Annotated in this window: 60 protein-coding genes and 1 pseudogene (1 of these 61 only partly in view); 12 read left to right on the top strand and 49 right to left on the bottom strand. The window is 61.3% G+C overall.

What is annotated here, in order from left to right; all coding sequences use genetic code 11:
- From ABEA23_RS11160 to ABEA23_RS10990, 35 genes and pseudogenes are all read right to left on the bottom strand, one after another.
- Nucleotides 1-5: the 5' portion of a hypothetical protein gene (locus tag ABEA23_RS11160; RefSeq protein WP_345478088.1), read on the bottom strand. It extends 430 nt beyond the left edge of the window; the window shows 5 of its 435 coding nt (coding positions 1-5); its start codon is at nt 3-5; its stop codon lies off the left edge, out of view.
- Nucleotides 6-262: 257 nt separating this feature from the next.
- Nucleotides 263-712, bottom strand: a complete 450-nt coding sequence (locus ABEA23_RS11155) for a hypothetical protein (protein ID WP_345478087.1) — start codon at nt 710-712, stop codon at nt 263-265.
- Between the two features lie 136 nt (nt 713-848).
- A complete protein-coding gene (locus ABEA23_RS11150; RefSeq protein WP_345478086.1) occupies nt 849-1,385 on the bottom strand; it encodes a hypothetical protein in 537 nt (178 codons plus the stop codon).
- A 9-nt stretch (nt 1,386-1,394) separates the two neighbouring features.
- A complete protein-coding gene (locus tag ABEA23_RS11145) occupies nt 1,395-1,913 on the bottom strand; it encodes a hypothetical protein (protein ID WP_345478085.1) in 519 nt (172 codons plus the stop codon).
- A 44-nt stretch (nt 1,914-1,957) separates the two neighbouring features.
- Nucleotides 1,958-6,175, bottom strand: a complete 4,218-nt coding sequence (locus tag ABEA23_RS11140; RefSeq protein ID WP_345478084.1) for an RHS repeat-associated core domain-containing protein — start codon at nt 6,173-6,175, stop codon at nt 1,958-1,960.
- A 139-nt stretch (nt 6,176-6,314) separates the two neighbouring features.
- A complete protein-coding gene (locus ABEA23_RS11135; protein WP_345478083.1) occupies nt 6,315-6,644 on the bottom strand; it encodes a hypothetical protein in 330 nt (109 codons plus the stop codon).
- Between the two features lie 79 nt (nt 6,645-6,723).
- Entirely contained in the window at nt 6,724-7,710 is a 987-nt protein-coding gene (locus tag ABEA23_RS11130; protein ID WP_345478082.1) for an NUDIX hydrolase, read from the bottom strand.
- Nucleotides 7,711-7,783: 73 nt separating this feature from the next.
- A complete protein-coding gene (locus ABEA23_RS11125; protein WP_345478081.1) occupies nt 7,784-8,620 on the bottom strand; it encodes a GmrSD restriction endonuclease domain-containing protein in 837 nt (278 codons plus the stop codon).
- Nucleotides 8,621-8,794: 174 nt separating this feature from the next.
- Nucleotides 8,795-9,427: a SipW-dependent-type signal peptide-containing protein gene (locus ABEA23_RS11120; RefSeq protein ID WP_345478080.1), complete on the bottom strand. Its 633-nt coding sequence runs from the start codon at nt 9,425-9,427 to the stop codon at nt 8,795-8,797.
- Complete coding sequence (locus tag ABEA23_RS11115; RefSeq protein ID WP_345478079.1) at nt 9,424-10,044, bottom strand: hypothetical protein; 621 nt, start codon at nt 10,042-10,044, stop codon at nt 9,424-9,426. The genes ABEA23_RS11120 and ABEA23_RS11115 overlap by 4 nt, the downstream gene beginning before the upstream one ends.
- On the bottom strand, nt 10,044-10,955 hold the full coding sequence (locus tag ABEA23_RS11110) for a hypothetical protein (protein ID WP_345478078.1): 912 nt from the start codon (nt 10,953-10,955) through the stop codon (nt 10,044-10,046). The genes ABEA23_RS11115 and ABEA23_RS11110 overlap by 1 nt, the downstream gene beginning before the upstream one ends.
- A gap of 344 nt (nt 10,956-11,299) precedes the next feature.
- Nucleotides 11,300-11,506, bottom strand: a pseudogene (locus tag ABEA23_RS11105) (IS3 family transposase); the annotation flags it as partial.
- Nucleotides 11,507-11,652: 146 nt separating this feature from the next.
- A complete protein-coding gene (locus ABEA23_RS11100; protein ID WP_345478077.1) occupies nt 11,653-11,898 on the bottom strand; it encodes a hypothetical protein in 246 nt (81 codons plus the stop codon).
- Between the two features lie 1,427 nt (nt 11,899-13,325).
- Nucleotides 13,326-13,736, bottom strand: coding sequence for a hypothetical protein (locus ABEA23_RS11095; RefSeq protein ID WP_345478076.1), 411 nt, complete (start codon nt 13,734-13,736; stop codon nt 13,326-13,328).
- Nucleotides 13,736-14,545: a hypothetical protein gene (locus ABEA23_RS11090; protein ID WP_345478075.1), complete on the bottom strand. Its 810-nt coding sequence runs from the start codon at nt 14,543-14,545 to the stop codon at nt 13,736-13,738. Before ABEA23_RS11090 ends, ABEA23_RS11095 begins: the two co-directional genes overlap by 1 nt.
- Nucleotides 14,546-14,594: 49 nt before the next feature.
- Complete coding sequence (locus ABEA23_RS11085; protein ID WP_345478074.1) at nt 14,595-14,960, bottom strand: hypothetical protein; 366 nt, start codon at nt 14,958-14,960, stop codon at nt 14,595-14,597.
- 225 nt (nt 14,961-15,185) lie between these two features.
- On the bottom strand, nt 15,186-15,479 hold the full coding sequence (locus ABEA23_RS11080; protein WP_345478073.1) for a hypothetical protein: 294 nt from the start codon (nt 15,477-15,479) through the stop codon (nt 15,186-15,188).
- A 13-nt stretch (nt 15,480-15,492) separates the two neighbouring features.
- Complete coding sequence (locus ABEA23_RS11075; RefSeq protein ID WP_345478072.1) at nt 15,493-15,642, bottom strand: hypothetical protein; 150 nt, start codon at nt 15,640-15,642, stop codon at nt 15,493-15,495.
- 83 nt (nt 15,643-15,725) lie between these two features.
- Nucleotides 15,726-16,187 carry a hypothetical protein gene (locus tag ABEA23_RS11070; RefSeq protein ID WP_345478071.1) on the bottom strand — a complete coding sequence of 154 codons (462 nt, stop codon included), beginning with the start codon at nt 16,185-16,187 and terminating at the stop codon, nt 15,726-15,728.
- A 273-nt stretch (nt 16,188-16,460) separates the two neighbouring features.
- Complete coding sequence (locus tag ABEA23_RS11065) at nt 16,461-16,991, bottom strand: hypothetical protein (protein ID WP_345478070.1); 531 nt, start codon at nt 16,989-16,991, stop codon at nt 16,461-16,463.
- Nucleotides 16,978-17,520, bottom strand: coding sequence for a hypothetical protein (locus tag ABEA23_RS11060; protein ID WP_345478069.1), 543 nt, complete (start codon nt 17,518-17,520; stop codon nt 16,978-16,980). Before ABEA23_RS11060 ends, ABEA23_RS11065 begins: the two co-directional genes overlap by 14 nt.
- Nucleotides 17,513-17,890: a hypothetical protein gene (locus ABEA23_RS11055; protein WP_345478068.1), complete on the bottom strand. Its 378-nt coding sequence runs from the start codon at nt 17,888-17,890 to the stop codon at nt 17,513-17,515. The genes ABEA23_RS11060 and ABEA23_RS11055 overlap by 8 nt, the downstream gene beginning before the upstream one ends.
- Entirely contained in the window at nt 17,887-18,282 is a 396-nt protein-coding gene (locus tag ABEA23_RS11050) for a hypothetical protein (RefSeq protein WP_345478067.1), read from the bottom strand. Before ABEA23_RS11050 ends, ABEA23_RS11055 begins: the two co-directional genes overlap by 4 nt.
- Nucleotides 18,283-18,291: 9 nt before the next feature.
- Nucleotides 18,292-18,663 (bottom strand): hypothetical protein, encoded by a 372-nt coding sequence (locus ABEA23_RS11045; protein ID WP_345478066.1) that lies wholly within the window; start codon nt 18,661-18,663, stop codon nt 18,292-18,294.
- The gene (locus ABEA23_RS11040; protein WP_345478065.1) at nt 18,660-19,271 is read right to left on the bottom strand and encodes a hypothetical protein; all 612 of its coding nucleotides are present in this window, start codon (nt 19,269-19,271) and stop codon (nt 18,660-18,662) included. The genes ABEA23_RS11045 and ABEA23_RS11040 overlap by 4 nt, the downstream gene beginning before the upstream one ends.
- On the bottom strand, nt 19,268-19,558 hold the full coding sequence (locus ABEA23_RS11035; RefSeq protein WP_345478064.1) for a hypothetical protein: 291 nt from the start codon (nt 19,556-19,558) through the stop codon (nt 19,268-19,270). Before ABEA23_RS11035 ends, ABEA23_RS11040 begins: the two co-directional genes overlap by 4 nt.
- Nucleotides 19,559-20,018: 460 nt before the next feature.
- The gene (locus ABEA23_RS11030; RefSeq protein WP_345478063.1) at nt 20,019-20,312 is read right to left on the bottom strand and encodes a hypothetical protein; all 294 of its coding nucleotides are present in this window, start codon (nt 20,310-20,312) and stop codon (nt 20,019-20,021) included.
- A 66-nt stretch (nt 20,313-20,378) separates the two neighbouring features.
- Nucleotides 20,379-20,756: a hypothetical protein gene (locus tag ABEA23_RS11025; protein ID WP_345478062.1), complete on the bottom strand. Its 378-nt coding sequence runs from the start codon at nt 20,754-20,756 to the stop codon at nt 20,379-20,381.
- Complete coding sequence (locus ABEA23_RS11020; protein WP_345478061.1) at nt 20,753-21,085, bottom strand: hypothetical protein; 333 nt, start codon at nt 21,083-21,085, stop codon at nt 20,753-20,755. The genes ABEA23_RS11025 and ABEA23_RS11020 overlap by 4 nt, the downstream gene beginning before the upstream one ends.
- Before the next feature lie 68 nt (nt 21,086-21,153).
- Nucleotides 21,154-21,486 (bottom strand): hypothetical protein, encoded by a 333-nt coding sequence (locus tag ABEA23_RS11015; protein WP_345478059.1) that lies wholly within the window; start codon nt 21,484-21,486, stop codon nt 21,154-21,156.
- Nucleotides 21,487-21,713: 227 nt separating this feature from the next.
- The gene (locus tag ABEA23_RS11010) at nt 21,714-22,223 is read right to left on the bottom strand and encodes a hypothetical protein (RefSeq protein WP_345478058.1); all 510 of its coding nucleotides are present in this window, start codon (nt 22,221-22,223) and stop codon (nt 21,714-21,716) included.
- A complete protein-coding gene (locus tag ABEA23_RS11005) occupies nt 22,216-22,515 on the bottom strand; it encodes a hypothetical protein (protein ID WP_345478057.1) in 300 nt (99 codons plus the stop codon). The genes ABEA23_RS11010 and ABEA23_RS11005 overlap by 8 nt, the downstream gene beginning before the upstream one ends.
- Nucleotides 22,515-22,802 (bottom strand): hypothetical protein, encoded by a 288-nt coding sequence (locus tag ABEA23_RS11000; protein WP_345478056.1) that lies wholly within the window; start codon nt 22,800-22,802, stop codon nt 22,515-22,517. Before ABEA23_RS11000 ends, ABEA23_RS11005 begins: the two co-directional genes overlap by 1 nt.
- Nucleotides 22,789-23,109, bottom strand: coding sequence for a hypothetical protein (locus ABEA23_RS10995; protein ID WP_345478055.1), 321 nt, complete (start codon nt 23,107-23,109; stop codon nt 22,789-22,791). Before ABEA23_RS10995 ends, ABEA23_RS11000 begins: the two co-directional genes overlap by 14 nt.
- The gene (locus ABEA23_RS10990; RefSeq protein ID WP_345478054.1) at nt 23,096-23,617 is read right to left on the bottom strand and encodes a hypothetical protein; all 522 of its coding nucleotides are present in this window, start codon (nt 23,615-23,617) and stop codon (nt 23,096-23,098) included. Before ABEA23_RS10990 ends, ABEA23_RS10995 begins: the two co-directional genes overlap by 14 nt.
- A 139-nt stretch (nt 23,618-23,756) precedes the next feature.
- Between ABEA23_RS10990 and ABEA23_RS10985 the strand changes: the two genes are divergently transcribed.
- From ABEA23_RS10985 to ABEA23_RS10970, 4 genes are all read left to right on the top strand, one after another.
- Entirely contained in the window at nt 23,757-24,005 is a 249-nt protein-coding gene (locus ABEA23_RS10985) for a hypothetical protein (RefSeq protein ID WP_345478053.1), read from the top strand.
- Nucleotides 23,993-24,196 carry a hypothetical protein gene (locus ABEA23_RS10980; RefSeq protein WP_345478052.1) on the top strand — a complete coding sequence of 68 codons (204 nt, stop codon included), beginning with the start codon at nt 23,993-23,995 and terminating at the stop codon, nt 24,194-24,196. The genes ABEA23_RS10985 and ABEA23_RS10980 overlap by 13 nt, the downstream gene beginning before the upstream one ends.
- Nucleotides 24,197-24,367: 171 nt before the next feature.
- Entirely contained in the window at nt 24,368-24,757 is a 390-nt protein-coding gene (locus ABEA23_RS10975; RefSeq protein WP_345478051.1) for a hypothetical protein, read from the top strand.
- Nucleotides 24,754-25,050 (top strand): hypothetical protein, encoded by a 297-nt coding sequence (locus tag ABEA23_RS10970; RefSeq protein WP_345478050.1) that lies wholly within the window; start codon nt 24,754-24,756, stop codon nt 25,048-25,050. The genes ABEA23_RS10975 and ABEA23_RS10970 overlap by 4 nt, the downstream gene beginning before the upstream one ends.
- 27 nt (nt 25,051-25,077) lie before the next feature.
- Here ABEA23_RS10970 and ABEA23_RS10965 read toward each other — a convergent pair whose 3' ends face one another.
- From ABEA23_RS10965 to ABEA23_RS10930, 9 genes are all read right to left on the bottom strand, one after another.
- On the bottom strand, nt 25,078-25,560 hold the full coding sequence (locus ABEA23_RS10965) for a hypothetical protein (RefSeq protein WP_345478049.1): 483 nt from the start codon (nt 25,558-25,560) through the stop codon (nt 25,078-25,080).
- A 6-nt stretch (nt 25,561-25,566) separates the two neighbouring features.
- Nucleotides 25,567-26,715 carry a hypothetical protein gene (locus ABEA23_RS10960; protein WP_345478048.1) on the bottom strand — a complete coding sequence of 383 codons (1,149 nt, stop codon included), beginning with the start codon at nt 26,713-26,715 and terminating at the stop codon, nt 25,567-25,569.
- A 32-nt stretch (nt 26,716-26,747) separates the two neighbouring features.
- Entirely contained in the window at nt 26,748-27,323 is a 576-nt protein-coding gene (locus tag ABEA23_RS10955) for a hypothetical protein (RefSeq protein WP_345478047.1), read from the bottom strand.
- 506 nt (nt 27,324-27,829) lie between these two features.
- The gene (locus ABEA23_RS14280; protein ID WP_425577213.1) at nt 27,830-28,267 is read right to left on the bottom strand and encodes a leucine-rich repeat protein; all 438 of its coding nucleotides are present in this window, start codon (nt 28,265-28,267) and stop codon (nt 27,830-27,832) included.
- A gap of 680 nt (nt 28,268-28,947) precedes the next feature.
- Nucleotides 28,948-31,518: an ATP-binding protein gene (locus ABEA23_RS10950; protein ID WP_345478046.1), complete on the bottom strand. Its 2,571-nt coding sequence runs from the start codon at nt 31,516-31,518 to the stop codon at nt 28,948-28,950.
- 12 nt (nt 31,519-31,530) lie between these two features.
- The gene (locus ABEA23_RS10945; RefSeq protein ID WP_345478045.1) at nt 31,531-32,805 is read right to left on the bottom strand and encodes a hypothetical protein; all 1,275 of its coding nucleotides are present in this window, start codon (nt 32,803-32,805) and stop codon (nt 31,531-31,533) included.
- A gap of 5 nt (nt 32,806-32,810) precedes the next feature.
- Complete coding sequence (locus tag ABEA23_RS10940; RefSeq protein ID WP_345478044.1) at nt 32,811-33,467, bottom strand: hypothetical protein; 657 nt, start codon at nt 33,465-33,467, stop codon at nt 32,811-32,813.
- Nucleotides 33,468-33,641: 174 nt separating this feature from the next.
- The gene (locus tag ABEA23_RS10935; protein WP_345478043.1) at nt 33,642-34,235 is read right to left on the bottom strand and encodes a hypothetical protein; all 594 of its coding nucleotides are present in this window, start codon (nt 34,233-34,235) and stop codon (nt 33,642-33,644) included.
- A gap of 264 nt (nt 34,236-34,499) precedes the next feature.
- The gene (locus ABEA23_RS10930; protein WP_345478042.1) at nt 34,500-36,098 is read right to left on the bottom strand and encodes a RecB family exonuclease; all 1,599 of its coding nucleotides are present in this window, start codon (nt 36,096-36,098) and stop codon (nt 34,500-34,502) included.
- A gap of 671 nt (nt 36,099-36,769) precedes the next feature.
- On the opposite strand from ABEA23_RS10930, the gene ABEA23_RS10925 reads away from it, so the two are divergent.
- On the top strand, nt 36,770-39,892 hold the full coding sequence (locus ABEA23_RS10925) for a hypothetical protein (RefSeq protein WP_345478041.1): 3,123 nt from the start codon (nt 36,770-36,772) through the stop codon (nt 39,890-39,892).
- 114 nt (nt 39,893-40,006) lie between these two features.
- On the opposite strand, the gene ABEA23_RS10920 is transcribed toward ABEA23_RS10925, so the two are convergent.
- The 3 genes from ABEA23_RS10920 to ABEA23_RS10910 form a co-directional block, all read right to left on the bottom strand.
- A complete protein-coding gene (locus tag ABEA23_RS10920; RefSeq protein ID WP_345478040.1) occupies nt 40,007-40,930 on the bottom strand; it encodes a hypothetical protein in 924 nt (307 codons plus the stop codon).
- A gap of 417 nt (nt 40,931-41,347) precedes the next feature.
- Complete coding sequence (locus ABEA23_RS10915) at nt 41,348-42,268, bottom strand: hypothetical protein (RefSeq protein ID WP_345478039.1); 921 nt, start codon at nt 42,266-42,268, stop codon at nt 41,348-41,350.
- Between the two features lie 59 nt (nt 42,269-42,327).
- A complete protein-coding gene (locus ABEA23_RS10910) occupies nt 42,328-44,094 on the bottom strand; it encodes a CpaE/TadZ family protein (protein ID WP_345478038.1) in 1,767 nt (588 codons plus the stop codon).
- 183 nt (nt 44,095-44,277) lie between these two features.
- Between ABEA23_RS10910 and ABEA23_RS10905 the strand changes: the two genes are divergently transcribed.
- The 7 genes from ABEA23_RS10905 to ABEA23_RS10875 all read left to right on the top strand — a co-directional run bounded on the left by ABEA23_RS10905 (nt 44,278) and on the right by ABEA23_RS10875 (nt 52,804).
- Complete coding sequence (locus tag ABEA23_RS10905; protein ID WP_345478037.1) at nt 44,278-44,949, top strand: hypothetical protein; 672 nt, start codon at nt 44,278-44,280, stop codon at nt 44,947-44,949.
- A gap of 1,476 nt (nt 44,950-46,425) precedes the next feature.
- Nucleotides 46,426-48,900 carry a hypothetical protein gene (locus ABEA23_RS10900; RefSeq protein ID WP_345478036.1) on the top strand — a complete coding sequence of 825 codons (2,475 nt, stop codon included), beginning with the start codon at nt 46,426-46,428 and terminating at the stop codon, nt 48,898-48,900.
- On the top strand, nt 48,897-49,220 hold the full coding sequence (locus tag ABEA23_RS10895) for a hypothetical protein (protein WP_345478035.1): 324 nt from the start codon (nt 48,897-48,899) through the stop codon (nt 49,218-49,220). The genes ABEA23_RS10900 and ABEA23_RS10895 overlap by 4 nt, the downstream gene beginning before the upstream one ends.
- On the top strand, nt 49,217-49,570 hold the full coding sequence (locus ABEA23_RS10890; RefSeq protein WP_345478034.1) for a hypothetical protein: 354 nt from the start codon (nt 49,217-49,219) through the stop codon (nt 49,568-49,570). The genes ABEA23_RS10895 and ABEA23_RS10890 overlap by 4 nt, the downstream gene beginning before the upstream one ends.
- A complete protein-coding gene (locus ABEA23_RS10885) occupies nt 49,571-51,127 on the top strand; it encodes a hypothetical protein (RefSeq protein WP_345478033.1) in 1,557 nt (518 codons plus the stop codon).
- A gap of 263 nt (nt 51,128-51,390) precedes the next feature.
- Nucleotides 51,391-52,458 carry a hypothetical protein gene (locus ABEA23_RS10880; RefSeq protein ID WP_345478032.1) on the top strand — a complete coding sequence of 356 codons (1,068 nt, stop codon included), beginning with the start codon at nt 51,391-51,393 and terminating at the stop codon, nt 52,456-52,458.
- Between the two features lie 49 nt (nt 52,459-52,507).
- A complete protein-coding gene (locus ABEA23_RS10875; RefSeq protein WP_345478031.1) occupies nt 52,508-52,804 on the top strand; it encodes a histone-like nucleoid-structuring protein Lsr2 in 297 nt (98 codons plus the stop codon).
- 7 nt (nt 52,805-52,811) lie between these two features.
- Here ABEA23_RS10875 and ABEA23_RS10870 read toward each other — a convergent pair whose 3' ends face one another.
- Both ABEA23_RS10870 and ABEA23_RS10865 read right to left on the bottom strand, forming a co-directional pair.
- Nucleotides 52,812-53,888, bottom strand: coding sequence for a hypothetical protein (locus tag ABEA23_RS10870; RefSeq protein WP_345478030.1), 1,077 nt, complete (start codon nt 53,886-53,888; stop codon nt 52,812-52,814).
- A 2-nt stretch (nt 53,889-53,890) separates the two neighbouring features.
- Nucleotides 53,891-54,666, bottom strand: a 776-nt coding sequence (locus tag ABEA23_RS10865; RefSeq protein ID WP_345478029.1) for a prolipoprotein diacylglyceryl transferase, incomplete at its 5' end; no start/stop codon positions are given.

Here is a 54,666-nt window from a genome sequence, read left to right as displayed (position 1 = left end):
GTCATGAAGCAAATGGCGACGACCAGCCAATACGTGAGCACCCTGCTTGTCGCCACGATTCCGCCAACGGCATTCACCCGAACCTTCAACCCAACCCGCATCACTCACACTCCTCCGGGGAACTCCCCGTGGCGAACATTGACCGCCTCACACCGCACGCTGCGAGGGCGCGAAGCTCAGCAGTGAGTGATCCCATGTGCACGGGTGATTAGTATGCGGCGACGCGGCTCCGGGGTTCGGTGTCAATGGCGCTCAGTGCAATTCACTGGTTGTCCATCCAGATGACGAATTCCTCGACCATTCCTGAGGTGAGAATGAACGCAGTCAGCGCAATTGTGGTTATAAGGGGCACGATGACATCGTGGTCTCGCGGTATCGCCATTCGGGCCGCCCTGCCAGGGGCGTATTCCCCAATCCGTCCTTCGCGTTGCAGTCGACGCCAGCGATGTCGATCGATCTCGATCGCAAAAGTGCGAGGCAATAGCAATATAATCCACAACACGAAGAATATGTGTGATCCGATTGTTGCCTTGATTATCAGAACATAGTCGTGGGTTGTATAACCAATAATGATCATTGCGACGACACCTACTGCCATAGGAAAGCCAAGTCCCAGCGTGAAGGCCATCGTCGTGTCATATCGCTCTTCAGGTGTGCTGCGGTTGACATCAACGGAGCGCTCTGCCTCAGCGATGCGCTGATCCTTGGACATGCCCGCGAACGGAAGCATGAACATCAGGCGTAGAGCGAGCTTCGTATGAAGGTAGCTTTCCCGTCTTGACTTCAGCACGAGTTGCGCCCGCCCAGCCTCGTGATGGCCTGCTGGGTGGGCTTCCCGTCGCCCGCCCTCAAATCCATGGCCACAAGCCGGAGGAAAGCGAGACCACGAGATAGCAGACCGGAAGAGCTAGCAGTAAGTCCCAGTTACTCGGATGACTCAGGCGGCTTGGACGGTAATGGCTTTGCTGGGCTGGTTTCATCCGCGCAAAGCGTTGCTTCTGTGTCCATGCCGCAGTTGGCTTTATCAATAGCACAGATACTAAGCCGATCGATAAGCCGCCGACAGACAGAATGGCACCCGCGAAGATTTGAAGTGGGTACGGAGGCGGCACCCCTGCGGATCCGACCATCCACAGAACGACGTTCATGAAGAGCACGAGAACTAGTGTTGCGGCCATCAAGAAAAATGGACCCACTATATGAACGAAGATAACCTCCCTGCGCCTCTCCAAGGTGTCCTCAGTAACAACACCATCAACGGTAGGCTCTACAATGGCTCGACGATCAGCAGATAGCGCTTCCTGAATGGTGTTCCCACGTGTCACTGGTGCAAAGGCGTGTAACACCACAACTGACATCAAGTTTGTAATGTTGTGGTTCAACATAGTCTATCCCTAGCTCGTAACGCCCAGTAGTGTGAGCCCGAAAATAGCTACTGCTGGCAACATCGACCACGCAAAATCCCAGTTGCTGGGCTCGGAGAATCGTGAAATCCGGTACTGTTCCTTGCTCGCGTCATTCATAGTCTGCAGACGTTTTACATCACGCTCAGACAACCACAGCTTCAAGGCGAATGTGAAGATCATTCCCACGGAAAACGAAAGGGCTCCCAGGAGTCCCAGTAGGACAATAGTGGCGCTGGCACTCTCACGACCGACTTGGCTCAACAGCACGAGGAGTCCCACGGACGGAATGCACAGCAGCATCACGTAACCGAACAGCTCGCAGGACATTTCGTAGATGACGAACCGACGACGACGTAGGTAGGCAGCCTGGTCTTCCGTTGCGGCACGTGCCGCCGTCATCCTTTCCTCCCAGCGGAACGCCTGAGCATTCGGAGCCTTACTGCCCTTGAAGCCGGACAGGACGAAGGCCGGAACTGCTACGAATTGGTATACGAACCGATCAGCCATGGGACGACTCCTTGATGGCCGGCCAGGAACTCTGTGCATCATCGTTAACACCCCAAGTGCGTGCTTAGCAGAGACAGGCCGCCGACCTCGTAGGAGAACGCTTTCTTTCTGAAACGGTCTTCAGCATTGCGAATATCACGCCGCGTGTACGGTGCACCGCTATTGATGACCTGCTGTCGCGCTGTCGGCACTCTCATTGTGGCTCTAATTGCACCCGCTCCCAAGCCGAAACCGACGAGGTCGAGAGCTGCATCTACATAGTTGCCCTCAGAGACACTGCGCGCTGCTGAAAGGCCACCAAATCCGACTGCACCAGCACCCAGAACCATGCCCACGGGAGCCCCTACCCCAGTTGATGCCAGGGCGAACGCAGCCAAAGAAAGACCCGCGGAGATGTTGCCCGAATTTTCCCAGACCCAGTCACCGACTTCACCCAGGCTGAACAGTCCCAGTGGGTCGAGCATCTGCAGGGGGTTGCCGCTGGCGTAGCCGTAGGGGTCCAGGGTGGCTGCTACGAGTGGGTCGACGCTGATGAATTGTCCGGCTGTGGGGTCGTAGTAGCGGTAGCGGAGGTAGATGAGTCCGGAGTCGTCGTGCTGCTCGGAGGTGTAGCCAATGCTGGTGGCGTCGGTGCCGGAGACCAGCTCGCGTTCGCCGAAGGTGCCGTAGTCGTATTCTGCGATGACCTGGCCGCCGGCGACGACGGAGTAAACGGTGCCCATGGTGTCGGTGATGGCCTGCTGGGTAGACTTCCCGTCGCCAAGCTCAGCCTGGTCCAGCAGTTCGCCGGATGGTCCCCACAGGTATTTGGTTGCACCATCGGAGAGCAGCTTGAGGCCTTGATCATAGACCTGGGCGTTGTCGCCGACGGCGGTGCGGATCCCGATGGCCCCGTAGCTGTAGCTGGTGTCGTTGAAGCTGGTGAGCTGGCCGACTGCGTTCCAGCCGTAAGTGTCTGTGCCGGCGGCAGTGCGGTTGCCCTGTGAATCGTAGGCGTACTCGGTGGTGGCTCCGTTATGGGTGAGCCCTGCGAGCCTGCCGAAGGCATCGTGGATCAGGGTCTTGCCGTCGAAGGCTGCGAGGGTGCGGCCCTCCCAGTGGACGGGCTCGTTGCCTGCCTCGGCGAGCCAGCCGCGATCGTCCCAGGCGTAGTCGCGGACCTTGTCGTGCTTGGTCTGGGAGCTGAGTAGTCCGCCGTCGGTGTAGGTGTTCTGGAAGCTGCCGAGCACCTGTGAGCCGTGCGTCCATGTCTTGGAGGTGATCTGCGGGCCGTCGAAGTCCTGACGGTAACCTACGCCACTGCTGGAGGCCATGGTGGTGTTCTGGCCGGCCTCGTTGTAGCCGTAGGTGTAGGTGTCGCCGTTCCAGTCGGTGATGCGACTCAGTCGCCCATTCTCATCAAAGGTGCGGGTGACGCTGGTGCCGTCGGGGTAGGTGATCCGAGTGATGTTGCCCAGGCTGTCGTACTCGTAGCCGATGCTTCGATCCTGGCCAGTCTGGGAGATCAGCTCTCCGAATCCGTTGTACCGGAAGGTCACTGTTGAGCCGTCCGGCAGGGTCTCGGTGGTGACCTGGCCTGCAGTGTTCCGGGTGACCTGATTGGTGGCGTGACCGTCGCCCGCGGCGAAGGTGGTGGAGGTGCGGCCATCTGTTGTAGAGACCACTGCGCCGTCGGGGTAGTCGTCGTTGATGACTCTGGTCTGAACGGTGGAGCCCTGGACGACCTGTTCCGTGGTGGACTCCACGCCGTCTGGACCGATAGTGGTCACCCGCCAGGGCTGGTGTCGGTAGTTCGTGGTCAGGCCCCGCGGGTCCGTCCAGGAGGTTCGATTTCCCGTGGCGGAGTCGTAGGTGAAGCGCTCCACGGACCCATCGGGCTCAGTAACCCTCACCTGATTGCCAGCGCCGTCGTACTCCGCGGTCTTGGTCTTCCCGCGAGGGTCAGTGATGGACACCGGCTGGCCCAGCGGGTCGTATTCGTATCGCGTCGTACCCGTGTGATCGGTGACCTCGGTGACGTTTCCAGCCTGATCGTAGGTGTACTGGGTGCTCGCGCCGTCCGGGTGGGATTCGCTGGTGACCCGGCCCAGGGTGTCATAGCTCAGGGTGGTCTGCTCACCGCTGCCCGTGCTGATGCTGAGCAGGTCCCCGGCGGCGGTGTAAGTCATGGTCTCAGTCCCGCCGCGAGGGTTGGTTGCAGTGAGGACATCGCCATGCTGATTGTGAGTGAACCGGCTGATGCGTGCAGCTGCTCGATCCGTCGGTGTGACAGTGATCTGACGGATGTTCCCGCGCGAATCATAGGCGGTGCGTGTGCGTACCCATGCGGGATCCTGGTGCAGGGTGATCTTCCGCTGCCGGTTGTATTCGAACGTCTCGACCGCGCCGGTGTGCGCCTCCTCGGTGCGGATCAGATTGCCGGCCTCGTCGTAGGTGTTCAGTCGGCGCTGAGGCTGTCCGTTGAAGGACTCCTCAATGATGGGTGCGCCCAGCCGGTTGTAGATCCGCTTGAAGTTCTCTTCCGGGTTGGCGCTATTGGTGAACTCGGAGATTCGACCGTCGATGTAGGTGTAGGTTTTCACCACCGAACCGCTGGTCTCAGTGTTGACGACCCGGCACCCGTTATTGGTAGCGCGCCCGTAGTTGAGCTCGATCACTTGACCAGAAGGCAGGGTCTGCTTGGTGATGCGGTTCTGAGCGTCGTAGACGTTGGTGGCGGTACTGCCATCCTCGAAGGTCATCTCAGTGACCCGGCCAGCGCCGTCGTACTGGTAGTGAGACTTCCGCCCGTCAGGTGTGGTCCGGGTTTGAAGCTGATTGCCCCGGGTGTAGTCGTAGGTGACCGTACGACCGGTGTGATCGGTGACTGAGCGCAGGAGGTTGTTTTGCCACGCGAAGTCCACGTGTCGAGGCCCTTCGGTGACACGGGAGACTCGACCGTTGCGGTAGGTGAGAGTGACCTCATTGCTGTTCTCATCCCGGATGGCAGTCAGCCTGCCTGAGGTGTTGAAGATGTAGGTGTGCCGCTCGTTCCAGCGGCGGAACTCCCAGCCCCGACTGGTCTCCACCAGGTCTGCCTGGATGGTCGGTGACATGGGTTCGTAGTCCCAGGCGTCGAAGGGCGTGATGTTGCCGTTGGGTTCGACCACGGCCATCTGGTCCCACCGATAGTCCATGTCGATGTGCATGTCATAGTTCAGGGACCAGCCCTTACCCAAAGCCCCTGTGGCGTCCAGGGTGCCTACGGAGTAGTGCCTGGTGACATCAATGCCGATGCGTCCGGGAACACTGAGGTCCGTCTGGTTCTCAAAGAATGTGCCGGTGAAGGTGTCGATGGGGTCGCCAGTGCAGATGCGATTACAGCGTGCGCTTTTTGTGGGACCGGCTTTTGTGAGAGATGGCAGATCGCGACTTCCGCCGAAATCATCGGCCCAAAAGTAGGTGCTGAGAGAGTTCTGCACGATCCACCCGTAGCTGTCCTCGTACCAGTCGTCCTCTGGCAGCGCTGTGAGCATCAGGACCTCATCATTGGGGATGCTCACATTGAGAGTGCACTTGTGCGGCTGCCCAGTGATTGGGGTGCAGCGTCCGCGCCGCCAGGTGATGTCCTCGTACTCGGTGCCGAGATCCCTGACAGTGAAGAAGCTCATTCCGCCAAGCTCCTCGGAGCGGTGGAAGTCTTTCCAGCCCGGGGAGGCAGTGACAACTGGGACGGGCTGGTTTCCGCCGGCATCGGTGTAGCTGACGTCGATGATCTCCGGCTTCTCCCACTCGACCCTGATGTGCTCGGTGGAGATCTCGGTCAGTTCACTGGGGTGGGGTGGGTAATCGTCGAAGCAGTAATCCGGATCGGCTTCCTTCTCGAAGAGGGTCAGGGTGATGTCCCCGCCCGGATAGGTCATCTCGAAGTCCGGGAAGTGCGCGCGGGTGGGCTGCCTGGAATCGAACTCTGCCCAGTGCTGGAGACCCTTGTGGTCGGTGAGCAGTGCCCAGGGGACTCGCTGACTGACGCAGGCACCTGGGTTCAGGACAGGCAGTTCCGGGCGGAACTCCAGTGGCTTCCTGCCGCCCTCGCGTATGACTGTCCGGGGTTCAGATGAGCCGTCGTCAGCAGTGGTGATCCCCGACTCTGACTCTGCAGGCGGCTGCTGGTGGGTGCTCGCCTGGGCGCCGGGGGTGAGCCCACCCAGCAGTAGGGCGCTGGTGATGACCACTCCGGTCACCTTTGCGGCAATGGAGCGGTTCATCCGCTGGGTGGGCATCGGGGACCTTTCCTGTTAGCGGAAGCTCATCACGATGAAGCCGATGACGAAGATGCCGGAGATCACCAGCAGCACTTTGCCGCCGACTCCGTCCATCCATGCTTGGACCTGCTCTTTTTCTTCAGTCATGGTGTTCTCCTTAGAGCCCTACGATGGCCGCGAGGAATCGGATGACTCCGTCGATGAGTCCTAGGACGAGGGGAATGGTGAAGGTGGGGACGATGAGCAGCAGCGCCAGGATGCTGCCGCCGACCAGGGGCAGGATGAGCTTCATGCCTCCGACGCCGTTGCGGTACGACCAGGCGATGGTGCACAGCTGGATGGTCAGGAGGATGACGCCTATGACGGTGATGGTTCGGGTCAGCTCGGGCTGGGTGGTGAGGACCGGGTGCAGCGACTCGTAATATGCGTTCCGGAATCCACCGGAGCTCAGCTCCTCTGAGATCGACTGCTGCTGACTGAGGTACATCGGGTCTCCGTTCAACGTGCGGGTGATTCGAAGACCCCTCCCATGTGCGTCTGGGACCGCTTTTAACGAACGCGACCGCCTAGCGCATGAAATAGTGCGTCAGGGCTGCGAGAGTGTGCCCGTCGCGAATCTCTCCGGCAGCCAGGAGCCGTCCGATCGCCGTGGCATCGAGCCAGTGAACTTCCTGCGCTTCTTCGTCTGTTCGGGTCTGAGCTTCCGCTGAGGCGACCCCATAGACCACGGTGGACCGGGCAGGGTAGATCGCGGTGTCGGCGTAGTGTTCAGAGATCACCATCGTGCGGCTGAGACTGTGCCCGGTCTCCTCCGTGAACTCCCGTGCTGCTGCTTGCTCGGGGCTCTCGCCGGGCTCCATCAGTCCGCGGGGCAGCTCCCAGAGGGTCTCCCCGACCGCAGAGCGATAGTGACGCACGAAAGCAAGGCGATCCTGGTGGCGACCGAAGATCACCACTCCCCCGCCAGCCTCCCCGAACTGGAGTCGGTGAGCGGTGTAGGCCCCCATGTCCCGTCCGAAGAGACGCACGGGTACACCGTGGGTGCTCCCATACACTAGGCGTTCCTGGTCGACGGGCGTCGCCTGTTCCTGCGGTGCGGGGATGAGATAGACGGTCCCTGGCTCCTCGGCGGACTCCGGGGATCCCAGGAACTGATGAGCGCGCTCAATGACGTCCTCACCGATGCCCAGACGGTATGCATACTCGCGCAGCACCGCGGCGAAAGCATCAGCTAACGCTTTGGCTGCCTCAGGGTTCGCGGTGGTGATGGCCTCACGCACGGCGCGCACGATGGCTGTTTTGGCCTCCAGGGTTCGCAGGCTGGCTTGGGGGCTGTGCTGGGCGATATGCCGGGCAGTCTGCCGACTGGGCACCTCGGCGATGAGGCCCCCGTCGCCTTTAACGCTGACCTTGTTGCCAGCGGCGAGCCATTCCTGATTGTTGTAGGTCGAGACGACCTCAGTAGCGCGACGATGGTCTGGGGTCAGCCCCTCGTCTTCAAGTTTCTGGCATAGGACGAGGATTCGATCAGGGGTTCTCGTGGAGGAGGTCATCTGTCGCCTTTCGCGCGCGGAGAAATGCCGACATCCCATCCCATGTGCGGATGTCGGCTTCGCTAGAAGACGATCAGGCGCGCTTTTCCGTCTTCAGTCGTGCCCTCACTACAGCGCCCAGGACAATACCCACCAGGAGCAGGGGTGCGTGCCACCACTGCAGCTCAGGTGCTTCAGGGTTCTCGGGGTCCTCGGAGATGTCCTCGGCGGTGATCTGAATATCTACGGGTACAGCCTCCGAGCCGGTCATGGACACTGCTGGCACAGCGGTCTGGCCCTCACATTCAGGGGTGCTGAGCACTCGCTGCAGCTCATCGCGCTCGGCGGGGTTTACGCTGAGTTCCCACTTGTCTTTGACAAAGATGATGGTGCCGGCGAAGTCGCAGTATGCGCCCTGGTTCGAGGGCAGGTACTCGGTGATGTCCCGGTCGGACTTCGAGCGGTTCTCGCTCGCGGAGACTGCCAGGAGGTTCTCCTGGTCCTGGTAGAAGGCCTGCTGAGTTTCGGTGTCCCAGGCACATGCGCCGTTGCGGTGGGCCTGGCCGATGGCGACCACATGCTCGATGTCCACCTGGGACTCACCCAGTACGTGCTCCATCTGCTCTCCCGAGTAGGGGTCGATGGTCTGTCCGTACTCCACAGCTCCGTCGCTCTCGCGGAAGGACACGTCCTCCAGGTCGCGGATCAGGATGTCATCCCGGGTGTCATGCCCGGAGTCATTAGCATCCACCCAGCCGCGTGGTGCGTAGAGGTCCTTGCGCACCTCGGCGGAATACTCGGTGCAATAGTGATCCTCAGCCACCGTCAGGCGGTCCAGCACATCGAGTGCGGTTTCTGCCTGAGCCTCAGCGGGGGCGGCCAACATCATCAGACCCAGTGTCAGCAGTGCGGTGGGTGCGAGCTTCTTCATGAACAACACTGCGGCCGCACAGCACAGAACCCCCGGGAGGGGCACCGGGGGTTCTGTGAATCAATCACCGTCACACCAGACGCGGATGGACCACGCGTGGAGGCATTTCCGGGCACCACCCCGACCATGCAGGCTCAGAATATCACGAGGAGTCTCACAATGTGAGACTGCCGTTTAGTTCTCCAGTTCCACGAGGAAGGTCCATGTGGCGTCCGACTGCGCATCCATCTCCAGATCCTCATCAGCAGAGAAGCTCAGGCGCAGATCAAGCGGTTCGCCCGGGCTTAGGAGCACCTCTCCGGCCATCTCAGGATCGCCCATGTCTACATAGGTGATGTCAGTGAAGGCTCGGGATTCCAGAGTTGGGCCGCCCACGCCACTGCGACCAGACACCACCGGTAAAACACCCGTGGACGCGGGATGGCCTGCCCCCAGGGTCCACGTGATACCCAGGGCGTTCTGCGACTCCAGTTCGACCTTGCTGAGCACACCAGGGTGCGTAGTGTCCTCGGAGAGTCGAATCTGGAGGTCCACTGTCTCCTGGTCACCTGGTGCCCACACACCCTCAGTCAGGGAATCAAAGGGCAGCTGCACCTGACCATCAGATGCCGGAGTCCACTCACCGGTGTTACCCACCCGGACCTCCAGATCGAACTGCCCGGTCTGGAAGTCCCCGCCGGTTGATGCCTCATCAGACCAGGAAGCGACGGTGGGCGTGACACTGACTCCCAGGACCGCCAGCGCCGCCACAACTGCAGCAATACGACGGCGCCGCATCGGCTTCTTCTGAGTTTCTCCAGTATTCATCGGCTCGCAAGCTCCTCAATCACGTCAGCAGCAAGCTGGTGCAGCTCGCCCTTACTCATGGACCCCAGATCAATATCGACAGAGGGTTCAGGGGTCGCACCCTCGGCGGCAGGCTCCTCGGAGGGGGCAGCCTCAATGGGGGCCGGGGATTCTGGAGACTCCTCATCCCCACCTAGGACGCCCACGCCCACCACCAGCACAATGAGGACCACCACTGCTGCCACGGCCCCTAGTACGAACTTGCGGGGAACACTTGGCAGTGTCAGACCCTTCTTCGCTGGCTGGCGCTTGATGGATTCAATGTCGATGGATTGCAGATCATCATCGGGGTAGGTGCCCGCGGGTTCGGCGATCCGCCCGGTGCGGGATGAGTCCAGGTCTTCACGACGCTGCGGCTGACTCGGCTGCCGGCGGTTCCGTGGCGCGGAGAACTCATCCGGATCAGCAAAAGGGTCATCGTCGTCCCGGAGACTGCGTCTGGGGCGCTCCTGATACTCATCCCGCGGTCGAGGACGCTGGCCATAATCGTCCTCACGCGCTCGCGACCGGCGCGGCGGCGGATCGTCGTCCAGGCCGTCGGCGAAACCACCGACATCAGATACTGAGCGCCGGGCCATCACTGATCATCTCCGAAAAGCTCACTGAGCAGCTGCTCGAAACCGACCAACGCCTGGAAGGTGTGCTGGTGAATGAAGTCCAGCATCTCCTCCAGGGGCTTAACCACCTCGCGCTGGACGATCCCCACAGTCGAGACTGCCGGATCATCGAGGCGCTTCCACAGATCCTCCAAGTACTCGGCAGTGTCGCGCTGCTGATACTCGATGCCCGAGAGCAAGAAGATGGACAGGCCCAGGACAGTGGAGACACCCTGGGTGAACTGCTCAGCATCGTCGCTAAGTTCCTCACGGATGGCCGACAGATGAGCCAGGAGGGACTGGGAGGACGATGCCCACACACTCGCTCGTGCAGAGCTCAGTGTCTCCTGAGCCAGCTGCAGCGACCAGTTGTCGTCATGTCCCTCGGGCCGGTGCAGCCACGCGGTGAGGTCAATAGAATCCAGCTGGGCGTCTGCGTTGCCCTCGGCCCACGCGCGGATCCGGGCGGCACCCTCGGGAGTCTCGACATCGACCCCCACGGTGAAGGGCATATCCAGGAATCCCTCGGTGGGATCGTAGAGGCCGGCACGAACCAGCTCCCAGCCGATGCGCAGCGCCTGGAGGTCACTGAGGTTATCTGCGCCAGGTCGGAGGGACTCAGGCAGCCACATCAGAGGAGAAGCCCAGAACCGCGGCTCCACCTCAGCGACCTGTGTACGGTGAGTGAAAGTCGGCACCGGAACGAGCAACATGGGTGAGACCGAGTGGAAGTCCTCCCCCAGGCCAGCCTCATCAACGGCCTCCGCTGCGGAAGCGTAGTCGAGGGCATCATCGGTCATCAGCAGTCCGGCGCCGGGGCGTGTGCCGATGTGGCGGCGGCGGATGTGGGCCTGATCATCAGTGGTGCTAAGTGCCTCGGGGGCGGTGGTCATGGGCTTCAACTCTCCGTTCAACTGCTGGGTGAGACATCGAGTGCTCCCATGTGCATGAACGATGAGGGGAAACTCAGGCAATCGCGGCTGCCAGAAAACGTCGGGAAACGCCTGGTCCTGATGAAGAGACGTGATGCGTGCACTGATCAACGGTTGGCAGATGCCAACTGGGTTTTGATTTCGGTGAAGAACTGGCCGGCACGGACCCGTTCAACGACATTGATAACCGGCTGTCTCGTGATTCAAGCCGACGAGTCAAGGCTCGGTACGAGTGAAAGTGGGCCTCAGCGCCCGAGCGCTGCCTGGACGATGGGGCTGATGCAGGAACAGGTGACAGTACATTCTTAGGCCGCCAGAGTGACGGCCTGCTCCAATAGGTGAGCTTCAAACTGCACCGGAGTCATTCTCCCCAACTCTTTCCGTTTCCTCCTTCGGCGGTAGGTCCGCTCGATCCAGGTGGCGATCTTCATTCGCAGCTCATGGCGGGTGCCCCAGATCTCGCGATCCAGGACGTTGTTCTGCAGCAGTGAGAAGAATGACTCCATCGCCGCCCACTCCGGCACGGGACGAGGGAAGGCGCTGCGCACACTCGTCTTGCCCGAGCGTGATCGCACATACGCAGACCGCATCGCGATCTACGCGACGTCCGCCAACGAACGCCTCGGACGGAAGACGCACCGAGAACCAAGACCTTCTACTAACGGCTACTCGTCGGCGGCCCCGTAGCCCGCACGTACTCCGACCACATGCACTCGTCCGCGAGCTGCATCGAGTTGTCGGGGAAGTAGCCGATGAGCTGCCGCTGATCCGGGTCGGGATCGTAGGTCACCGACCGGATCAGTCGGCGTCCGCGGGCCTCGACGAGCCGGATGATCGCGCTGTGCCGGCTGCGGTCGAACACGTACCAGGTGCTCGGCTCGACGCCGGCCTGCACCCGAGACATGGGGGCAATGCTGCACCACAACGGCGACCGTACGTCGAGTCGCCGACACCGGGCCGGAAACGATGAGCTATTGTCGCGACGAGTCCGCCTCACGTCGCTCATCACGCGAGAGTGACCCGGAATTGTCTACTAGAGAGCTGATCGCCCTTGTCAAACTCGCAACGCCGACGACCACGCAAGCACCGATCACAAGTGGGCTGCGACCGCCATGCTGCAAAAGTGCTCCGAAGTCGAAGGGAAGCGGGAGGGCCCAGTCATCCATCGCGGACCCCAAAAGCAGTCCCACTGCGACTAGAACGATCATCACAGTGGCAATCGCAGCGAGCAGTGTCGTCCGTCGCGTGGTCGCGATTCCCAGAATGACACTCGCTCCTACACTCAAGATCACGGACCAAGAAAGGTACGAAGGGTCCAGTCTCGCCGCCCAAAAGGCGGACGAAAGACTGAGCAGGTAGAAGGCAACGACCCCTGCCAGCGCGCCGATGGTTATGTCAAACCGTCCTGCTCTTCTCATCGTGATGAGAGTACCTCCCTAGCAATTGATCAAGCGATCCGCCTGCTGCGTATTATCACCACTCCCAGAAGCCGTACCCGCAAGCAAGTGTCCTAGTGCCACTCATCGCGGAACCTCCCGAGCTCCACGTCGAGAGGACGTAGTGAGACGTGGAGTTCGAGTTTGAGCAAGTCCTGCCGAACCCGGTCGAGAAAGTCGATCCGTTGTTCGGAACGCTAAAGCTAGTATCCCCTCTATGCACTCCTCCACCGTAGAGATGAACGCGGAGAGTCGAGCCGTATCCGCAGCCGCGGCTGATCGTTCCGCTTCCTGAGGCACGTGCTTGCGTCGAGGACTTCCAGGGCGTATTGGCCGTTATCGACTTCGTGCAGGCGCCAGCCCTTGCGCCGACGGAGTCGACCACGGGGTCCGTCGTGATCTCGGTGACTGCGTCCGTGTAGATGATACGCACTGTCTCGCCCGGCTCTGGAACCACAGGTAGGTCTTCTGGCTCGGTCACCGTAACTGTGGCGTTGCTGTCCGACTGAATCACCCTGGCCGAGTTGTCAGGTTTGGGCGAGGGGCCGTCAACATAGATAATTCGGTTGGGTTCGCTGTCGGGTGTTGGCGCAGCAGGTTCCGCTGCGTGCGCTGGCCCACTCACGAGAAAACTGAGGGCGAGCGCACAAAAAGCACCGCCAAGATACGTCTTTCTTCTGAGTTTGCGTGACATTCTTCCCCTTCTGAAGGACCGAAAGCGGCTCCGGCAGCAGATCCCAGATTGCGCTCAAAATATCGCACGACATTTCGTGTGTCTAGGGGTCGGGATCGCTCTCCTTTTCTCATCGTCAACGTTCGCCTGAGCCGGAACGGTAACGATCGTTTCTGAAAGTAGTCACACCCCCAGCGTCATATCGGGTATTTACTGGTGCCATCACCTTAAAAGCCGCCCGGAGCCTCTGCGCCCGAGTGCTGCCTCGACAATGTCCCGAAACACACCCGCAGCTGTGTGCTGTGCGGGGGTGACGTCCGGGTCGCCCGCCCCGTAGCTCTCGTAAGCATCCAGCAGAGACTGCAGGATCTCTTCTGCTGGCCCGGCGGGCGCTGAGGGGTTCTCGGGGGGCTGCACCAGAGGTGTCTCGGCGCCGTTGATGAACTCGTTGAGCTTGTCGCGCAGCCACGTCGCCTGCTCCACGTTCAGGTGGATGTTGCCGTCATTGACTCCCCCGGTGGCAGGAACTCCGCCGCCGGAGGACCAGATCCACATGCACGACTCTACTGCGGCGCTGGAGAGGGAGACCTCCACCTTTCCGCCATTGGAGTCAGATATCGCGTCGCGGCGCATCAGAAACTCCCGCCCACCTTGGCAGAGGACCGCAGCACACTGATTCCACGGTGAAACTCCTCGGCGGCCTCCTCGTGCCCAATGGCGAACCCGCTGCTGACCCTACGATGAGCAGTGTAGGCCTGAAGGAGTTCCTCGTGGCTGGGAACGTGCCCGACGTCGGCAGCAGACCCGATCTTCGGCTTCACCATGCGCGCCCAGTCATCAGCCTCGGCCACGATCGCGTACTCCCCTGGCGGATCGTTCGTGCTGAAAGGTGCGTGCCCGAAAAGCATCTGCTGATGCAGCGCCGGCGCTGGGGTCAGGTGAATCCGGCAGCTTGCCTTCAAAAAAGGATGCACAGCGGAGTGGGTCAAATCAGAGGCTGACACAACGAGCTTCACATCCTCCTCTACCAGCAGCTGGTGGAGGACCTCTCGCAGCTGGCCGCGTCTTGCTTCCTCGCTTCCCTCCTGTTGGTGATCTGCCTCGGACTCTTCGGGGGATGCCGGGCAGATAAGGGAAGTGAGATCTTCGACGATCACGTACAGCGGTGCCTTCGTGCCCGTCATCAGGTCCTTAGGGGAGCACATCTGAACCCACCACTCCAGCGTCTCTGTCTCATCGGCCAGGACAATCGCGTCCCCGGTATCAATCCCTGCAGACCTTGAACTATCAGCGGAGAAGAACACGACATGGTGGCCTGCGCTGCTGGCTCGTCGTGCGGTCTCAGCCAGCACCGCCGTTGTGCCTGACTCGGGGCTGCCCATGATGAACGTGTTCGGGTGTCGGAGGATCAGATCCGCGAGGCTCTCTTCTTCAAGTGTCATGAGCACTACTGCGGCCGCTCCTGAGCAGACCGGTCATGATTTCGCCTTCTTAATCCGACGATTGACCGCCTGAGTCGAGGACCCGGAGCACATCGAACCTGACGGTGAGCCAGCGGGCAGTCCGCGTCGCCGGCGGTACGAGTGCCAGGGCCAGGATGATGAACGTTACGGCCAGGTACGTCTGCCAGTGGTGGAACGCCATCGCATTCCAACTGAAAACCAGGGTCCCCGCCAGGAGCATCGCCAGGTACCGGAGGGGCCGGACACGGCGGGCGCTGCTGAGATTCAGAACGAAGAACATTATGCACAGTGCGACCGAGACGACGGCCCCGAAGATCAGGAGCTCACCGAGCATCCCGATGTGGTGGGCAGTGACGAGCCCGACGACAGAGAGTACCCCGACCAGGAGGGTCATCAGTCACCGGTGGGCCTTGAGAATGGTGCCGGTGTTCATGAGCGGGTCATCCTTGCCTGGCTCGGACGGGCATCGTCTCGGTCACGACTCCCCTCTTTACCCTTCAGCACCCTATGGCCGAGCTTCTCCCGAATCTCCTCCGGGATGCTCTGGGAGTCGGGGCGATGAGCGCGTGCCGCGCGGAGCCCCCGCTCCTCGAAGGCACGGATTAAGTCCCCAGCGCTCCTATCCATCATCGGCTCCCCTCCCTTGCGTGATCAGAGCTGTCAGTCTCGCGTTCTGCTCAGTGATTCTGGACATCTCTTCTTCGAGCCGCTGGTTCTGGGCAATCACACGGTTCAGCCCAGCGGCGATCCTCCAGAGGCTGCCCCAGACGAAGAGCATGAACCAGATGACGATCAGGGCTGCCCCAGCGGCCAGTGCAGCAGTCCCGGTGACCAGCTCGGCCAGCCAGGCGATGAGCAGCCCCACTACCACAAGGGGCGCGATGATGTCCGCGCAGGAGATGGGCTGCCTCATCGCTCCTCCTTGCTCACTTGCCTGCCTTGTGGACTTGATGGACCGTTCGATTGATCCCCCAGCCCAGGATGAATCCGGCCACCACAGCGAGACTCTGGATGAGCAAGGCCATCCAGACGTAGTTCCACAAGCCGGCCTGCTCCACAATCTCCACCGTGCTCATGGGTTACTCCTCCATCTAAGGTTGGGGTCTGTAGCGGATCATCTGGCGTGCACGCGCGGTGCCATCCAGTCGTGACCGGGCGCTCATGTGTTGGTTTTCGCTCGGGTGCGCTGCTCAGCAGTGCTGACCTGGTCATCAGCCTCGGCGTGACGCTGCGGCTCCGGCACGTCAGCCAGTAGGACAAGGGTGTGGTTTTTGACATTCTCGGAGAACGTCCCTGAGCCGCCGGCTTTGATGGTGACGACGTCGCCCTCGCGTTTTACGAAGGTGCCGATAGCCCGAAGGCCCCAACCGAGACCCCGGTGAATGCAGATCAGCTGTCCTTCGCGGAGTTCGTCGACAGTGACCACGCGGGGCGGGAAGAACGTCGCGTCGCAACACTCAGAGGCGACACCGAGCTCCTGATCCTCGTAGAGCTTGCAGCGACGCTGAAGTCGCTCGTTCTCGGCTTCGAGGTCTCGCACAGTAGCGACCAGGTGTTGGACGCTTGCGATCACCTGGTCAGGGTCCACCAATGGGCGGGCGTTCTCGTATTCAAGCGTCATGGTGACTACTGCGGCCGCACGGTGCACGTCGTCTCGCGCCCTAATCGCCGGGCATCTGCCAGCATGTTCGGCATACCGGACGTCGAGCTCGCCGCTGCACCATCATCGGCAGGCCAGCCACCCTCCCCGGATGTCCGTCTATGGGCGCTTCGTGTGAGACCCACGTCGGCTCGTACCACACGTGCTCGGCCAGTGACAGCCTGTGCCTGCCCCGTGCCCTGCACAGGGAACCACCGATCACACGGTGCAGCTTGGCCCTCAAAGTCTCAGCCATCACTGGCTCCGTCCGTCGTAGGTGGTGTACACGCGCCCGATCTCACCCGGCACTTCCCCCGCTTCTGAGTCCTCGGGGTTGGGTCCGTGCAGACTCAGCCAGCTCCTGACGGAGTCGGCAAACTCGGCGAAGGCCCCTTCCTCCCATCCCGGTCCCACTGGCACCATGTCTGGAGAGTCCTCACGGGTGGTCCAGCGGTATGGCATGGTGATCCAGTCGTGTCCGTCAGAGACTGTGTTGTGGTGAGCGGATGCCTTCCACTCATCTGCGCAACGGGTCTCAAAGCGCCAGGCGAGGTCGTAGTGCTGAACCTCGTCCTGCGGACCGCTGACCTCATCGACGCGCACCAGCAGTCGCTCGCCCACGCGCCCACGGCCCTGAAGCTGATAGACAAGTTGTGGGACACGGGGACGTGGCCAGAGCACACCGCGGCGCATGCTCACCTTGACCAGCATCTCGTCGAGCCTCTCCACCACCCGTCGCTGCAGCTCACCGGGGCTATCGGGATGGGTTTTCTCACGACTCAGCATGGCTTCCTCCGTGGGTATCTGACGGCTTCTGGCCCGCCTCCGTCTTGGAGTAGTCACCAATCGGGGCTGCGTCGGAGCGAAACCACTTGCCGGGCTCTGGGTCAACGTGGACCAGGTAATCCGCCTCACCCAACCTGTCGTGATACAGCTGTGAGCGAAGCCGCTTTCCATCCCATTCAAGTGCATCGGGAATACCAATGTGAGCCCAGGTGCTGCCGGGTGCTGAGTTGCGGATGTCCTCTGCTGTCACAGGGACGGGCGAGGGTTCTTCCTCAGCTGGGCCAGCCTGATGGGCGTTGGCCGGCTCATCGGTGGGCTCCTCGCATACGCCGGTGAAGACGATGATGGGGACGTTGTGGAGTTCTCGGCGCTCAGGGGTGCTCATGCGGGCCACACTGCGGCTGATGTTGCGTACGCCCAATGCGTCGATGATCGCCTCAGCCGCGTCTGTGACAGCTTCCCCGTCCACTCCGTAGTCAGTGAGCACGGACTCGACCTTGGACAGTAGGGCATCGCGTGGCTCAATCATCTGCAGCCACCAGGTGCTCGGCGATGTTCTGGGTGGTGTTGACCCAGTGCTCACAGTCACGTTCAGGCTCCTGCGGCCACCGGTATTCGCGCAGGAGAGGGGTGTCGACCCCGTTGACCCTCACCCCCCATTCGGTGTAGATCACCGCGGATCCGTGCATGCCGTCCGGGTCAGTGATGGTGGAGAAGATCCGCAGAGCGCCCGGGTGTTCCTCGGGCTGTCCGTGGCGGTGCAGTGCATCCGAGAGGGCACACGGTACCTGCGCCCAGCCCTCGGTGGAGTACCAGGCCTGATCCTGGTACTCCTGTCTGGTTTCCTCTGCGGGTGCCTCGGCCTGGTTGGCGGTGGCCTGGGCCTGTTCTGTGCTCATGGTGCAGATTGCGGCCGCGCCTGTGATGCTGTGCGATTCGGGTCAAAGGAGATCGACATTGGCTCGGAGAAGAACTCTTCGAGTACTTCCTGGTCGGGGTCAGCCTCCTGCTGTTCAAGCCGATCGGCAGTCTCGTCGAGAAAGACACCTGTGGCGGATCCGCCGCCGTACATGGTGAAGACCTGCTGGGCAGCATCACGCAAAGCACTGATGGCGCCGCGTCGTTCAGCGGCGGCTATCTCCTTGTCGTACCAGCGGCGGAAGTCGGCCAGGGCCTCCTCCTCCGTGGTGTCATGTCCGCTGGGGCCTGTGTGGCCGAGGGCACAGTCACTCTCGTGAAGCACATAGGTCTCCTGGATCCCCTTCGTGCTCGGTGTGTGCTGTTCACTCATTCCGGGGCATCATTTCCCAGCATTTTCGAGGGCCCGGCGGATAGTGTCCACGGCGAAGGCGACCCCTTTGTCAAAGTCGCTGCCCTCCATGCCCAACAAAGTGAGCTTGATGCACCCCTCCAGTGCGGCCTGAATCTGCGCGTTGCGCACCGACAGTGCGGTGTGGGCGTGAATGAACAAGTCCGCCGATTGCTTGTTCTTGAAGGTCGCCACGTGCTCCCAGTCCTCCGATCCTCGCTCGTTGATGACTTCGTAGGCATCGACGATGTGCAACTCTCCGTCACGGAGGGCTCGCAGAGGTTCGGCCACTAAAGTGCCGTCAAGCGCGGCAGCAGTGATGATCTGGTGTTCGGCTTCTAACTGCTCGGTGAGGTCGGTCATTTCGCGATCTCTTCATTGATCCTGTGCTGGGCAAAAGCAGCTACCTGGTTGGGGTCCAGTCCCATCCTGGAGGCAAACCTGTCGGCGACGATCAAGCCCGCGCGCCGGTGGTCCGGTTTCATCGCCAGAGCCGTGTAACAGAGTTCCAGAGCCAAGGCCAACGAATCGGACTGAGGCATCATTGCGCCCTGATTGGCTCTTGCTTCGGGAATTAGCACCTGTCCGATGATTGCCTGGCGTTGGCTTAATTCGTGGATCCACCCTTCTGTCTGGTGAGTAGGGAGTTCCTCGGGAAGGCCGCTGTGGTCGTCAGGTTGTTCGACGTGGAAGCCCACGAAGGTGAAGGCCGTCCGTTGGGCGTCCAGGTATGACTGACGGGTGACCTCATCAGTCTGGTCCCATTCGAGCCGGTCTTGTTCTGGCCTCAGGGACTCGTATGCGGTCTTCGCCGCGTGGGTCAGCTTCTCGGTGGTGATGGTCGTGTGCATACGCTTCGCTTCGCGGTACCACTCCGCGAACTCTGGGAACCCTTGTGCCTCTCCGTGAAGGACTGCGTCACAGACAATCCCCCAGCCGGACCTGATCTCATCGAAGTCTTCAGTTGTCATGACTGCCTCTTCTCGTTTTCGGGGGACTCTGGTGCTGACTCGTCCTCCACGTAGAGCCCTGCGGCTTGGAACATTCGTCGTGCTGCATCGAGGAAAGGCCGTTTCTCTTCCTCTCCAAGGACTACCCACGGTGGACCAAGGGGTGCACACGGGTCACGGAGGGACCACTCGTAGTCTGCTCTCGCCGCGTCCTCCACCCGTCCGGAGCTGATGGTCTTGGCCTGGATGTAGCCGTCCTCGAATCCATAGCGGCGGCTGGGGGAAGTACATTCGCTCAGGAAAGGCAACAAGCGCCTTCTCGGCGGCTTCGGCTTTGAGTTCGTCTAACTCCGTAGTGTGCACTGCGGCCGCATGACTACTCTGTGTCCACTGTCTCCGTGTCTGCAGCTGCCTCTTCCATAATCAGAATGGTTTCGCACGGGTAAGTGACAACTGGAAAGTACCGGAAGTCTGGGTACTCGCCGTGTTTCGTTGAGCACGCCGCACAGATCGCGCCAGCCCGCTTCGCCTCAATCGGTCGGTGCACGGCGCGAACGGCTTCAAGCTGCACCCGGAGTTGCTCTCGCTCAGCCTCAGCGCTCTCAAACAGACTCTGCATGTCTGAGGCCAGGTGATTCAGGCTCAGCATCCCATCGCTGACGTACTTCTCCCCGCCCTGGCGGTAGACGGAGTTGAGATCGACTCTGGCCTCCGCTGTGCTCGTGAGGGCCTCAAGCAGCGCGGCTTTGGTCGTCTCTTGCTGGCCCGTCAGCGCTGGCTCCTGTCAACGTAGAAACCAGCTGCGTTGAGTGTCGCACCTGTGCGTTCACGCCATGTTTTGCGGACAGCCTCGGTGAGTGATTCCCAGGCTTCCAGATCGGCGAACGTCACTGTGGGGGATCCAGTGAAGTTGGCCATGGCCGCTGTCTCCAGCTGCTCGGCGCTAACGGTCCCCTTCTCGACGTGGGCGGCACGCTGACGATGAGCGATCAGGTTGGCCTGCACTCGCTCGCCGAGTGCGTACTTTTCGCTGGCTTCGGCTTTGAGGTCTTTGAGCTTCATGCTGATAACTGCGGCCGCATGACCACCACCCCAGTCAGAGAGTGTCGGGTAGTCCTACTGGGTGACTCAGATGCTCAGTCTGCGACCCCGCCGCAGCTGCGCCTCAGGAACCGAGATTCTATAACCCTGAACGGGGTAACGCGGATGGTCGGATGCCACGATGGCGCACTCCCAATGTGTGCCGTATCGCTGGAGCTTGTTCTCTTCACCCTCCACTGGGGTTGCTCGACTGCCCACTGTGGGGACTACTACCATCCTGTGGCCATCACTGTTTGCTACGGGAAGTTCGATGAGGAGGTGGCGGACCTCGGGTTCATTGATCAGGACGGGCAGTTTTGATAGCTCGTGCCACGTTGACCCCTGCGGGAACCGGGCAAGCCTGGCGACCTCTTCCTCTTCGGTCTCTATGAGACGCGGCCACTTCACGGGTCCAGGCTCGCTCATGCGCTGACCTCTTCGAGTGCACCGCGGACGCGCTTTGCTGCGTCGGCCAGACCCTGAGCGTAGTCCTCCTGGTGCTCGGCCTCGTGATGCGCATCGGACTCAATGCCGGCCAGCGCCGCCTGCACTGCACCCAGTTGGGCTTGAAGATCTGCTGTCGCTTTTTCGATGAGCGCCTGGACATCCGTCGCAAGATGCCCCAGGTCCAGGGCTCCCGGCCCTTCTATGGGTAGCTGGTCTTCAACGAGGCTGCCGTCGTCCAGGTCTGAGCCTGGGCCGGTGTCGCTCGTCAAGGTCTCGATAAGGATCGTCTTGATGCCATCCAGTGTCATGCTGGCAACTGCGGCCGCGCTCTCACTCGGGCGGCAGTGGGACGATGTCGATGATGCGGGAGTCTCGTTCATGCGGCCCGGTCCTGGAGGTCGAAGAGTGGTTCTGCGTCGTTGCAGTGGAAAACGTGGGCGTTGAGCAGTCCGACCTTCTTCGGTGAGACACCCTCCACGCGCGCCCAGTCAATGAAGTTCTTCAGCAGATCGTGCTGCTGGACCTCGTAGATGTTGAGCGTGTGGCGCTTAACCTCTACCGCCTGGCCGTTGGGTAGTTGTGCTCTGACCTCGGCGACGTAGAACTTCGGTGCCTGCGGCTCACGCTTAAGGTGAATGCGCACGATCTCGCCGCCGGCATCAGCCAGTCTCTTCAAGCTCAGGGTCTCAACCCGCTCAAGTGTTGCCATGCCGCACATTGCGGCCGCGCCTGGCAGGCACCGGGTGTGAAGGCGCTCTAGGGCGTGGCGAGTCTGTGAAGCGCGCGGTCGGCTGGGGCTATGCACCTGCGGCACTCGGTGACCTCGTCGGCGTGGGGATCCCCGGGGTCTCCGTGGAAACTGCGGACGCAGTCTTCCTGCCGGCGGAACCTTCCGCACCGCTGACACCGGGTCGGTGTCTTGACTGTCCTCGGCATCTATTCCCCCGGGTCGCGGCGCAGACCAAAGCCCTTGTGTCGACTGTCCTGCATCAGGGCGAGCATCTCTCCGGTGGAGAGCACGCACTCATCGTCCAGGAGATTCGGCGTGCCGACGGAGATCTGCCGGGCGCGCTCGATGATCCCCCGGCGCAGCGCCTCGCTGTTGTAGAGGCCCTCATTGTCGAGATGGACATCGACCATATTCAGGGTGTGGCGCAGCGCCTCCGTGCTGACAATCCAGTCAGCGAGGTTCTCCCCGAGACTGTGCAGAACCGTGACTACCGACTGCGGATCAATCCGCTCGGGTGCCTTGCCCCACAGCAGGCAGGCCTCGATAGCCTTCAGGTTCAGCTTGGGCCCGCCGGTGACAACCCACTGATGATTCGCATCAGCGGTGATTCGCTGCCCGTCGGAGAAAGTGATCTCGTATGCCTCTGGACTCACCTCGATGGGCGAGACTCCGATGATCTGGCGCTCCGCTTTGAGCTGCTCAGTCAGGTCAGTCATGGTTGGCCCGCTGTGCTGGGTGGATGACGGTGAACTCGCCGTCGATGATCTGGGCGAGCTCGAAGGATGAGACGCAACTGTCGTCGCCGTAGGCGCGGTACCAATAGGGGTCGCCGAACCCGCTGATGTTATAGGTCTTTCCTTGCTGCCAAGCGTGGTCGTTGCGGTCGAGGATGACAGCACTAGGTGGCAGCTTGTCGAGTTGCATCTGCGCTTTAGCGAGCTTCGGCGGAAGCGAGGATCGCAGAGCACTTTTCTTCTCGCTCGCGGTGAGCGCTGGAGTCCACGACATCACTCCTCCAGGTAGAACCCGGCGGCACGGAACCCGACACGCATGTCCTCGCGCTCGATCTGTCGGTCTTCCTCGCTTGCCGCTTCCCACAAGGTGTCCGTGCGTTCCTCGTAAGATGCCTTCGCCGCCTTGTCTACCTGTTCGGCGCTGATGGTCTTGGTGTGCATGTACGTTTCGCGCCGTACGCGATTTTCCTTGCATCCTGAGCAGTAGCAGGCACAGTCGCCGCCCTCATGCAGCGGGTACCGCTTAGCGGCTTCGGCTTTAACCTGCTCAAGAGTCGTCATCGTCAGCCTCCTGTATGTGGACACCAAGGACCCCCATCACGGCACGGGCTAGACGGTCCTCCACGCTTCCAGACGCGTATGGGTCGGGGTCGCCGTGAACTTCGATATCCACCTGGCCCTCGCGGGAGCATTCCACTAGCTCGTGGTGGACATCGCGCAGCACGTCGGCGTATTCATCCGCGCTGATGGTCTTGGCCTGGACGTGAGCGGCGCGTTCCCGGTCTACTTCCTCCTGCACGAAGAATCCGCGCTTCGGGTACGGATACAGCTCGGCAGCTTCGGCCTGTAGCTGTTCAAGCGTTGCCATGGGTGTCTCCTTCGGGTGCGTCGTAGAGCACCGTGAACGGCGCCAGGAATTTGGGGAGGCCGTCACTGCTGACCCCGGTGAGCCTTAGGTGTAGGTGCCCGGCGTGAACTTCTCGAACTACCCCGTCGCGGTCGCGCACCACTGATCCGGGGGTCAGTCCGGCAATGGTGTCCACCTGCCGGGGGATGCGGGGCGTGGCGTCCCCTTCGGTCAGGCCCAGGCGGGCACGGAGCTGACCTTGGATTTCCTGCTCCATGTTCGGCATGGCCTTGGTCCGCTTGGGCTCGGCGGTCATCTCGTACGTGTGGAGAAGGTCCACGGCGGCAATCAGGTTGGCGGTGCGCTGCTCGTAAGCCAGGGCGAGAGTGGCGTGTGCCTGGGCTAGTTTCGCCGCCATGTCTCGCTCCGCAGACTCCTCTTCCGGGAGACCCTCGGAAAGTTCCGGATCAGCAAGATTCAGCTCCTGCTTGGCGGAGGCGGCGTGCGGGTTTCCGGGGAGTGTGGTCATGGTGTTCTCCTTGGGGGTTGTGTGCGCCGCTGTGGCGCGTTGAGGTGCGGGGCTATTGCTCATGATGCACATTGCGGCCGCAGTCCGTAGTGACAGCCTTATGTCCGTGGTACCCATCGACAGTAAAGGAACCCAGATCGTGGCACAGGAAAATATCACCAAGGCACACCAGGAACTGATCGGTCACTATCTCACAATTGAGGAGCTGGAGATTCGTGTGCGTCGCCACGGCTACACCGCGGAGCAGATCGCAGAGAAGTTCCCCACCATCAGACCTTCCGGCACCTGGGACGATATCTGCGAATGGGCCTACTCCCTGACTGAGGAACAGGTCGCACAGGAGCGGGAGACCAAAGTCAGGCCCAGGCATGGTCCGTGGCTATCCTGAAAGACGCCGCGACCAAGCAGGCCGATGCTGACCCGATCACTGACGAGCAGGTCAAGACTGTTATGGGACTGCTGGGCCAAGGCCGGCACGAGCAGGGCTGCTGGTATGACGGTCCCACCACCCTGGAGGGCGTGCAAGCGATGAGCAAGCCCAGCGCATCCACCTACATCACAGCCCTGCTCGACGCCTGATAGGCTCAGCATAGGCCCCGGCACTGCGTCCGGTCCGCTCCTGAGCCCCGCACCAGCGGGGATGAGCCGGTTGTTGCTACTTGTGTGACACCAGGCTGAAACTGCTCCCCGCGCTCGCGGGGTCACCTTTCCCCGGGCATTGGCATGCCCACAGCCTCAGGAGGACACCCCATGACTCATCCTTACTTCACCGAACGAGCCCGTGATGTGATCGCCCGCGCCGGCGGAAACCCCGACAACGCCGAGGCCCTGGCCACCTGGGCCGAACAGGCCAAGGCCGAAGGCAAGGACCGCAACGCCGGCGTGCTGGTCTCTCAGGACGGCGCCCTGGTCGCTGAGACCTTCCAGACCCAGGATGAAATCCGGGCCAGCTATGTCACCGCCGACGAAGCCCGCCAGTACAGCCTGCAGGGCAATGAGGTGGGCTTGGCGATCGGCCAGATTCAGCGACAGATCGGCCAGCGGCTCATCCACGTCAAAGTCTGGGCTGTCACTGAGGGCGCTTCCAAAAAGGCCCGCCGCGCAGCCGATGAGGCGCGAGTCCAGCGGGCGACCAGATGATCCCCCATTGGAACTGGGTGATGGTCGACGCCCAGCAGCGCACCAGCCACTACGGACCAGGCTTCACCGCCCGCGAGGACGCTATCGGCGACACCGGAAAGCTCATCGAGCAGCTGCGCGCCAGCGTCGTCGGCTCTGAGGCTCTTGCAGATGCATGGCTGGCCGGCCAGGCGAAAGACGACACTGTATTCATCGGCCCCTTCATCTTCGGGCTCTACCAGTACGACGGCACGGCGAAGGATCGTCAGGTTGAGGCTGAGCTGTGGGTGGTAGACCTTCAGGGACGATCCTGACCCGCCGAAGGCTGCCGGATCCGGCGCCTAGTCCTTCCGGCGCCACAGCGGTGTGCAAGCCAGAGCGGCGATCCATACTGCGGCCAGGGCTACAGAGAGCATGGTGATCATTGCCTCGGCCAGCGTGGTGAGCATCAGCGCCGGCGGAATGACTGTCCGCCAAGAGTGGATGGCCAGATTCCGGGCGTTGGCGGCAGTCCCCCGCATGTGCGCCCAGGCTAGAGCAAGAGCATGAATGATGGCCGCGGCGAGAAAGATCAGGAAGTAGGGCAGCCAAAGCACGTTGGCCACGGTGTAGGGGAACTGGATAACGATCAGCCCCGTAGCGATATTGGCGGCCAGCAGTAGACCTGCGGAGATCAGGACACGCAGTGCCCACGGCGGAAGGATCTGGCGCGACTTCTGGGCCTGCGGTGGGGTCTTCTTCTTGGTTTTATTGAAGCGGGCAACTTCAGTCTTGGAGGGGGCTTGGCCCTGGTCCTGGCGTCGCTTCGTGGCGGCTTTGCTCATCGTGGTCTACTCGCCCTCTCGGATTGCTTCATCAAGTTCTGCGGCTGTGCGGTATTCGCCCATATAGTCCAGGGCGATGGAGGTCAGTGTGGTGACTACTTCGTCGATGCTGGTGCCAAGTGGTGACTCCGGATAGGCAACTGCCAGGAACGCCACTGGTGCTTGCTTGCGCAGACTGTTGCGCTCATCCAGCAGAGCCTCCAGGTCGTGGGACGCCTTGCGCAGAGGTTCGTGGGTGAACTCCACGGCCAGATAGCAGTCCGCGGCGTGGCCGAACTTGTGCGATTCCTCCTCGGTACTGGCCAGGGAGGTGACCTCCCGGCGGAAGCTGGTTCGCTGAGTGTTGGACAGTCGCGCCCGGTCATCAACAGCGGAGATGGCAAGGGCATGGACAGCGGTCTCACTCATGGCCAGAACCTGATCGATGTCATCGAGGGTGTAGTCATCCCAGATGCACACCAGTCGGGGATCCACACTGCGGTCATAGTCGCGTCCGCGCAGCTGGGACGCGAAGACCAGTGCTGAGCGCCGGGCCAGGGAGGTGTCGGCCCTCACCTGATCGGCCACCAGGTGACGGTCAGACCAGTGAGGCCTGATGGGTGCCGGCAGCTGGAACCCCCGGCGCAAGGCGGCTGCGTCCAGGAAGCGCCGGATACGAATATCGCCGCGAGTACGCTCAGCTACCCAGTCCCCGATGACTCGCAGGAGATGCTCGTTGGATGAGTCGTGTGCGGGTCGCTGTGAGCGTTCGATGACGGATCCAGGGGCTGTGGTGTCACGGGTGGCGGTCACGGTATTGCGCACCAGGGTGGCGAAACTCGCCCGCAGATAAGAGTCCGCGGCAGCCACACCTGAGCTTCCCGCGGCGATCATCTCCAGGGACAGCCGTCCGGAGGTGACCACTAGGTGGTGCAGTATGCGGTCAGCTTCAGCGCGGAAGCGATCGAGCTGCCAGTCGGAGGCGAACCGGGAACGTTTCTTGAAGGCACTGACATGGCGGTCCAGTAACCCCATGGAGAGCAACGTCAGGTAGATCTGGTCTCGCGCCCACCGCTGGTCACCACCGGCGACCGCATCTCGGGCTAAGGAGCTAATCTCCTCATCAGCAGTGTCCGCATCTTGTGTCTGGGTGCCTAAAAGCAGGGTGTGAGCCATGTGTGTCTATTGCGGCCGCAATAAGCACGCACTCATCGAGAAGCAGCTTCGCGCTCCACAGGGGATGGCCCTCCAGTAATAGTGAAACCCTCGGTGTCTGAGGCCACCAGACTGAAGGCTTCTCCGGGGCTCGGCACTGTTTGCTCCTGGACAGGTCCTTTGCCCACTTTCCAATGGCTGGCAGAACTCTGGGCCACCCAGTACTCGGTCACCGGCTCGGTGGTGTTGAACTCGGACTCGTAATCCTCAAGGGTGTCCTTGCCCTCGATGAAGGCGGGATTGCGATGCAGCTGCCTAATCTCATAGGCGACTCCCCTAGGCCCCTTCAGCTCGATGGAGTCCGCGGCGGTGGCAAAGTCAACGAACGCTCCGTTGCCGGCAGCATCTCGTGCAGTCCAGCCCTCGGGAGTCTCCTCGTTGAAGCGGCGCTTCAAGTCCAGGTAGTCCGCTCGGGCGCTCTTCTCTGCGTCCCTCCATGTGGGGGCCGACACGGCAGGGCCGCCGAGAGAAACAGCAGACTCCCCCGCGGTACTACTTGCTTTCTTCACCTGGGAGGTGCCCTGAATCTTGTACTGATTGGTGCCGCGTCCGCCGCCTGTTTTGCTCATAGTGATGACTGTGGCCGGGTGCCAGCACTGCACCCCGTTCTTTACCCGCTCCCCCGGTCACCCCCTGATGGGCGCGGCTCACCGTCTGGGCTGTGCCGAGCGATGCTGATCATCTGGGTGACGCAGACGATGAGACAAAATGCCACGCTAGCCAGTGCAAACGCAACGAAGAACGGGTAAGCCTGAAGATAGGCTTCCGCGACATCGTTGCCGGTCACCGTCAGCGGCTCGGCACCTAATGTGGGTGTTACACCAGCCGGCATGGTTATGTTCCTCATTTGTGCCCCATCGATCGGTTCTTGAAAATGGCGGGTCAATCTCCACCTGCCCTGCCGTGGCACCAGCCCTCGGCAGCTAGCACTGCGTCCGCAGTCGTTCATGTGAGGAAGCGGTACACCTATCAGGCTTACCCCACCGGGGACCAGCAGCGCTTGCTGGATCTCGATCCTGCAATGCACGCGTCTTCTTTGAAGCCGCACAGCTTCGGCGAGCCTTTTATTAAGCTACTAATCACGAACAGTGACATTTGTGTCAGATGGGAATGCGTTAGCGTCAAACCTTGTGTGAGAGGAAACCGAAGCAGTTCTTAACGGGTTTCCCGTGAACGCTTGGGATCCGATAGCCATCACTGAATCAGGGATGATGACGTTCGTCAGGTTAGATTCTGCAAATGCTCGACCAGGGATGCTAGTTACTGGCACGCAATTGATAGTCGAGGGGATCACGATAACAGTCGAAGGAGGAGTGCCGTTGAAGCCCCTCAGCACACCGGTCTCTTCATTAAACAGGAAGGCTCCCCCAGCCGTAGTCGACTCGTCATTGGCAGCACAAGTGGTTTCGAGTTCAGCTGCCGCCGTCACGCTGTCGGTCCACCCCACACCAGGAGTTCCAGGTGTCGAAGAGACTGTGCGGCTGCCGGTACTCAGCCAGATATGGCCCCGCATGTTAGGAGTGAGGTCCTCGTTGGCGACCAGAAGCAGCGAGACGATATGCCAGCTTCCTGGGCGGCCCTCAGCGGAGGCTCCGAGGCTGCCCTCCCACGGTCCTGCGCGGTGGTCGTCCAGGCTGGTGCCCCAGGCGACGACTCGTGAATCATCTCGCGGTGTTCTCTGTGGTCCATCTGTGGTGATGTCCTCCAGAAAGCCCGCAGCATTGGAGTTGCATCCTCGTGAAGCGGGCTGACCATCAGCTTGAGTTCCCCGTATGTGGAACCAGGACCATTCATCAGGGTTCAATCCCTCATAGTCCAAGCTCACCAGATCCGCAGTGAACACGTGTGGCAGGTTAGCCTCAGCAGCTGCTCTCACTCTGAAGGTGTTGCATCGAACATTCGCATTGCTGTTCCCGCCAGATCGAGGCTCTACGGGCACTCGCCAAACAGAGTTGCTGTGCATCGGCATTGGACTCTCACGAGTACCAGCATGAGTCTCAGTGCCGGCATCGACCCGTTCTGCACCCGCAGCGTCAGTGGCCGCTTCCAGCTTGTGAGCGCCAGAGCTTACTGCCGTTGCCACGCTTGCCTCGCTGCTCCAGGAGGCCAACGTGGTATCGGTCGCTGTGCTGGACGCCAGCACAGCAGTCATGATGAGACCTAGGCCCGCGGCGGCGGCCCTGACCTTGCTCATCACGGCACTACCTGCGTCTCCAGCAGTCTCTTGGACTCTTCCTCGCGGGCACGCACGTCGGCGAGGTTGGTGGAGGCGATCTTGAAGAACCGCTCGGGGATGCGGATCTCGGTGGGCACCACGCGTCCCTTGATGTCGACATAGAGTGCGACCGCGCCGCGGACCACTTTGCCGGTCTTCGGGTCTTTGAGTGCTTTCAGGGAGCGCCAGTTGGGGCTGCCAGCCTCATTGTCCAAGGTGGCATCAGCGGTGATGCGCCCCAGCCGCGCCGGTGAGGGGTCCAGCTTGAAGATGTTGCACGCGGCCTCGGCCTCAACCGGGTCTTTCACGTGCATGATGCACCCACGGGTTAGGTAGTTCTGCAGTCCGGCGTTGAGGGCATCGGAGATGCGCTGAGTGTAGAGCTCGACCTGGATGCCCTGGGAGCGTGCCAGGCGTCCCAGCTTCTCCAGTTCGGTCGGTGCTGCGGAGGTGAAGACCCAGGCCTCATCCAGGCGCAGCACACCACCGTGTCCGGTCATGGCCATCGCGGAGCCGAAGACCATATTGCGCACCAGCGCCATGTTGATGCTGTGCACGATGGAGTCCGGCGGGTGGCCAGGCTCGGGCAGGTTCAGCGGAGTGTTGCCCACCTTGATCAGGGTGGTGCCGTCATGCAGCGCCAGACCAGACCCCTCATCGTTGCGACCCACCAAGGCTCCGAACATGGGCGAGGAAGAGGACAGCTTGCCCAGGCGCTCCAAGTGCACCTTCGGGAACTGCCCGTCGTTGGCGGCGCGCTCCAGTGCCGTCCATGTGGCGCGGTGGCCCTTCTCGACCCCGTAGCGCAGAGCGTGGAGAACGTCGGACTCCATCTCCCTGGTCTTGTCCATGTTGCCGTAGGGGTTGATGGTGGTGATGGTTGAGGCTGCGTACTCGATGCCCTCCTGCGGGGTGGGCGCGAACTTCAGCGGGTCGAAGACGCCATCGACATGCTGAAGGTCATCAAGGGAGAAGATGCGGGCACCGGGGATCTGGGAGAACACCGGGGAGAGATCGGATCCGCCCTTGGGGTCGATGACCACTTGCCGGAAGCCCAGCTCGGCGGTCTGCCACGCCTCCCACTGCAGCATCATCGTCTTGCCGGCTCCAGAGGCGGCAACGTTCACGCTCAAGGGTGCCGCGTCGGCGTCGAGGTATGCAGCTTCTGGTGAGTACCAGGCGGACTGCCGGTCACGTTCGGTGAATCCTCGGTGGATTCCGTGCTTGTCGCCGACTGTGGAAACATTGGAGATGCCGGAGGCTGCCAGGTTGGTGATCGGCATATCGTGCAGGTTGGGGTTGGCGTTGATAGTGGAGCAGATCATCATCTCCGCCCAGGCGCGCTCCTGTCGGAACTCCATGGGGCGAAGTTCCAAGGCTCCTTCGTTCATCCTGCCCATGTCCTCGACGATGCCGTCGAAGGCCACCAGGATGGAGGTGTTGATCAGTGTGGCGTCAGCTCGGCCCTTGCCGTATTCGTCCTCCACCATCTTCAGCTCGTTTAGGCGCTCCTCCTGCTCGCCCTTAGACATCTTGCCCTGACTCTGTCGCTCAATGATGTCGTTGCGATAGCCGCGGCGGTTGCGTCGAATCTCGGCCCTGGTGACCTTCGCGGGTTCCAGAGCGCCGCGTATGGAGATGGCTAGGGCGTTGGATTTCAGCAACGGGATGGCCCAGTGTGCCTTGGCGGTGTTGGGAGCATCGAAGTCGAGCTCCAGGTCGGAGACGGTGGCGAAGCTGATGGCGTTGTGTCCGCCGTTCTTTGACAGCTCGGTGCGCCAGTTCTCACAATCGGCCGGCCCGGCATTCTTCGCCGCTCGCACAGACCGGGAGTCGGAGAACACGTGCAGGTGCTCAGGATGAGTCAGAGTCACCACGTCCGGGGAGCGTCCGCCGTTCCACCAGGAGTCCAGGATGGAGATCTCATCTCCGGTGAGCTCCTCGATGCCGATGCGAGCGAAGATTCGCTTCACCCGGGCCAGGTCATGCTCGAAGTCCTCAATCGGGGTGCCGCCCTCCATTAGGGTGAACTTCACGCTCTCCCAGGCCTGGGCAATCCCAGAGGAGGTCAGCTGCGGCTGTAGAGCCACGCCGAAGGCCAGAATTGACTGATCAGTCACCTCACCTGCGAAGTCTCGGCGCAACTGCCTGTTCAGTCGCTCCTGAGCCTCAGCACGGCTGGCAGGTGCCTGAGTCACAGGGCGCCAGGGGCGCGGCACCGTGACTCGCAGCAGATGCACCTGACGGTAGCTGTTCTTCGCTACGGATCGGCGTTTAATGCCCACGGGGGTGTCCCTGGCGAGGGCTTCGAAGGCCTGGTGGATCGGTTCGAATGCCTCAAAGAGGCGCTCATCGTTTCGTGCATCCACCACCGGCGCTGTGGGCACCTTGCCGAAGTACCAGACGGTGTTGCCGTCCAGGCCGACCAGCATGCCGTTGGCCAGCCTGGCGCGCTTCATGGTGGGGAAAGACTCCAGGTCATCCAGGTCGACCCAGTTGCTGATCCGACCATCCTGCTGAGCCGATTTCTTGCCAGTGCGCTTGATCATCAGGGCTGCCCCTTACTCGGAGTCGCTCAGCCCGGAATCCGGGGAGGTGAGCTGGCGGTTGATAGCGTTGGAGTGCTCGCTGAGGGTCCGCCAGGTACCTGGCGGACCCCAGGCCACTACTCGGGGTGTCTGAGTGTTGGCCTCCAAGATCAGGACGTCGTACTCGACACTGGCCCGATGTGTGCGCTGGACCATGCGCTGCCCGTCGTCATCGAACTCATCAGCTTCGGTATCGTCGAAGATCGCGTCATCATCTAGCGACTGATCATCGAGTAGCCCGTCGAACTCCAGTCCCTGGGCTTCCAAGGCTTCAGCGCTGTCTGCCGGCACTCGGGTGGGCGGCCAGGTGATGTCGGCCTGGACTCGGGCGACCACTCCCTCAGGCAGCGGTGCGTCCTCCTCGTCACTGGCCCTGAATCCGGGTGCCAGTGCGGTGCTGGTGATACTGGCATCAACGCGCTGGGCTGCGGGCATGGGCATGTAGCCGGTGCCTTCCCTGCCGTCGCCAACTGCGACCTTCAGGGCACTGGGGTTGGCTGAGTAGAAGGCTTCCATGAAGGACTGCACGGCGAAGTCCAGTGCTTCAGACTCCTGGACGTCCTGAGCCCCAGGGAAGGCCTGAGTGTCACCCTCGTTGCTGGCCGGGGGAAGCATGGGCTTCAACGAGGGTGCAGAGGCGACAAAGCCCTCCAGTTCATCGGAGTAGCCCACCAGCACGGAGGCTTCAAAGAGAGTGCCGGTGTTAGAACCCAGGTCAACGTAGTGAGTCTCGTAGCTGATCGCACTGATGTCTGTGTCAGGGTCGTTCTCGTCAACGTCTTCAGGATCAGGCGCTTGATATGAAGTCACCACGCGGTTCCAGTCGATGACGTAGGCACCGGGCAGCGGGTCTTCTTCACTGTTGAGCCATCGGTTGATCTCATCGACCACCAGAGCTTGCCGGGGAGACCACAGCTGCTCATCCTGGATCCCCGGGTCTGCCTCAATGGTGCTGATGAACGCCTGATATGCAGCGTTGCCAGTGGCTAAGGCCAACAGGAACACCGATGAGGCGCCGCCAACTAGGCCAATCCACATTGCTGTGCGCATGCGCTTGGCACGCTTATGCGTGGTGGTGTAGTGGTCTGAGGCCTGGGTGGGCTGGTCTACTACTTGAGAACCCCAGAGGGCATCAACGGTGGCCCGGTCTTCAGCAACCTGGCGCTTGTGTCCCCGTCCTTTGCGGGAGGAGTGGTTCTCGCGTGGTTTCTTCGAGCGGCGGTTCTCTGCACGGTCCTGACGTGGCACGAGGATTAGACCTCGCTCAGGATGGCCGCGGCGGAGTCGATCGCTTCACCGAGCTTCTCGACAGCTGCGGAGATGGCGGTGGCGGCCTTGATGTCAGATTCAGGCCGGTTCTTTGAGACGAGCTTGCGCTCGGCCAGGAAGCGCCATGCGGCTTTGACGGTCTCCTCATCAGCGGCGTCCACTGCCAGCACGCGCTCAAGTTCGGAGCCTGCTGTTCTCAGGTCAGCCAGGAATCCCAGGGCTGCGGTGTCGGCACCATCGGTGGTCGCCAGCGCCACGGCGAGTTCGTTGAGAGTGCTGTCTTTGGCTGAGAGCACCGATTGCAGCAGGGCGATGACGTCCTCGTCGGCTTCACTGAGCGCATCCCGGGCCGTGAGGGCGGCGCGGGCAGCGTTACGGCGGATGCGGGTGGTCGCTGCGTCTGTGGTCTTGCGAGCCTTTCGCCGGGAGCCAGGTCGGGCAGTGACCTCAAGTTCTTCGCTGGCCGGCTCGTCAGTGTCCTCGACCTCGTTGAGGGCTTCAACATCCTGCGCCAGGTCCGGCAGCGTCTCGGTCTGCGCGGTGCTGGTGGACTGTTCGGCGCCGGAGGTGCCCCAGGACTGACGGCTGGGGGCCTGGTCCCGGGTGTAGTCATCGGCGGTGTCGGGGATGGTGTGGCTCACGGGCACTCCTTGGACTCTTAGGGCTCTCGAAGGGTTATAAGCAGCTGGTGTCGTTCACAATCAGCTGCCCCGGTTCTTCGCGAGGGTCGCAAGGAGTGCCCATGTGCATGAGGCGCGCGAGCCAACCTCATCAGCGCCGCCGATGACTGCCGGTGCGTGGTCAGTCGTTGGTGGCTAGTCGTTGGAGTGGCGGCACTTGCCGGAGCCGATGCAGCCGTGGACGTGGTCCTCCAGCTCAGCGGTGAGATCGTCGATCTCGTCCTGGGAGAGTTCCTCGGCTTTGCCTCCGGGCTCGATGTGGAGGATCTCTTTGTACTTCTTCTTGTCTCGGGCGCCCACGTATTTGTGGACTCGGATACGGTGGTCCAGCAGGTCGTTGGACAGCCATTCCCCGAGGAACTTGCCGTTGCCGGAACCATCGACCCGTTCGGTGGCGATGTATTCGATCTTGATCTCAGCGCTGGCGCGGTCCTCGGTTTCCAGCTGCACGATGTAGCGTTGCGAGCCCTCGTGGAAAAGCACTCCGCGTACCACGGCCCAGAAGGGGCGTTTGAGGTTCTCCATGTCCAGCAGCTTGTCTACCAGCATGCGGTTGGAGGTCTCGCGGGCGGCAATGCCGATGTCTCGCAGGTTCAGGTTGAACTCTTCACGCCACTGGGTGAAGTTCTTGTACTCGCTCTTCGGCCCGGTGAGCACATAGGCGGCGCTGATCAGCTGCACCTGCTCGGGGCTGGGGGCCTGAGATGAGTAGATGTCGTTGTCTGCCATGGCTGGTCCTTTCGTGGGTGCGTGTCGCGGTGGTCATGCCCCGCCAGGCGGTATGCTTTTGGATTTCGACCAAACTCTGGCCTGGCGGGGAGTCTTTAGTTGTGCCCCACCAGACACCCGCCGTATGGGCTTCGAAGGGGTCTTGGCCTGGCGGGAGTCTTTGGTTGTGGTGGCCTCATGGTCTGCTGTGGCCGGGGGTGGTGCCCTGCCGGGCGGAGGGCTTATGGGTGTCGTCGCTCTAATGGCCCAGGCAGGAGTCTGGGGTTAGAACGGGGGTTCGCTGCTGGGTGTATCCCAGGGATCCTCGGGCTTGTTGGAGTCGGTCTCCCCTAGGCGTTCTTCCAGTTCCTCGAAGATGTCGTAGACATCGGCGGCGCCGTTGATCAGCTCATCAAGCATGGCTCCCAGCCACTGGCTGAATGCTTCTTCCTCTTCTGGGGCGGGGATGGGGTGGACTCTGATCAGGGAGGCCAGCAGGTGATGCAGGCGAGTGAACGAACCCTCCTGCGGGTCTGGACCGTGACCGAAGGCTTCGACTTGGGCATCGCCAAGCAGGTGAGCGATGGCTTTGTAAGCCTCGACGAAGTCCTCTGTGGGGAGGTCCTCATGGTCGCTGAGCCACACGGCAACATCACCACGCAGCCTGAACAGCGTGTTTGCCGCCCAGGAGTTGGGGTTCAGCTCATCGCCGTCGTACTTGGTCCAGGGTTTGGTCATCTCTGGCTCCTCTTCGTGGTCGCTCTGCGTGGGTGCGTTGTGCTCGTTCATCTGCTGAGACTCATTGCGGCCGCGTCCGCGCATCTGTCGCAGGCCCTCGATGACATCCATCGAAGCGGTGGACCCTTCCTCGGCTGTAGTGTCAGACTCCGGGGTGAAGCCGTGCTCGAAGGGGTCAAGGGCTTCCATGGGCGCGCGGTCGGAGAGGGTCTTGCCAGCCTTGATGGCGTCACTGCACACGCTCACCAGGGGGCACCAGCCACACAGGGGCCCGACCTTAGTGTCGAAGCGACCAGTGGCAGTACGGTCGTTGTGCTTCTCCCACTGGGCGACCAAGCGCTTCCGGGTCTCGGCGAGGGAATCCTCGTCAATGTCCACCCAGAGGGATTCACCGAACTGGGTGTAGAGCAGGCGAGCAGCAACCGGGCGCTCACCTGTGAGCATTTCGTAGGCGATGGCGTAGAGCCGCGCCTGGTACTCGTAGTCGTTGCTGTACTTCGGATTCGGAAGCTTGCCCGTCTTGTAATCCTCGATGAGGATTCTGCCGTTCTCATCTCGGCTGACCCGGTCGATGTGGCCGACCACCGGGACCCCGTCAATGATCAGGTGAAACTCTTGCTCGACAGAAACGACATCGACGCGGCGGGGATTCTCGATGTCGTACAGCCCGTCCAGCAGCACCAGGACTCGTTCGATGGCCAGCTTGCGTAGGCCCAAGTCGTCACCGACGGTGGAGTGCACTGAGTCACGGATCTTCTCCATCAGCGCCTCGCGGGTTCGCTCCTCCATGGGTAGCGCGTAGAAGTTCTCTAGTGCGTCATGGGCCATGGAGCCATCCAGGGGCGGAAGCAGCGGGGAGGTCTCCTGTGGAAGGACCTTCCCTGCGGCCCACTTGGCCAGGCATTTGCCGGCGAAGTCGTTCATTGTGGAGGCCGAGAACTCTTTTCGCCTGATCCGCGCTGCGACGAAGTCCAGGTCGAAGACCAGTGCGCCGGGTTCGAAGCTGGCGACCTCACCTAGGCGCACGGGTGCCCGAGGCGTGAGCTCTTTAGTGCACTCAGCCTTGGTGGGGGCATCAAGCGTGCCCGGCGCTGGCTGATCGAGGGTCTCAGCAGCGTCGGTGATCGGTGGGGCAACGATGGTCATTGCTCCTACTGCGGCCGCACCCCTCTACAGGCCGAGCGGAATGAGACTCCGTGGCTCCGGGGGTAGGTGGGTGTGACGGAGATGGATCAGCGCGACTGGTGAGCTGGAGAAGCTGGAGCCGTGATGTGCCGAGCTAAAAAGAAGATGGTGACTTCTATAAACACAAGCACACACGTAAAACACATATATACTATATATTCTTTAATTAAATTAGATATATCTATCTATCTATCTACGTGTGTGCTTGTGTGTAGTGTCCCCCGCATTTTGTGACTCTCATCACCGATATCCGCAGATATACCCAGGTATACAACTAACGGGTGTCCGCTCATGTCTCTGCATCCCTGTATTTTCACGGGTTCTTGGGCCTCCGGTATCCGGACATCCGCAACATACCCATAAAACATCCCCCTCGTGTGTGTGCAGTGTTGCAATGCCACCTCTTCTTCTTCGTGTCTTGTGCATTAGTACGTGCGCTACGTGTATATGTGTTCTATATTTTTCGGGGATATCGGTATACCGCACCGCTACTTGCCTTGTAAACACTGGGATGCAGCGGTATTCAGCAGGTGAATACCTGGGCATGTTTTGGTACACGAAACGGTATGTCGGAGGCTCAAATCTGGCTCCGGAGGACTCTTTGAGCCTTCACGCGGCCGCAATAGGCCCTTATGAGCTCTCACTCCACACGCATCCAGGCCGTTCACTATCGGTTCGCCGCAGACGAGTTCGGCGAGCATTTGAAAGGTCACGCAGCAGCAAAATTGGCCGATTCGGCAGTCGCACCTGCTGTTGCGGTGGGTCGCGGCTACCTGCGCATCCACGATGAGGAGACCTTCAAGGAGTACTGGGCATCGACTCCAAAGAACCGAATGCGATCCGATAGTGGCCCCTATCGCAAGACATTGAGGTCATGCACGGGGGTCACCGAGGACGGTGTTGATCGGGATGGATTAGTCATGCCGTGGTACACCTTTAAGGCCCACGAGCACGCGGCAAAAGAATTTATCGACACTGGAAATTGGAATGTTTCAGTGAAGGGACACGAGCCAGTCCTCCAGTTGCGACCCTCGGATCCGGCCCCGGATAAGAGTGGCAGGCCGCTGAAGTACGTCTTCCCGAAGAATGCCGGTACTCCCCTGGATGTGCATCCGGCGACCCCCGCTGACTGGCTGGACTCGACCCCGGTGGCGTTCTTCGTTGAAGGGCTTCTTAAAGGTGATGCCGCTCTCTCGGCGTATCTGGCACACCATGGTGCAGAGCGTGAGCTATTGGCGCGCACCGACGATGGAGCCAGGGAAGCTCTGCGTGATTTCATGTCCACCATCCCCGGAGATGAACGAGTGCTCATCGTCCGGGCGACCGGAGCTCAAACCTTCAACAAGGATGCCTCATCCCTGCGGACCGCCAACTGGAAGGGTCGGAAGATCTGGGTTGGTTTCGATGCTGACATCTCATCCAACCGCCAGGTCTACAACGGTGCTGCCAAGTTCATCGAGCACATGATCCGGTACGAGAAGATCGACCGCTACTCCGTGCTGGTGATGCCCGCTGACAACACCTCCAATAAGGACGGTGTGGATGACTTCCTGGCACATGATGGTGACTGGGACGCTCTCATCCAGCACCTGCAGGACGAGCTTCCTGAGCCGCCGAAGCTGGGCCAGGAATGGATCCTGGAACCCGGTGACTGGCGTATCACTGAGGACGGTCTCTCAGCGGAGGAACTACGAGAGGTCACCGACTACAACGGTGCCACCACCAGGCGCTGGGTACCGGCCTCTGTGCGCATCGGTGGACGAGTGCTGGCATCCCACGTCAAGCGGGCCCCCACCGACCAGGAGGTCCGCACCGGCCTGGTCAATGAGAAGGCCAGCAACGACGACGAACAGGTGGAGATCGAGGTGGCTTGGCGTGACGGCGGCGCTGAGCACCGCGAGATCATCACCGCCAGCGTGGAGGCCATCATGACCCCTCCGGACAAGTGGAGCCGCGGCATTGCTGATGTGCCCTTGATCCTGAAACACCACCCGCAGTGGCCGCCGCGCGGTTTGAAGGCCGAGAAATGGCTAGAGGCCGTGAAGCGAGCAAACACCGAGGATAAGCCCGTCCACACTCGCTGGACCCGGATGGGCTGGGTGCCGGTGGATGGGCACGTGCCGGCATTCATCGCCGGGGCGACCACTGTGGCCTCTTCGGAGGAAGCTGCTGCCACAGTGGAATCAGCAGTAGATTCCGAACTGCCCAACCACGATCGTTTCGGCATAGGTGGCCCGCCCCACAATAAGGCTCTGCCTATTAGCCACCCCCAGTGGAAGGAACAGGCGCGCGCGGACCTGATGAGGATGCACGAGCTGTTGTTCCTGAACAAGCCATTCCGGCGCTCCGGCTATGCCGCCCTGGTGATCTGCACCGCCCTGCGTCCACTGATTCCTCTGCCAGCGACCACTCCCCTGTATCTCTATGGACGCAAAGCCTCGGGTAAATCGATGACAGCACGGTTCATCATGCACTTCTGGTCCAGTGACCTGGGTGCATGGGCTCGAAACCTTCCCGGCTCAGCCTCTGACACCATCACCGCGATGGAGCGATATATCTCGGTGGCTCCGATCTGGGTGGTCGATGACTGGGCGCCGTCGTCGAACCCGGCCCAGGCCCGCAGTCAAGAGGCGGCAATGGAGAACCTGATTCGTAACGTCTTCAACCACACCGCCAAGGGCCGGGCTAAGAGTGACACCTCCCTAAGGGAGCGTTATACCCCGCACGCTCAGGTAATCATTACCGCCGAGAATGACATCTCAGTTCCCTCTGCGGCTGAGCGCGCGATGCGTGTGGCCTTCGGCAAGTCCCTGAACCCCGACACCTCCACTACTGAGGTTGTGGATGAGGACGCGTTGAATGAGGGCACCTTCGCCCGGGTGGCTGGTCATTTCGCGAACTGGATCATCTACGAGGGTGAGCGCCGCGGCTGGGATGCCCTGGTGAAGCACCTGGAACAGCTACTAAAGCACGAGGAGGAGATGGTGGCTGTCCGGCTAGAGAAGATGGGGGCTAACCGCTCTGACATCACTCGCCTGAAGTCACTGGTGGCCAACCTGACTATCACCTGGCAGCTGCTGGACCGGTGGCTGCACGATCTTGGCCCCTCCCCCTTTGAACCCGATGAAGGTCAGGAGCCGCTGCCAGAGAGCGAACAGTGGCCGATGTTCAACATGATGGTCCAGAAGACCGAGTACGACGAAAGCTCACGGGAGCAGCCCATGTGGTCGATTATCGAGATCGCCATGGAGAACTATGCGAAGTCTCAAGCCAGCACCCCCGGTGCCCAGATGCTTGACGCTATCCGCTCCCTGCTGGCCAGTGGCCGGGCCTATATCTCCTCAGCTGAGGATCCGCTCTCCCCGCCGTATGTGGCCGATGATGAGGACACTGACCTGGGGGCCAACGTGGCCCTGGGCTGGGGTGTGCGCAATGGCGACCTCGCTCCCCAAGGCACACGCATTGGAACCCTGGTACGAGATCTTGACGGCGCTGACGTTGTACTGATCTCAGCCTCGACTGCTTTCGAAGAAGCCAAGCGCTATTACCCTGAGCAGATTCTGGCTGGCCAGAAGTCAGCTTCAATGTTCACAGCCTGCTGGGAAGAGGGCCTGACGCATGAGCCTTCACGCAGCCGGGTAATGAAAGGCAAGAGCAGCATTATTCAGGTGCGTCGCCGGTCCCAGAACATCTATGGTGTGCCCTTTGATGTCACGCGACTGATCGGCGCCGCTGGCGGCTCGGGCGGGGAATGAGAAAGCCCCAGGCCTGAGAGGGGGAGCCTGGGGCTTTCTGCTTCACTCGCACCATTGAGTGTGCCGGGGAGTGAGGGCAGAACCCCGACACGCTCTATTGCGGCCGCACCATGATCACAGGCCCTCGGCGGTCCCCAACAGCTGCTCCACGCTGAGGTCTGTCATCTCTGCAAGTACATGGATGGAGGTGACTCGGATCTCTGAGATCAGGCCCTCCAGTTCCTCCCTAGTGCACCCGGCAGCCTGCATCATCGCCTTGATGGTCGACTTCTGCTGGTGCTCGCTGGCCGATGCGGCTTCCAACCAGGCAGAAGCTACTGCGCCTAGTCGCTGGTCTTTGGCTGCACAGGCCGTGGCAACGCGTGAGCGAAAACCTTCCCCCTCCCAGCTGGTCAGCAGTGCCCCAGGATCATCGTCGTGATGAATCAACACGTGGGCGTGACCGGCAGGAGAGCGCAACTCTGCAGAATCCTCGGCATCGGGTGTTTCGGCCATGATCGGCTGGGCGGGGCGGTGGAATCCGACGTCCTCCACGGTTGCCCAACGTCCCTGCCGGTGGGGGTCTTTGCTGGTTTCGGCGGCACGTCGATTGTGCTCTGCCACTACTTCGACATCGCGGGGGATGCGCCCCAATGTCACGGTCATTTCATCACGCAGTCGCTCCAGGGCTGTGGCCCGGCGATACTTCGAGCTATAGGCACCGGAGGCCATGACCTCGGTCTGCTCGATCAGTGTTCTCAGCGGCGTTCGAATGCGCACACTGATGTAGTTGCGGAATGAGCGGATGGTGGAGGGTCTAAGGGTGCCCGCCACAACGTCCCGGCAGATCGCCCAGGCCTCCTGGATGGCCAGTGATTCCACATCCTGAAGCAGCTCATGGTTGTGGTGACGGCCATAAAATCTTGCCGCAGTGCGCGCGGCGTACTGGATCTCTCGGCGGTTCTCTATGAGGAACCGCTCGATCAGCTCCTCATCCTGGCTCCTAGCCAGCGCTTCGAGGCCCGCCAGCGGTCCCTCAGTTGTTTCTTCGCTCGCCATTGTTGATCACCTTTGTGTAGTGCCATGGGAAGCCATTGCCGAATCTCGTTGCGCGGGGATCGGTGTACGCCTCGACAAACGCCTCCCAAGTGCGTCCCCGGAACACATCTTTAACCAACCAGCCGACGGATTGTTTACGAGGACGTTGCGGAACGCCTGGATGGGCTATTTCCCAAGCTTTCGCGAGAACATCTCGCATTTGTTTATCACCAATGAGGGACGCTGCTAGAAACAGGCTCCGCAGGCTGATTGGTCGGAGCCTAGAGTCCTCGACGGCGTCAGAAATAACATCCCACGGAGTGCGCTCTCCGCGGTGAACTTGGTAGAGAATTCTTGTCCGGTAGGCCTGGTTTTTTCGTCGTGCCTCCTCGGCTGAACGAACCATCGCCTCCGTGCTGGGAAAAGTACCGCCGCGAATCAAATCTGCCTCACCGCCATTTTCGTTGAGACATCCTCGTCGTCGGGAGTGATCGACTTGGTGGCTCTGGGCTGGGGATACAGTGCCCGGGAGACGAGTTCAGCGGAGAGGCGTCCCCCGCCAGGGGCCAGTCTTCTATTGCATTCTTTGCGCACCTCATCGATGTTGGTGCTGCCTATGGATTGTGCGATAGCGCGGATTCTTGATCCCTGTCGAGGCTCCCCAATCAAGCTACGTAGGGTCTCGCGAATATGGAAAGCGATCGTGGCTGAACCGACACGCATAGGATCAGCTTTGTGGAACGCTCCAGGTTCCATGTGACGGGTTAGCATGCGTCCTAGGTCGGACTCAGAAGGGTCAGTAGAGTCCCCGAAGATGACCTTATTGATGATGTCCTGTCGGTCCTGCTCATCTACCCAGTTTTCGTGCCAAATACGCCTGGTCTCATAGACCTCCCCCCGGTATTTCCGGTGAGAGTTCTCCAGCATTTCCTCGGAAACTTTCAGGTAATGCTCAGTGATCTCCCAGATAGCTTTGGTATGTGATCCTCGCAGTGCGTCTATTGCTTCATTTCCGTTGCTGCGAGCGATTTCCAGGGCCTGTTTGGAGGGCGGATCAATGGCCTCGAACTGGGACTGGACATGTTTCGTCACACTTGCCTCAAGTGCTGTAACAATGACGCTCCCTTGGCGCTGAACGCCGGGTGCAGTGGTGGTCCATGAGGCTGTAAGGCTTTGGCCTACAGGCAAGAAGCTAACCGCTGGGATGTCCCATTCCAGTCGGGCTGGCATAAGCCACCGTTCACCCTCTGGAGTGAGGTTCTTCTTCCCCACTGCCTCTCCGACGTCGAACCAGCCGAACATCGGCAGGATGAGCACTGCATGGGCTTGCTCTGGGGCGCCAAGGTCCTCTGTGTTCACGCAGTGCCAGATGCTCTGGAGGTTCTGGCAATATCGGGCCAGGGCCGGATGCACTTGACTCATCGGCGCCCCAGCAGCCGCGCGAGCAGTCCCGGCTTCTTTTGGCTGCCGTTGCGAGCGACTTCGCCCATGCGTTCACGCATCTCGGAGTAGTCGTTGTCGAAGGCTTCGTTGCCAGTGATGGTGTAGAGGATCTCGTCGATGACCTCGTCGAAGTCGACGTTGTCCAGCTCGACCTGCCCTTGGTTCATCAGATCCTGAATCTCTTCGGTCTGGCGGACCACCCCCACGAAGACGCCGCGCTTGCGGTGGATGGTCTCTTCACCAATCTGGTGCAGCTTGTTGTAGCTGGCGGGGTTGGCCTTGTTGATGAAGACCAGCAGTCGCCGGCGGTCCGCTCCATGGGCGACGAACATGCCCAGACGCTGGAGGGTGTTGCGGATGCCGGGGTTGGTCTGGTCGGAGACCGCAATGGCGTATCCGCCGTCATCCAGCAGAGGGATGATGAAGCGCTCGACCATGCCGGAGTAGTCGACGTTCTCCACGATCTGGGAGTCAGTGACGACGAGGTCTACTTTGTCTCGCAGCTGCTGGACTGCGTGCATGTAGTCCTCAGGCGTGACATTCCTGGCGTTGCTGTCATCGTCTTCTGGCCCCAGTAGAACGAACAGCCCTGCGGGGACCTCTCCGGACTCTTCTGGGCGAAGCTCGTTCATGGTCTCTGCGTCGATGACGGTGTGGCGCAGTTCCCTACCGGCCTGGAAGTCGCTGATGGTCGGAGTGGAGTAGTGCGATGAGCGCTGGAGCCGGAGGTACTTGCCGATATCTGCCTGTCCGACGTTGCCATCAACAAGTGCCACGGTCAGGCCTGCGGTGGCGGCTGCAACAGCGGTCTGGATGGCGGTGGTGGTCTTGCCGACTCCGCCTTTGCCGGAGAGTGAGATCACCACAGGTGCTCGGCGTCGCTTGCCGCGGGCGAATAGTTCTTCACCGCCGTAGTCCCGCTCCTGCTGCCTGCTCCTGGTGACTTCCAGGGGGTCGTCATCGTTGTAGGACCCAGGTGCGCTGCGCCGGGTATGGGGCTGGTCCTCCCAGTCGTTGTCGCGATGGTCACTGGGATAGGCAGGCTCGTTGTCCTCGTATGGTGAGGCGCTGCGCGGTGCGGCATTGCGGTGAGCAGGTCGGGGCTCATCAGCTGCTGGATACGCCGAGGCAGAGTGCTGCTCTTCGACCCGGCGTGGGGTGGGGTCACGACGCGTGGAGTCCCACATGTCGTCATCGTCAGTATCTGCAGCCGAGCGCGGGGTGAGCTCCCGGGGCTGGAGGTCTTCTGGATAGCCGGCCTGGCCTTGATGATCATCGTCTGGCAGATCGTCAAGGGCAGGCGGTCTGCTTGGTTCGGTGTCCTCTGTCTCATCCATGAGGTCGAGGTCGGGGATGTCCTCACTGGCCGGCTTGGGGTAGATCCAGTTCGCGGAGTCGCCGTACATCGGCGGGAGTTTCGCTGCTTCTGCGATCTCATCGAGGGTGGACGGTAATGATCGCCGCACCAGCTTCTCTGAGGTGATGTGGATGGGGAACTGTCCCTCGAAGATCAGCACTACTGGCTGGTCGGAGGCGGCTGCGACTTTCTCGGCCCACTGCCCCAGGTTTGGTGACTCATCAGTGTCGGCAACAATGATCGGCACGGGTGCCTCGCTGAAGGCAGCGCGCACTCCTTTGACAGCCTCTTTCACTGTCTCGCCGGTGAACACTGTTGCTCCGGCTTCATCAAACATCTGCGCCAGTTCAGGGGCGCCGACGATTCCGATTCGAGGATTATCCAATGCTTCTCCTGGGCCGGTGGTGGCGGCCCTGTCTTAGGCAGGGCTCACTGGCTTATAAGCAATTGGTGGTGTTCACAAACGATCCGGTATGCGGGCAACCCTTCACCCTTGACTTAACGGTGGGGCATAATGCCGGTGTATAGTCCGGCCCGCCGTGTTTCTCCCTGCTAGAAAAGATGCTCAATGAACCAATACACCTACTGCATGGCTTTCGCGCGCACCTTCAATGAGCCCCTGCTGCCCCCAGCAGAGGTTCAAGCGCGATACCGCGACATTGAGGATTTCATCAGCCTGGACAACGGCGGGTCGAAGAAGACGGCGATCCTTCTGCTGGCATCCCTTCCCTACCTGCTGGCTCACAGTCTCAACGAGGCTGATCCATGGCGCCATCTTGATGTTCGCGAAGGTCCTGAGGGAGCGAAGGTAGTCACCGCTAACGGGACCAACATCGCGACGTTGACGGCGTACCGCGACCTCTACGATCTCTTCGAGGACGAACTCACAGCCTTCGACCATGACGCGATCGATCAGCCCCTGAGCTTCCAGGCCGCAGTCGTGTGTGCAGCCGCGACAGTCTCGCTAGAGCAGTGCATCGAAACGGTCACCGGCATGGTCGAAGCTGAAGGCTCAGGCGCTGTGGAGATCTGCGCCCAAGCTATCCGCCGACTCATTCACCGACGCCGAGGATTCGAAACGCGCGAGGATCCCGGACTGCTGATGCTGCTGATGGCTGCACCCCAATACGCCGCCAGTCAGGGCACCGAAGTCACCGCTGAGGAACTGAAACACTACGTCGAGATGACCACCATCTCGACCAACGCCGCTAGGCCAGCCCTTGGCCTGCCCAACTCCTGACTTCCCCAACTCCCGACTCATCCCCTCACCTGGCACTGCGGTACCGGCTCCTCCCCTGAGCCGGTACCGCAGTGCGGCGGTCTGCTGCGCCCTTAGCTGTCTGCGTATCGAGCAGACGGCTAGGGGCTTCGCAGCGGTTTCTTCAGCCCGGCTCGTGCCGGGCTTGGCAGACTGCGGTTGGCTTCGCATCGGCGAAGCCCTCAGCAGTCTGCGTAGCTTGGGTTCGCAGTCTCCCATCGGGGAGACTGCTTGGTTGGCGTTGTGCGGTGCGGGTGGGCTTGCGTGGCGTAGCGCTGCTGATGCTGTTAGTGGTGTCACTGCCGCGGCGTATCTTCGCCATGCTTGTGGGCCTGCTGGTCCACCCTTTTGAGCAGTCTCAGATCTGGTGGTCTCCACGCTGTCCCAGCAGTCTGCGCGCACTCTCGCGTGTGAGAGTCTCTACCGGGGTCCATCGTCTGCATCCTGGAGTGTTGTGGTGTCCTTGCCGCGTCCGGGCAGCCGAATGCACATCGGTGCATCAGTCTGCCCTGGTGTGGTCTTCTTCCCTTCGGTCTCCTACATGTGAGCTCATGCAGCGCCCTGCTCGTGGACTTTCCGTAGACGGGGCCTGCGATGCACACCAGTGCATCACTGCACCCCGTCTACTGGTCATCTGCCGCGTCTCACCGGGTGTGCCCCCTTTGCTGATTCCGGGGCGACTCCTGCTCGTAGCCATCTCCTGCTTGTAGCCATTTCCTGTTCCATGGCCTTGCGGCTCCCAGAAGCTACCCCACGGTTGAGAGTCTCCAGCAGCTGCGCTGCTGATCACTGCCACACGCATCCCGCCCCGAGACACGCTACGCATCCCGCCAGGGCAAACAGCCACCAGCAGCCAGCACACATCAAGGAACCAGCAGCCTGCACCGGCATGAGGCTTCGCCCATGCCAGCAGCCTGCACACACTCCACAGACTCCCCAGCCACACCAGCAGCAACACCCAACCGGGCACACCTGCTTCGCATGCAGCGACCTCCGCCAAGCGCCAAAAGAACACCCCCGATGGGGTGTTCTGCCAAGCCAGCGGAACGGAGCGCAATGCGAAGCGCGGACCCAGCGAGGTGCACCCTGGGAGCCTGCCACCGTGAAGCAGCTTCGCCTCACGAGCAGACACCCAACCCCGGCAACCCGGGGATGCGGTGAATGCGAGAAGCTGAAGCGCCGCGAAACACGGCAGGCTCCCAGGGTGCCCGAGCGGTCCGCCACCCGGCCACAGCAACACTTGAGGGGCTTCCTGGGTCTTGGTGAACCGCCGCGCTTTCTCAAATTCTGAGACGCGGGGGTTTCGGCCTACCTTCGGGAGGTCGGCCCGGGGAATCTCGATCGACCACATGCACTGGACGTCTCAGAGTCTGAGATTGCCGGGGTGGGCGCGGCCAATGATGTGTCATGCACATGGGGAACACCTGTGCCCCTTGTCATCGACTGATTGCGTGTCTGATGTTCCAGCTGTTCTCCTTTGAGCGCTCCACCGATGCTGCTTCGGATCCTGCCGCGTATTCGACCCGAGTTTCCTCAGCGGCCGCTGCTGCCGCCCCCAAAGGGGGCGTGTTCTCCAGGGATAAGCACGCGTGCCTGTTCGCGGTCAGGGGCGAGGGGTCCTACACCCCGGTGCTGGGTCTTGACACCAGCGTCAACGAGAAGTCTGCCCAACTGATGGGGCAGGCATTCGGCACCCGGTCCCGGCGACTTGATGAGCTTCCTGCTGAGGTGCGTCAGAGTCGTGGGTTTGCTCAGTTGGTGTTGAACTCTCAGGCGCTGGTGGGTTCAACTCAGGCTGGGGCTGATCCTGCTGAGGTTGCCCGTGTGCTCTCCACTTCCATGCCGCCTGGGTGTTGGGTGGGTGTCAGCTTCCGTGCACCGACCAGCAATGAGACCAAATGGCATATGCGCTGGTTGCAGCACCGCCATGATGCAGCTGCTCCGACGCATAACTCGATCCGTCAGGGGGTGGTGGCCGCGTCCTTCTACGCTGGCGGGCCGACCACTCAGGATGCTTGCGAGGCGCTAGGGCTTCTCGCGTCGAGCATGCCAGGATTCGACCTTGATGTGCGTGCTCGACCGGTGCCAAAGGTGGCGCGCGGGACGGTGCGGTCTTTCCTTCTGGCAGGTGTTCTCGCCGCACTGTGGATGTTGGGAGTACCGTTCCCTGATGCGCTCTATGACAGCCTGAAAGAGGCCGCGGAGATCGATGTTCAGGACCAAGTTGCTCTGGTCTGGTCGTATCTGTGGGTCCCGGTGGTCGGCTTTGCTGCCGGGGGTCTGCGCGGTGTGCTGGCGTCTCCTGTGGCGAGGTTGAAACGCTCCCTGAGGACCACTGGGGCGCTGCCTGCGCCTGCTCAACGCAAAGGGAAGCCAGCAGCACCCCAGCGTGAACGTTGGGAGCAGCGCGGCTTCGACCGGGAGACCGGATCACCGCGTCAGCCCCGACACATCAAAGAGAGGCCCGGCGGGTATCCCCTGGCTGATGACGTGTTCAAGTTCGGTGCCAGCACCTTCACCTCCATGGCCAACCCGCACGGCTCCTCTCTGGTCTCCAGTGCCGGTGTTGCTGAACGTGCGGCAACCCCTGAACTGCTGGAAGCTGACGGTCTGATCATCGGTGAGGCCGCCGGGGAGCCAGTACCTATCCCCTCACGCGCGATGCGCTTTGGCACTATGGTTTTCGGTCGCCCGGGCTCAGGTAAGACCTCGCTTCTGCAGGGGCTCTGGGGTTTCTTGTGCCAGGAGCGTGTTCAGCCAAGTGGACACCCGGATCGGCCCGGGGAACAGTCGGCCCTGATCGCCTTTGAGACCAAGGGCAAAGGCGCTGCAGGATACCTCGGATGGGCTGAGTACTACGGTGACCGCTGTGCCTTGATCACCGCCCGTGACCCCGACTCGATTGCCATCGATCCGTTCTACATCAATGCGCCACTTCGTGAGCGTGCTCTGCACGCTGTGGACTGCTTCGTCTACGCCTACGATGAGGGCGCTGTCGGTGACCGTTCCCGCGAAGCTCTGCGCGCGGTCTACACTGCGGCGTTCTGCTTCATGGACCACCAGATCATCGACCAGGTGTGGGCTGGCTCCCCGGAGGGCAAACGCCTGTTCACCCACCCTGATGTCAGCGTCCACGACTACGCACACGCTCTCCTGGCCGGCCTGGGGGAAGAGCCCTTCCAGGACCTGATGGCCACTCTGGGTGCCTACACCAAGTACTCCTCACGGGAACTCTCAGCAGCTGAGCACGAGGACGCTCTGGCTGCGCAAGACGCGATGGGTGTGATCGCCTCGAAGTCCGCCGCTGCACGCGCCACCTACTGTGAAGCCCCACGCAACAAGGTCGATGACCTTCGCAGTATGGGCTTCTACTTCACCTCCGCACGCCGGCAGGCGTCCTGGCACCAGGTGCTCAACGGCAAGCGCTCAGTAGTGGTCAATACCGGCAGCGTCGAGGGCTTCCGCCGAATGGCTGAGTCACAGACTCAGCTACTGACTCGCATGCTGGTGTTCTCTCTTCACGCGGCCATCATGGAAGTCTGCACCAACTGGGAGGACACCGGGGAGAGTGTGAGCATCTTCGCCGATGAGCTGGCCATGCTGCAGGGCTCATCCCCGGACATTCTGGTCTCCTGGCGCGCCCAGGGACGCACCTACGGTGTGCGCACCTTCTTCGCCACTCAGGAGCCGGAACTACTGCTGGCGAAGCTGCTGAAATCAGTGATGACCTATGCGACCGTGGGAAGCTTCATTCAGCCTGCCATCGACCAGGCGGAAGTAGTCTCCAAGCAGCTGAACTCTGAGGTCTCGCCGCAGGATCTGGCGGCACTAAACAAGTACGAACTGGCCCTTCGCACCCAGGTCGAGGACCGCCCGCAGCCCACAGTGGTCGTTGCCGTTAAAGACTTCGACGCGATCGCAGGACTGCGATGACTTCTGTGGCATCCACGATGGCGCTACTGAGCATCGCACTACTGTTGCCGTGCACCCTGGTGGCACTACTGATGCGCCTTCTCACCGGCACCAACGCCTGGCGGTTACGGGCTGCTTCGCTGAGTTTCCTGACCTGCGCACTGATCCTGCTGATGGTCCTCATCGATGTCTACTCCCCCACCGCGCTCTCCCAACAGTTTGCACCCGGACTTGCTGTGCTTGGACTAGTGCTGCTGCTCGGGGGTTTGATCAGCAGCACTCTCCTACCTGGCAGCCCACCAGATCCTGCTGAGGAACACGCACAGGAGGTCCAGTCGTGAGCGAGCAATCGCTTGACGCGTTCTACATCATCAGCGTGATCGCGGTAGCGATCATCACCATGTTCACCCCTGTGATGATCGCTTTGGCCCCGGTGCTTCCGCAACGGTACGACCCCTGGCGCGTGGCGGCTCACTCGTGCGCACTCGGGTTGTGGTCCTCCCTGATGTGTTGGTCACTCGCTGGCGCCCGCGGCACCCCTCAGCATGGCATCCTGCTGCTCTCAGCCGCATATGTCCTGTGCTGGCTACTGACCTCCTCACAAGCCGACCGCAGGCACCTCAGCCACCCAGTGCCACCACCTGCTGAACCTGATCTTCCAGGCCCGACCAGCAGCAGAGAGGAGCGCTGAGTGACCCCTGCACTACAGCCTGAATGGGATGGCCTGCCGGACCTTGATGACGATGACCAGCAGGATTCGCAGGCGCTGTTGCCTGACCTTGATGAGCTTGAGGATGCCGAGGATGATGAGCTTCTGCTGCCGGATCTCGATGACCTGGATGACCCCATGGGGGCAGGGACAGCACCTGCATCTGACCCGCTCTACGCTGGCGCTCCGGACTACCTGCGAAGCGCTTCGGGACTACGGCTGGGAGAGCAGGCACCTAAACCTGCCACAGGTCAGCACCAGCGCCGCCTAGACCCCTACTACGCGGGCATGTGGGAGCGCGGATCGCATGTCGCATGGGACTCCGCACAGTCACTACGAGACCGCTGTGACGCCTCCAGCATTGCCTACCCCGAGGGCTTCCGGCCCGACTCTAAAGCCGCCATCACACATCTTCGCTCCCAGCCAGCGAAGCTCTACGTGGCCATGCTCTCTGTGCTGGACTCATGGGGCATCGTCACCGCTCAGCAGATGGCGGCTTTTACCGGCTACCGGCAGCTCGCATCACCGTCAGACCAGGTGGTCATGGACTTGTTCTCCGCTGGGCTGATCCAAATCGGGCGAATGCAGTACGCCTTCAACATGGAGGAGCTGGCAGACCAGCACACCGCCTACCGGCTGGTGTCTCGCCGGGCGATACGTCGAGTGTTCGGGCGCTCGTGGACCTCAGCTGAGTACCTCCAATGCGACGGAGGGCAGTTCCGCTGGCCCATGACGGGCTATCTGGACCGACACAACATCCTGGCCGCTGAGGTCGCTCTACGGGCGGCAGAGAGCCTCTCAGCCTGTTCTACGGTGCTGGGGGAAAAGTGGTGCAACGGGCAGATGATGTTCCCCGAGGACTACGCCACCATCAGCGGACGGGAGCGCAACCCTATTCGACCCGATGCCGCGATCATGCTGCGCAACGGCTTGCGCGTGTTGGTGGAGCTTCAGGCATCAGCCAGTGCGGAGTCGTTCAACAAGAAGATCCAGCGCTACGCCACCATGATGATGAACAAGCCGCTTGATGAGACTGGGCTGGTCGTGGTCTTCGTCTCCGCCCCCGCCAAGACCTCCACTGCAGCCAGCCACGAGTACCTTCAACGGCATCTCTACCACGCCTTGAAGAACTGGCCGGCCCGTGGGGAGGACTCACCTGGACAGCGGATTGGGTTTGCCAAATGGGAGGACTGGTTCACTCCCACCGGGGAACTCACCGAGTCTTTCCATGACCTGAACGTGGTCCTCCCGGCAGCATCCCGAGTCTCATCTCTAGTGGAGATGGATGGGGACTTCACCCCACACACCGGAGTGGACCTCTCTGCGCCCCTAAGGACGGCCCCGGTGCTTGCCGGCACACCATGGTGGCTGAGACAGGGGGACCACACTCCGTTGATCTCAGCACCCTCTGCCGTGACCGGCTATGGGTCCCCTACCCCGGAAAAACACTTAGTGATGGACTCAGGTGCCATCCGGTCCAGAGTCAGACTGCCCGCCAGGCTCCGCGCCGAGGGACGCAAAACCTCAGGTCAGGACTGAGTCCAGGACGGTCCAGGACTTAGTCCTGACCTCCCGGGCCTTATGGAGCGTTCCACAAATGCGAATAGGCCCAGTCCTATTTCTGGTCCGCCGACTTAACACATGGACACGCACCTACTTGATTGGGGAATGCAGCTAGTCTGAGCAATAGCTGGACGTTTCCATAACAGGAATCCGGGCGAAGTCTCACGATGTGAGACATGCGGCCGCAATCATTTGTGACCATCGCATTACCACAGACCACTGACACGAGGAGAAGCGAAATGCATTCCACTATCCGCCCACAGACCCTCACTGCAGGGCTGCTTATTGTCGGGCTGGCACTGACGGCCTGCGGAGGAGACGACCCAGCGCAGTCAGCAGAGCCCGCAGAGAACATCGCGTCCCAGCAGGACGAGATTCAGGCCGCAGCCAACCCCACCCCCACTGATGAGGACATCTTCACCAAGCACGGTATCCACGATGACCTCCGCTCAAAACAGAACCTGGCCACCGACCTGGAGACCGCCGAGAACATCCACGTTTTTGAGGACGGGCGAGTCGTGTTCTACACCATCGGTGACACTGACTTCCCTGAATGGCGAGTCAACGGCGCCGGTGACTTCTCCGATGTCGACTTCAGCCAGAACTGGAACGAGCGCGACGACGCTTTCCTATTCTCCAGCGAGTGGGAAACCTGGCGCAGCTTCGACTCGGTCGCTTACGCCATGCCTGATGCCCAGCCCCTAGGAGAGGTCGTGGCAGGCCCTGGACTGGATGAGAACTACGATCCGACAGGTGACTTCGTGATCCCCGTACCCGTATTCGGTTTCGAGACGAATTACAGCGGGGACGGCGGCGATTCGCTACCGTTCATCGAGGATGCATGGCTGGAGAACCCTGCTGGTGAGCGCATCACCCTGGAGCGTTTCCACTCAGGCGTTGTTGCCGCTGGCTGGGCCCCCTCGGAGATGCACGTTGGCGAGACTGTCGCCCCGAGTCTTTCCGCCCCCCTTGCCCCAGAAACCCAGGAAGCCATCGACGGAAATACACTCCTGAACCTTAAGCAGCACCCTGTGGGATTCATCGTCGACCCGGACCTGATCGCAGAGAATGCTGAGGCACCTCTCACTCTGGCACTGCGCTTCGTGGATGAGAGTGAAACCCGGACAGCCACACCGTTCTCCTTCCAGGCGTCCGCAGCTGAGTACGACGGCTCCTGTGTCAAGGAACTCATCACAATGCTCGAAGAGAGCGGAGCTTCCTTCGCCATGCCGAACTTCGCTGATCTCGATATCTCAAACGGCCTCGGCTACACCAGTAGCCGCGCTGGCACTGTCAGCTGCCGCTAGAGCGCGACCCCACAGCCCCTTCCTCCTGCACTACCGAAAGGACTACAAGATGGCTATAAGACAGCGAGTCGTCACGCTCGACGACATAGATGGCACCGAGGGCGCCTCCACCGTCACCTTCGGCATCGATGGCCGCTGGTTTGAGATCGACCTGTGCCCCGAAAACGCCGGAGCTCTACGTGATGCCCTCAAGCCCTACGTCCGCAAGGCACGTGCCACGGCCCCGCCGAAGATGAAAGATCAGAACACTGCTATCCGACGATGGGCAAAGGACCAGGGCTACGCAATCGGTGACCGAGGGCGCATTAGTCAGGACATCGTCAAGGCATACCGAAGCCGGACCTAAGCTCCCGCTATTTGGTGATGCGAACTGGCACGCCGTGCTTGTAGTCGTGTTGCCGCCGCTTATCCCCGATCTGCATCTCGGCGTCGTGAATCTTCCACGCCTGCGTCCCCAGGTGATCACCGACCTCCCGCGCAGTGTAGTTGAGCGTATCGGTCTGGTGGTCCACACGTGCTGTCTGATGGTCAGTTCGCGACGCGAGGTGTTCGAGCTTCCGGGAGAGCATTTTGAAGCTGGCCACGTCGTTATCCAGCGAGGTGCCGGAGTTCTTCTTGATGACCTCCAGGAGCTGCCGAGATGCCTCGCTGGTGTCGCCGCTGCGGCTGAGCTGGGTGACGATCTCAGCGAGTTGTCCCTCCATCAGCTCATGGACTTGAGCCTGCTGCTGCGTGCTCTCTGCTCGGAGAGACTGGAGCTGCGGGACCAGCTCATCCCTGATGACCCGGGCGACATCCTCCTGCGGGTGATCACGAATATCCCGAGCGTCCTCTGCTGTTTCAGCGCTGATGTGTGCCTCATCGAGGGTGAAGCGTTTACCGGCCAGGATGAACTGAGCGCTGCGCAGGCGCTGTGCCTGGTGGTCTTCTCCTGCCTGCGAGAAGATCTCTGCTGTCTCAGCGAGCATGGACGCCCGAGCTAACTGCCCGAAGTCTCGCCGGTTGATCTCAGGCCCCACCGCCGAATCATCGGGAGCCATATCCTCGACCTCCTGGCGCACAACGACGGCCTGACGAGCCGCGTCGTCCTGACTCACAGCTTCGAGCCGTTGGGCCACCTGGGCGTCCCGCCACTGCTCGATACGCTGCTGGCGCTGGCGACGGTATGCTTCACCGACCGCTGAGGTGTAGTCATCGGGAACGTCCACGCGCGAGTAGAACTCCACTGCCTCTTCGGCTGTGGAGAACGGCGGCGGGTAGTCGAATGTCCCGGAATCTGGTGCCAGCTGAAGCCCACTCATGGGCTCAGAATAGTCTGAATCCACTGCGGTGAGGTGAACATTGGACTCAGGTGAGGAGTACGCGGTGTACCGCTTGGAGCGTGGGTCCTTCCGGCGCTCACGTTCCTCCTGGGCAGCTGTCATAGCCATGATCAGTCCTCCTCCAGATCCGGTATACCACTAAGACTACGACGCTTCGGCGCGCTCATACGCCGTGAATCCTTCGGAGTGTCCCTCAGGCTTCGGGCAGGCTCATCAGCGTCCAAGTCTGGTATCCCCTTCGGGGGAGACGGCTCAGCAGTGGGGCCTTTCCTTGTCGGTGTCTCTGATGAGACTGATGCGATGGGCTCCACTCTTTGGGCTTCTGTGGCATCCGGTTCAGATCGTAGGGTCTGCGGTTGTGCAGGGGTGCTGGAGGCAGTCGCTGTGGGGTCCTCGGGGGCCGCGGCAACAGCAGTTTGAGTCTGCGGCTTTACTGCGAAGGTCTCTGTTTGCTCCCGGGCAGGGGATGATTCAGTCATGGACGCGTCCCGGCTGGCCTCTCGGCTCGGGGGCACGTGTTCAGAATTGTCCCCGTGGAGGCTATCTAGTGCCCGGGATTCATCAGGTGCTGATCCGGCAGAGCGGTTGTTGTCAGAACCTTGATTCACCACACTGGTGCGTGTGTCAGTGTTGACACCCTGTTCGGGTTCAGGGGCCTGGGGCGTAGCCGCTGCACCGCCACCGGTGGGTGCCGAAGGAGCGGGACCGCTAGTAGGAGCACCGCCGTCGCCAGCCTCACCCTCGGTTCCATCTTCGCCTCCATGGTCGTCCCCGGAGGCATCTCCACTCTCATGCGTGCTCACTGAGGACTCTCGTGGCCCCTCCTGCGCAGATGGGGCATGACCGGTGTCACCCTGATCAGCTCCGGCGACGCTGTGCCCGCTGT

This window comes from Nesterenkonia rhizosphaerae, from assembly GCF_039544555.1.
Lineage (GTDB): Bacteria > Actinomycetota > Actinomycetes > Actinomycetales > Micrococcaceae > Nesterenkonia > Nesterenkonia rhizosphaerae.
Note: the sequence above shows the minus strand (reverse complement) of the source record. Positions and strands in the feature narration are given on the sequence as shown.

What these genes read in the sequence shown, in the direction of transcription:
- ABEA23_RS11020 (WP_345478061.1), bottom strand. Translation starts at nt 21,085, where the DNA reads ATGACACTGGATGGCATCAAGACGATCCTTATCGAGACCTTGACGAGC.
- ABEA23_RS11005 (WP_345478057.1), bottom strand. Translation starts at nt 22,515, where the DNA reads ATGTCGTGGACTCCAGCGCTCACCGCGAGCGAGAAGAAAAGTGCTCTG.
- ABEA23_RS11100 (WP_345478077.1), bottom strand. Translation starts at nt 11,898, where the DNA reads ATGTCTCGGGTGCAGGCCGGCGTCGAGCCGAGCACCTGGTACGTGTTC.
- ABEA23_RS10935 (WP_345478043.1), bottom strand. Translation starts at nt 34,235, where the DNA reads ATGGCAGACAACGACATCTACTCATCTCAGGCCCCCAGCCCCGAGCAG.
- ABEA23_RS10960 (WP_345478048.1), bottom strand. Translation starts at nt 26,715, where the DNA reads ATGGCTCACACCCTGCTTTTAGGCACCCAGACACAAGATGCGGACACT.
- ABEA23_RS11030 (WP_345478063.1), bottom strand. Translation starts at nt 20,312, where the DNA reads ATGAAGCTCAAAGACCTCAAAGCCGAAGCCAGCGAAAAGTACGCACTC.
- ABEA23_RS11040 (WP_345478065.1), bottom strand. Translation starts at nt 19,271, where the DNA reads ATGACAACTGAAGACTTCGATGAGATCAGGTCCGGCTGGGGGATTGTC.
- ABEA23_RS11095 (WP_345478076.1), bottom strand. Translation starts at nt 13,736, where the DNA reads ATGCGCCGCGACGCGATATCTGACTCCAATGGCGGAAAGGTGGAGGTC.
- ABEA23_RS10990 (WP_345478054.1), bottom strand. Translation starts at nt 23,617, where the DNA reads ATGACCACACTCCCCGGAAACCCGCACGCCGCCTCCGCCAAGCAGGAG.
- ABEA23_RS10870 (WP_345478030.1), bottom strand. Translation starts at nt 53,888, where the DNA reads ATGGCTATGACAGCTGCCCAGGAGGAACGTGAGCGCCGGAAGGACCCA.
- ABEA23_RS11115 (WP_345478079.1), bottom strand. Translation starts at nt 10,044, where the DNA reads ATGGCCCGGCGCTCAGTATCTGATGTCGGTGGTTTCGCCGACGGCCTG.
- ABEA23_RS11110 (WP_345478078.1), bottom strand. Translation starts at nt 10,955, where the DNA reads ATGACCACCGCCCCCGAGGCACTTAGCACCACTGATGATCAGGCCCAC.
- ABEA23_RS11080 (WP_345478073.1), bottom strand. Translation starts at nt 15,479, where the DNA reads ATGAGGCAGCCCATCTCCTGCGCGGACATCATCGCGCCCCTTGTGGTA.
- ABEA23_RS10880 (WP_345478032.1), top strand. Translation starts at nt 51,391, where the DNA reads ATGCATTCCACTATCCGCCCACAGACCCTCACTGCAGGGCTGCTTATT.
- ABEA23_RS11065 (WP_345478070.1), bottom strand. Translation starts at nt 16,991, where the DNA reads ATGCTGAGTCGTGAGAAAACCCATCCCGATAGCCCCGGTGAGCTGCAG.
- ABEA23_RS11070 (WP_345478071.1), bottom strand. Translation starts at nt 16,187, where the DNA reads ATGACGCTTGAATACGAGAACGCCCGCCCATTGGTGGACCCTGACCAG.
- ABEA23_RS10925 (WP_345478041.1), top strand. Translation starts at nt 36,770, where the DNA reads ATGAGCTCTCACTCCACACGCATCCAGGCCGTTCACTATCGGTTCGCC.
- ABEA23_RS11055 (WP_345478068.1), bottom strand. Translation starts at nt 17,890, where the DNA reads ATGAGCACAGAACAGGCCCAGGCCACCGCCAACCAGGCCGAGGCACCC.
- ABEA23_RS11155 (WP_345478087.1), bottom strand. Translation starts at nt 712, where the DNA reads ATGTCCAAGGATCAGCGCATCGCTGAGGCAGAGCGCTCCGTTGATGTC.
- ABEA23_RS11090 (WP_345478075.1), bottom strand. Translation starts at nt 14,545, where the DNA reads ATGACACTTGAAGAAGAGAGCCTCGCGGATCTGATCCTCCGACACCCG.
- ABEA23_RS10900 (WP_345478036.1), top strand. Translation starts at nt 46,426, where the DNA reads ATGTTCCAGCTGTTCTCCTTTGAGCGCTCCACCGATGCTGCTTCGGAT.
- ABEA23_RS11060 (WP_345478069.1), bottom strand. Translation starts at nt 17,520, where the DNA reads ATGATTGAGCCACGCGATGCCCTACTGTCCAAGGTCGAGTCCGTGCTC.
- ABEA23_RS10970 (WP_345478050.1), top strand. Translation starts at nt 24,754, where the DNA reads ATGATCCCCCATTGGAACTGGGTGATGGTCGACGCCCAGCAGCGCACC.
- ABEA23_RS11010 (WP_345478058.1), bottom strand. Translation starts at nt 22,223, where the DNA reads ATGACTGACCTGACTGAGCAGCTCAAAGCGGAGCGCCAGATCATCGGA.
- ABEA23_RS11085 (WP_345478074.1), bottom strand. Translation starts at nt 14,960, where the DNA reads ATGACCCTCCTGGTCGGGGTACTCTCTGTCGTCGGGCTCGTCACTGCC.
- ABEA23_RS11045 (WP_345478066.1), bottom strand. Translation starts at nt 18,663, where the DNA reads ATGACCGACCTCACCGAGCAGTTAGAAGCCGAACACCAGATCATCACT.
- ABEA23_RS11025 (WP_345478062.1), bottom strand. Translation starts at nt 20,756, where the DNA reads ATGAGCGAGCCTGGACCCGTGAAGTGGCCGCGTCTCATAGAGACCGAA.
- ABEA23_RS11130 (WP_345478082.1), bottom strand. Translation starts at nt 7,710, where the DNA reads ATGACCTCCTCCACGAGAACCCCTGATCGAATCCTCGTCCTATGCCAG.
- ABEA23_RS10995 (WP_345478055.1), bottom strand. Translation starts at nt 23,109, where the DNA reads ATGGCAACGCTTGAACAGCTACAGGCCGAAGCTGCCGAGCTGTATCCG.
- ABEA23_RS10930 (WP_345478042.1), bottom strand. Translation starts at nt 36,098, where the DNA reads ATGACCATCGTTGCCCCACCGATCACCGACGCTGCTGAGACCCTCGAT.
- ABEA23_RS10950 (WP_345478046.1), bottom strand. Translation starts at nt 31,518, where the DNA reads ATGATCAAGCGCACTGGCAAGAAATCGGCTCAGCAGGATGGTCGGATC.
- ABEA23_RS14280 (WP_425577213.1), bottom strand. Translation starts at nt 28,267, where the DNA reads ATGCGGGGCCATATCTGGCTGAGTACCGGCAGCCGCACAGTCTCTTCG.
- ABEA23_RS11000 (WP_345478056.1), bottom strand. Translation starts at nt 22,802, where the DNA reads ATGACGACTCTTGAGCAGGTTAAAGCCGAAGCCGCTAAGCGGTACCCG.
- ABEA23_RS11075 (WP_345478072.1), bottom strand. Translation starts at nt 15,642, where the DNA reads ATGAGCACGGTGGAGATTGTGGAGCAGGCCGGCTTGTGGAACTACGTC.
- ABEA23_RS11140 (WP_345478084.1), bottom strand. Translation starts at nt 6,175, where the DNA reads ATGCCCACCCAGCGGATGAACCGCTCCATTGCCGCAAAGGTGACCGGA.
- ABEA23_RS10920 (WP_345478040.1), bottom strand. Translation starts at nt 40,930, where the DNA reads ATGGCGAGCGAAGAAACAACTGAGGGACCGCTGGCGGGCCTCGAAGCG.
- ABEA23_RS10975 (WP_345478051.1), top strand. Translation starts at nt 24,368, where the DNA reads ATGACTCATCCTTACTTCACCGAACGAGCCCGTGATGTGATCGCCCGC.
- ABEA23_RS11125 (WP_345478081.1), bottom strand. Translation starts at nt 8,620, where the DNA reads ATGAAGAAGCTCGCACCCACCGCACTGCTGACACTGGGTCTGATGATG.
- ABEA23_RS10905 (WP_345478037.1), top strand. Translation starts at nt 44,278, where the DNA reads ATGAACCAATACACCTACTGCATGGCTTTCGCGCGCACCTTCAATGAG.
- ABEA23_RS10875 (WP_345478031.1), top strand. Translation starts at nt 52,508, where the DNA reads ATGGCTATAAGACAGCGAGTCGTCACGCTCGACGACATAGATGGCACC.
- ABEA23_RS11120 (WP_345478080.1), bottom strand. Translation starts at nt 9,427, where the DNA reads ATGAATACTGGAGAAACTCAGAAGAAGCCGATGCGGCGCCGTCGTATT.
- ABEA23_RS10895 (WP_345478035.1), top strand. Translation starts at nt 48,897, where the DNA reads ATGACTTCTGTGGCATCCACGATGGCGCTACTGAGCATCGCACTACTG.
- ABEA23_RS11145 (WP_345478085.1), bottom strand. Translation starts at nt 1,913, where the DNA reads ATGGCTGATCGGTTCGTATACCAATTCGTAGCAGTTCCGGCCTTCGTC.
- ABEA23_RS11050 (WP_345478067.1), bottom strand. Translation starts at nt 18,282, where the DNA reads ATGAGTGAACAGCACACACCGAGCACGAAGGGGATCCAGGAGACCTAT.
- ABEA23_RS11015 (WP_345478059.1), bottom strand. Translation starts at nt 21,486, where the DNA reads ATGGCAACACTTGAGCGGGTTGAGACCCTGAGCTTGAAGAGACTGGCT.
- ABEA23_RS10955 (WP_345478047.1), bottom strand. Translation starts at nt 27,323, where the DNA reads ATGAGCAAAACAGGCGGCGGACGCGGCACCAATCAGTACAAGATTCAG.
- ABEA23_RS10965 (WP_345478049.1), bottom strand. Translation starts at nt 25,560, where the DNA reads ATGAGCAAAGCCGCCACGAAGCGACGCCAGGACCAGGGCCAAGCCCCC.
- ABEA23_RS11135 (WP_345478083.1), bottom strand. Translation starts at nt 6,644, where the DNA reads ATGTACCTCAGTCAGCAGCAGTCGATCTCAGAGGAGCTGAGCTCCGGT.
- ABEA23_RS11150 (WP_345478086.1), bottom strand. Translation starts at nt 1,385, where the DNA reads ATGTTGAACCACAACATTACAAACTTGATGTCAGTTGTGGTGTTACAC.